Source organism: Ruegeria sp. CG4, from assembly GCF_056537185.1.
This window is the reverse complement of record NZ_JBQFRB010000001.1, coordinates 398385-453258: the sequence shown is the minus strand read 5'-3', so window position 1 is coordinate 453258 and position 54874 is coordinate 398385. Positions and strand designations below refer to the sequence as shown.

The window sequence follows — 54874 nt, the reverse complement described above, 5'->3', positions numbered from 1 at the left end:
GATTACAAGAACCGGCATGCCTCGATCTTACTGGCGCTGGACGCGACGGCCGAGGCGATGGAAAAAGCAGAACAGGCCAACTGCGCCTGAACGTGGTATTTTTTTTGAAAATCTCTCTAGTCTCCGGGCTGAAATTGGGGAGAGAGAGTTTTGGATAATTTACTTGAGCATTTCGTGACCCTTTGGGTTGTGATCGACCCGATCGGTACAATTCCAGTCTTTGTTGCCGTCACGGCGGGTATCGAGGCTTCGGCACGTCGCAAGACGGCATTACTCGCTGCGTTGATCAGTGCCGGTGTGTTGCTGTTTTTTCTTGTGTTCGGTCAATTGCTGATCGAAGCGCTGGATATCGGCCTTAACTCGTTTCAGGTGGCCGGGGGGATCATCCTGTTCTTGTTCGCGCTGACGATGATTTTCGGGGAAAGTAAATCGGAAACCGATCAGCGCCTGGTCGAAGAGGATTCTGCAATCAGCACAAGTAAACCCAACCCGGCAATCTTTCCACTGGCGGTGCCGTCCTTGGCGTCACCCGGCGCAATGCTGGCTGTCGTCATTCTAACCGACAACAATCGATACAGCTTTGCGGATCAGGGAATTACTGCGCTGGTGATGCTGGTGGTTTTGGCAATCGCCGCGGTATTGATGTTGTTGGCCGACCCCATCATCCGTGTCATCGGGCATTCCGGATCGGCCATCATCAGTCGCGTCATGGGAATGATCCTGGCCTCGGTTGCGGTCAATTCAGTTCTATCGGCGCTGATGGAAATCTTCAGAACGGGCCAGTTGTAAAAAAAACCGCCGCACCTTCCGGGCGGAAAGGGCGGCGGCAGGTAATGCGTTTCTCGTGGGGGTCCGGATATCCGCGTGGGGCCGAGGCATGGCCCCTCAAGGGAATTGGGACAGGCAGGTCACCCTTGACTGAAATGGGGAAACAAGCGCGGCTTAATCGGCACGAGATCGCAGGCAGAAAGGCTTAGAAACCCACGGGAAGGTGAAGGGCAACCACCAGCATGACGACCAGTGACACCGCGCCCGCCGCATCCTGAACAAGTGTGGCTTGCGAGCGGGTAATGGCGGATTTGATCTGGGTCAGCATGGGTTCACCTCCGGTCAGGGCTTTAATCCTTTGTTGACCTTTTGTTCTCATATTTTGCCGAGTCGGTAAAGAACTTTTTGAGAACATTTGTGAACAAAATGGAACTTCTCACCTAACCTACTGAAATCAAACGGATGGCCTGATCCTGTTTCATCAGCCATAGCAGAACTCGCGCGGCCTTGCCCCGGTCTGACGTCAAATCCGGATCCGCAGACAGCAATGCCCTGGCGTCTGACTGGGCAACCGCCATCAATCCGGCCTGACGTTCCAGATCGGCAATACGGAACTTCGGCAAACCGGATTGCGCGGTTCCAATCAGATCCCCGGCTCCTCGCATCTGCAGGTCGGTCTCAGATATGCGAAACCCGTCCTCAGTCTCGCGCAAGACTTCAAGACGTTTGCGCCCGCCTTCGCTCAGCGGTGGTTGATACATCAACAGACAGGTGGATGCGTCCTGGCCCCTGCCGACCCGCCCACGCAATTGATGCAATTGCGCCAGCCCGAATATCTCGGCGCGTTCGATTACCATGATCGTGGCATTTGGAACGTTTACGCCCACCTCGATCACCGTCGTTGCTACCAGAACTTTGGTGTTGCCAGATTGAAAGGCTTCCATCGCGGCGTCTTTTTCGGCCGGGGGCATTTGTCCATGTACTAAGCCGACCACGTCATCCCCCAGTATCGCGCGCAGCCGCTTGAACCGTTCCTCGGCGGCAGTCAGGTCTGAAACCTCGGATTCGTCCACCAGCGGGCAGACCCAGTAGCACTGCCTGCCTTCATCGATGGCGTGCCTTAGGTGGGCCACAACCTCATCCATGCGCTGCGTGCTGACGATGGCGGTTTTGACGGGTTTACGGCCGGGCGGCTTTTCATCCAGAACCGAGACATCCATGTCTCCGTATTGCGCAAGCGCCAGACTGCGCGGAATCGGCGTGGCGGTCATGACAAGGACATCGGCGCCCTTCCCCTTGTCCGACAATTCCATTCGCTGGCGCACACCAAACCTGTGCTGCTCATCCACAATGGCCAAATGCAGGGCTTTGAATTCCACATCGCCCTGAAAAACGGCATGCGTGCCGACAAGTATCTGAATATCACCCTTTCTCAGCGCGGCCAGCTTGGCTTTGCGTTCAGCGCCTTTGTCCCGTCCGGTCAGGATTTCCAGCACGACACCAGCCTCGTCAGCGAGTGGGCGCAATCCCTCCAGATGCTGCCGAGCTAGAATCTCGGTCGGCGCCATCATGACGCCCTGCCCGCCCGCCTCGACCGCGATCAGCAACGCCATGAAAGCGACCAACGTTTTGCCGGCGCCAACATCCCCCTGCAGCAAACGGTTCATTCGTGCGGCTGACGCCATGTCGGCGGAAATCTCCTCGATGGCCCGCAATTGTGCACCTGTGGGGCGATATGGCAGGGTGCTCAGCACCTTCGATTGCAAAACGCCGGTTGCCCTGCTGACAATTCCGCGCGACTTCCTTTCCCGGCTTCGGGCCAGGGCCAGCGTCAACTGATGGGCCAGCAATTCGTCATAAGCCAGACGCTCACGCGCGGGTGCAAACATTGCTACGTCATCTGCCCCTTGCGGATGATGTGCCGACTGGATGGCCGTTTTCCAGCCCTGCCAGTTCTGACGCGCCACCTGAGCCGGATCGATCCATTCGTCCAAATCCGGAGCGCGGGCCAAGGCGCTATGCGCCGCCTTGTATGCGGTCTTCTGGGTCACGCCTTGGGTCAGATGATAGACAGGTTCAAACTCCGGCAGCTCTCCGGCCTGTTCCGGCGAAACCACGTGATCGGGGTGTACCATCTGCGCCACTCCGTCGAACAGCTCCAGTTTACCTGACACCAACCTGCGTGCCCCTGGCGGCAGAATTTTCGTAAGGTAGTCGCCACGCGCGTGAAAAAACACCAGCTGGAAATCGGCCTGACTGTCCTCGACGTGAATACGATACGCGCCGCCTTTCGTTCTTGGGGGGCGATGCGTGCCGACCGTGACCTCGACCGTCAGTGTTGTTGGCAGGTTTGCACCCTGAATAGTGTCACGCCGCCGCCGGTCAATGACGGCATATGGCAGAGCAAACAAAACGTCACGAGGTGACTCGATTCCGATCTGCCCCATCAACTGAGCTGTTTTCGGACCGACACCTTCAAGTGTTTCAAGCCGGGCGAAAAGTGGAAACAGGGGTTCAGGGCGGCCGCTCATGCATCCCCGATCAACTGTAGCCAGCCGTCTTCATCCAACGTCGTGATCCCAAGTTCCGCCGCTTTCTTGGCCTTTGACCCCGCGCCGGGACCAGCCACAAGCAGGTCGGTTTTCTGACTGACCGAACCTGAAACCTTGGCACCCAACGCTTCTGCCCGAGCTTTGGCTTCCGCACGCGTCATCTTTTCAAGCGTTCCGGTGAATACAACCGTTTTTCCGGCAACCGGGCTGTCGGATGCCGGGGCCTCCGGCGGTATGATCGTCAGGTGTCTGCGCAAATCGTCAAACGCCTGACGCTCTTCCGAGTTTGCGAAAGCATCGGACAGGGACAGCCCCAAAGTCGCACCGATGCCGTCAATGCCGGTCAGATCGGACCAGGCCTGCGCGGCCGTCTTCGGGACATCCGACCCGATTATCGCGGCATCGCGCGCCTCCTTGATCCGTGCTCTTCGGTTGCCGGCTGTCGCGGATAGACGCTCAGCCTCCTCTGCTTCATCCGCGGCGCGTTGGGCCAGAGCAGCCGCCCGGGCTGCATCAATGGCCTGCGCCATCGCTTCCCAATCCCGATAGAACAACGCAAGATCCCGTGCGCCCACTTCACCAACGTGGCGTATCCCCAGCGCAAACAGTAGTCGCGCCAACGGGATCGTGCGCTTCTCCTCAATCGCTTCAAACAGATTTCCGGCCGAGGTCTCGCCCCACCCATCCCTGTTTTTCAACCGCGCCAGATTTTTGGCGTCACGCTCTTTCAGAGTGAAGATGTCCGCAGGTGTGTTGATCGGTAGCGTCGGGTCGTCATGAAACATCTCGATCTGTTTGGCGCCCAGACCTTCGATATCGAAAGCCTTACGAGATACAAAATGCTTCAACTTTTCAACGGCCTGTGCCGGGCAAATCATACCCCCCGTACAGCGGCGAACCGCATCCCCGTCCTCCCGGATCGCTTCGCTTCCGCATTCAGGGCACCTTGTTGGAAATTCGTAAACAACAGAGTCGACGGGACGCTTTGACAGATCCACGTCCGCCACTTTTGGGATCACATCGCCTGCCCGATAGACCTGAACCCAGTCGCCAGCCCGAATATCTTTGCCATCTCGGATTGTTCCGCCTTTTGCATCGCGACCGGCTATGTAGTCTTCGTTGTGCAGCGTCGCGTTGGAAACGACGACCCCGCCAACCGTCACTGGGTGCAGCCGGGCCACGGGGCTAAGCGCGCCGGTTCGGCCGACCTGAACATCGATGGCCTCAAGCCGGGTCCAGGCCAGTTCTGCGGGAAACTTGTGCGCCACCGCCCAGCGAGGTGTGGTCGACCGAAACCCAAGCCGGGCCTGAAGCGCCAGTTCATTCACCTTGTAAACAACGCCGTCGATGTCATAGCCAAGCGTTGCGCGTTGCGCCTCGATGTCCCGATAATGGTCCAGCATCTGACCGGTTGTTTCACACAGCCGTGTCAGCGTATTTGTGGCGAACCCGAAACCTGCAAGACGTTCAATCGCAGCCATTTGCGTGTCGGCCAAAGGTTCCGACGATTCGCCCCAGGCATAGGCAAAGAACCGCAACGGGCGCGTCCGAGTAATTGAGGCATCCAACTGACGCAAAGACCCGGCCGCGGCGTTGCGGGGATTGGCAAATGTTTTGTCGCCAGCCTGTGACTGACGCGCATTCAGGTCGTCGAAATCGACATGTGACATGTAGACCTCACCCCGAACCTCGAGAACTTCGGGTGCGTCTTCAATGGTTTGAGGAATGTCCGAAATCGTGCGCGCGTTTTCGGTTACGTTCTCGCCCACCTCACCGTCGCCACGCGTTGCGGCCTGAATCAGTTTTCCACCCTCATACCGCAAGGACAAGGACAGACCGTCGATCTTCGGTTCTGCAGTGAAGGCAAGCGGCGCATCACCCCGCAACCCCAGGTATTTTCGGATCGAACGATCAAAATCCCTGACGTCTTCGTCGTCAAAGGCATTGCCCAGCGACATCATCCGCACAGAATGTGCAACTTTGGAAAACCCTTCAGCGACGCGCGCACCAACCTGTTCGCTTGGGCTGTCCGGACGTTTCAGGTTCGGAAACCGCGCTTCGATTTCTGCGTTTCTGCGCTTGAGCCGGTCGTACTCCGCATCCGAAATCTCAGGCGCATCTTCTGTGTGATATTGGGTATTGGCGCGCAGCAGAAGGTCAGAAAGGCGCGCCAGTTCTTCCTGCGCTTCCTGTTCTGTCAGGTCGGTTACCGAAATGGAGTTGCTCATGGCCTCGCCCTGTCAAGTGATCTTGGACCTCAGTGATAGGGCGAGGTCATGGCCAGGTCCAGTCGTGCTGTTCGTGAGTGAGGGTGCCGCCCTGAACCGGCAGCGGCATTTTCAGATTTCGCTCAGGCGCCGACTGCCATGCGGGTTTCATCGAGGCTGTTGTTTTGCGGATCGCGCAAAACATAGCCCCGCCCCCAAACCGTATCGATGTAATTTTCACCTCCGGTTGCATTGCTCAGTTTCTTGCGTAGCTTGCAAATGAAGACATCAATGATCTTAAGTTCCGGTTCGTCCATTCCGCCGTATAAATGATTTAGAAACATCTCCTTTGTCAGGGTTGTTCCCTTTCGAAGGCTCAGCAGTTCGAGCATTTGATATTCTTTGCCTGTCAGGTGAACCGCTTTCCCCTCGACCTCAACAGTTTTTGCGTCAAGGTTGACCGCGACACGCCCGGTGTGAATGACGGACTGTGAATGCCCCTTCGAGCGCCGAATGATCGCGTGAATACGGGCAACCAACTCTTCACGATGGAAAGGTTTGGTCAGATAGTCATCGGCACCAAAACCGAACCCTTTGATTTTGCTTTCAGTATCGTCCGCGCCCGACAGTATCAGGATCGGAGTTTCGACCCGAGCAATCCGCAGTTGCCGTAACACTTCATGTCCGGTCATGTCCGGCAGGTTGAGGTCCAGCAATATCAGGTCGTAGTCATAAAGCTTTGCCAGATCGATGCCTTCTTCGCCGAGATCCGTTGCGTAAACGTTCAGGTTGGCATGTGTCAGCATCAGTTCGATGCTTTTGGACGTTGTCGGATCATCCTCGACAAGAAGTATACGCATTCACTGCTCCAATTCAGGTCAATATTGCAATTTCAATTCAACCTTGATCAAAAATAGTTAACCCGGTGTTACCGTTGAATCATTTATTCATGCTCTACCTTGGGTTGTCTATATTTTTTTAACGCTGTCACTTTTAATGCGTCCACCCCGTAGTCTGCGACGGCGGCGACCCACCCATTGAATTCCTCGTCACTGATTCCATATCGTTTCTTTGCGTCCGATAGGGAAATCAGCCCATACACCACGCCCCGAACAACAGTTGCCTTGCGCGAGGCGACCCAGCGGCGCGTTTCCGCCGGAGGCAGATCAGCCCGTGATAAAACCGTTCCATCCGGCAGGGTTACCGATCTTGGCCCCTCAACTTTGTGCAAATACATCGTTCGCCTCACTTTCTGCTGCGACAAAGCTGCGCCCAGCATACTTAAAGCCACATGAAACCGCCCCTTGAGAGTGTCTAGAATTTTCCTATATTCTGCCGGTCTTTCTTAATCCGCACTGGAAATGCCATGGCCCTCGATACCGAGACTCCGCTGAACTCGCTTGGATTTGCCAAACCGCCCTCGGAAACCCGGGTGGTCGTGGCCATGTCCGGTGGTGTCGACAGCTCTGTTGTGGCCGCCTATCTGGCTGATCAGGGGTATGACGTCGTGGGCGTAACGCTGCAGCTTTACGATCACGGCGCGGCACTGGCCAAGAAGGGTGCCTGTTGTGCCGGTATCGATATTCACGATGCACGTCGCGTGGCCGAAGAGCGGGGCTTCCCGCATTACGTGCTGGACTACGAAAACATCTTCAAAGACGCAGTGATCGACGAGTTCGCTGACAGTTATCTGGCGGGCGCAACGCCCGTTCCCTGTATTCGTTGCAATGAGCGTGTGAAATTCAAGGATCTGCTGGAAACCGCTAAGGATCTCGAGGCCGACTGCATGGCAACCGGCCACTACATCCAGCGCAAGGTTGGTCCCAATGGGCCGGAGCTGCACAGCGCTGAAGATGCAAACCGCGATCAGTCTTATTTCCTGTTCTCGACCACGCCGGAACAACTGGATTTCCTGCGTTTCCCTTTGGGGCACCTGCCTTCCAAGGACGCAACCCGCGAGATGGCCGCGCAGTATGGCTTGTCCGTTGCAGATAAACCTGACAGTCAGGACATCTGTTTTGTTCCTGATGGAAACTATGCCGGCGTGATCGAAAAGCTGCGCCCCGGAGCTGCCGAACCGGGTGAAATTGTTCATGCGGACGGTCGCGTTCTGGCACAACACAACGGCGTCATTCACTACACCATTGGCCAGCGGCGTGGGCTGGGCATCGGTGGGCTGAGCGAACCGCTTTATGTCGTCAAACTGGATGTGGACAACAAACAGGTTGTTGTTGGTCCCAAGGAAATGCTGGCCACACGTACCGTTCCCGTCCGCGAGATCAACTGGCTGGGGGACACTCCGTTCACGTCACAAAAAGAATGGCATGTCTCGGTCAAGGTTCGTTCGACCCGCCCCCCGCGCGAAGCGATTGTCAGGCCACTGTCGGACACGACCGCCGAGGTGGAGTTACTGACCCCGGAAGAAGGCATCTCGCCCGGTCAGGCTTGTGTGTTCTATGAAACAGATGGAAGCCGCATTTTTGGCGGCGGATGGATCTGGCGGGGATACTAACGTGGCTTCTGGCCTCAGTCTGTCTGGGGCCTAAAGGGCATCCGTCCCGGTATTGAGAAGAATATACAGACCGACCGCGACCATAATATAGGGTGCGATCCGGTCCAGCCGGGCCATTCTGGGTGCAAACAATTTGGCCTTAGGTGCCCCCCAGGCCGCAACTCCTGTCAGTAGACAAGCGGCGGTGACAGCACCAAACAGCCCTGCCCATCTGTATGAGGCCGAGGATTCCGCAAGAAGCGGTGTCATGACTGCAAACGTGTCTATGGACAGGCTGAGAAACAACAGAACAACCGAGATCACGGCCCCTTGCGGCTGGGTGTCGGTTTTTCCTCGCCCGGAAATCTGCAACCAGATGCCCCGGATACCCAATGCAAGTGGTACAATGCCAAGGTATCCAATAGTCGTTGGATATGTGCTGTGGCTCAGCCCGATGGCGACGGCGGTTGCCAGTAGAAGAACGACGGTTTGCGCGACGGCGAACCCCACGACCGGACGACGTCGGCCCATGACAACGATCAGACCGAACAGCACTGCAAGGTTGTCCAGATTTGTCGAGACCTGCGCGATTCCCGCAGACAGTGCAAACAGAGCGTGATCAATCATGCCCGTTTCGCATCCGTGCCAGCACGGCGCGGGCCGCACGCAACCCCGGGGCCTCTCCACCTCGCCCAAGACGGTCCATCGTGAGGGCCATGGCCTCCTGCTGAGCCTCTGGTACTTCCATGACCTTTGACAAGGCTGCGGCAATCTTGTCGGGGCGGCAATCGTCCAAAAGGCATTCGGGCACAGTGCGGGTGTCTGACACCAGATTGACCAAAGTCACCGTATCCAGCTTGACCATGCGTTCGGCCATCTTCTGGGTTAGCCAGGTCAGTTTATAGGCGATGACCATTGGGGTGGATTGCGCAGCGAGTTCCAGCGACACTGTGCCAGACGCGGCCAGTGCGACATCTGCCGCTGCAAACGCAGCATGCTTGCGAGACGCCGCATGATCCGCCTCTAGCTCGCGTGGGTCGATCACTACGGGTTCGCCCGGCCATGATCGGATCTGATCGCGCACCGTATCGACGATGTGCGCAACTGCCGGGACCACGACGCGCATGTCCGGATGATCGCGCAAAAACAAACTCAGGGCTTCACCAAACACCGGGGCAAGCCGTTCGACTTCCCCGCGGCGTGATCCGGGAAGCGCCAGCAGGATCGGTGCTTCTCCCAGATCATAGGCGCTTCGGAATTCCGATATGTCCGTATCCGTTGCAATAGGTTCGTTGACGACTGGATGGCCGACGAAATCGCATTCCATGCCGGCCTTTGTCATGTATTGCGGCTCGAACGGCAACAAGGCCAGAACGTGGTCGATGACCTTGGCCATTTTGTCGGCCCGACCGGGACGCCAAGCCCAAACGCTAGGCGCAACATAGTGAACGGTGCGAATGTTGCTGCCCGCCTTCACCAGCTTGGCCACACGAAGCGAGAAATCCGGGCTGTCGATGGTAATCAGCACATCAGGCTGCGTATCCAGCACCGCTTGTGCGGTTTCGGCAATGCGGCGTTTGAGGTGGAAGAACTTCGGCAGCACTTCAACCAGGCCCATGACAGACAGTTCTGACATTGGGAATCGGCTGTTCAATCCCTGCGCCTGCATCAAAGGGCCGCCTACCCCGTCGAATTCGACATCCGGGACAAGCGTCTTCAACCCTTCCATCAACGCGCCGCCCAACCGGTCGCCCGAGGGTTCACCGGCGACCAGAAACACGCGCATCAGACCGACCGCTCACGAACGAGAAGGAAAAGACCCAGTCGGTTGCATTCCTCGACGACCCGGTTGCGTTGAAGGACGATGACCCCACCTTTTACGACAACGATCCCCGACAGACCTGCTGCAACCGCATCTGACACTGTATCAGGCCCGATTGCAGGCAGATCAACACGATGGTCCTGAGAGGGTTTTGGGGCTTTGAACAGAATGCCGCCGCCAGCATCCGGCCTTTGGGTCAGGGATTGCAGCATCCAGGCGGTTCCGAAAATCCCCTCAACCGCCATGGCCTGCCCCTTGGAAACCACGCAGGCCTGACCAATGTCGGCCGCTCCCATGGCCCGCACGATCCCGACAGCGCGGTCCGCATCCGCCAGATCCGCATCAGAAGGCTGGGTTTCGGTCAAACATCCCAACGGGGGCAACAGTTCCGGCGCGAGATCCTGTGCCGCGCGAACCGAAAGCCCGCTGTCTTCCAGAATACTGATCACAGCGCGCAACGCGCCGTCGTCGCCTGAGACAATTGCCTTCTGAATAACCGGAACCAATGGCATCGTCGCCGCATCGATCCGCGAAGGATCAATGACCGGGCGACGCACCGCGCCGGCCATGCAAATCTCGGTCACTCCACGGGCTTGAATTTCAGCAATGAAACTGCCGAACCGCTCCAAAGGGAAAACGATGTCTGGCGTCAGGTCATCAGGCAGAAAGCCCTCGAGCGCGCAGATCACAGGGCGTTCGGGCAAATGGCTCAACACCTCGGTCGGCAATTGCCCGGTTCCTGCGATCAGAGCCAGCACGGTCCTATTTCCCCGGTGTCAGGAATGAACGGTCACTGTGTCCGGTCACGAAATCGACGATACGCCGCACATACTCACTGTCGTTGCCTTCGCCTATCCGGTGGGCCCGGTCCATGAAGGTCCCCTCGCCGCTCGACAGCTCGCGGAAAGCCGCGCGCAAGGCGGCGATATCTTCGCGCGGAACGCCCCGGCGTTTCAAACCGACGAGGTTCAACCCGTCGAGTTCGCCACGAGGCGCCTGAACAAGTCCATATGGAATTACGTCGTTGGCAACCATTGTCAGCGCCCCGATAATGGCACCGCGACCAACGCGGACCCATTGGTGCAAACCGGATATGCCGCCGACGATTACGTCATCTTCGACAATGCAATGCCCTGCAGCCCCGGCGTGGTTGACCATGATGACCCGATTGCCGATCTGCACATCATGCGCCACATGAACACCCGCCATCAAAAGACAATCGTCGCCTACCCGCGTAACACCGCCACCACCATCTGTTCCGGTGTTGATTGTCACATGTTCGCGAATGCGGTTCCGCTGACCAATTTCCAGCCGGGTGTTTTCGCCACCGAACTTCAAATCCTGCGGTATCTCACCGATGACCGAAAAATTGAAGATTACGGTGTCCTCGCCAACAGACGTGTCGCCGGTCACGACAACATGCGATTTCAGTTCCACGCGATCTGCCAGTTTGACCTGCGGGCCGACATAACAGAACGGACCGATGGCACAGTCCTGCCCAATCTGCGCGCCGTCTTCGATGATTGCGCTGGGATGGATGCGGCTCATGTTGTTTTTTCCATGTCCCAGTCGACATAGGCCGAAAACTCAGCCTCGGCCGCAACCTCGCCGTCTACAGTTGCCCGACCGCTGAATTTGAAGATCTTGCCGCCTTTTTTGCCGCGCACGGTTTCAACGTGCATTTCGAGCACATCTCCGGGAACCACTTTCCGGCGAAATTTGCACTTGTCGATGTTCATGAAATAGATCAGCAGCTCGCTGTCGATGACATCCATTCCGACACCCAGCATGACACCGGCGGTCTGGGCCATTGCCTCGACAATCGTCACCCCCGGCATGATCGGCGTTCCAGGGAAATGACCCTGAAAATGAGGCTCGTTCATGGTGACGTTCTTGACGCCGACCGCGGACTGATAGCCAGAAATGTCTACCACCTTGTCGACCAGCAGAAACGGATAGCGATGCGGAAGGATCCGCTGGATCAACTGAATGTCGGCGCTCTTGGTTTCCGTCGTCATGGTAAACGAGTCCCTTCGTGGATTTCTCTTTTTCGAGTGGTTAGCAAGACCCGCGAACAAGGGCAAGCAAGCCTATTCGCTTGCCTTGTTATCCAATCTTCTACCATCGCCGATCATCGCATTGATCCGACGGATGGCCATGTTGGTGATATCGGACGACTCCGCGCGGAACAAAACATTCGACTGTTCGAGGATTACCGACGCCCCGGTCTCTCGCAAGAGGTCAACCAGAACCGGTTGCACCATCTCGAAAAACAGCTTGCGGGAGTTTTCGCTCCGACGGGCGAGCGCATCAAGTTTGGCCCGCTGTCCTTCGCGGTGGGATTGCACCTTATCATCGAACGCTTCGGCAAGTGGTCGGAACTCTTCGGCTGTCAACGTCGACCGCCGTTCCGTCAGTTCCTTTTCTTCCTTGCTCAATTCGGCAACGATTCGTTCGTTTTCTTCCGCCAACAAGGCACTTTCGGCGTCGATTTCGCGCAGGATGCGCTGACCGAATTCTGACCCAGCGAAAAGGCGTTCGCTGGACAATGTCAAAACACCAGATTGCGGCACACCCAGTTGCTGTGCCGTACTTTGCGTCGCAGTTCCGCCAAGCAAAAGCAGAACGACAAAAAGGGCCCGAACCGGGCCCTGAATGTCTGGAATAAACCGCATGACCATCAAAGGATCAGAACTGAGCCTGAATGGTCAGGTCAAAGCTGCGCTCCTGGTCAAAGTCTTCCTTTTTGAGTGCTTTGGAGAAGTTAAAGCGCAATGGGCCAAACGGCGTGTCCCAAAGAACCGACACGCCCAGAACATGGCGGATTGACCCATCAGCACCGACGATATTCGCCCCTGCAGTATTGACGTTGTCGATGTTGTAGAGGTTGCCGACGTCGTAGAAAACACCACCGCGCAGGCCCAGTTCTTCGGGAAGGCCAAGCGGGAAATCAGATTCGAAGCGGGCCACCCAGTAATAGTTGCCGCCAATCGCATCATCCTGACCGTTCGACAGATCGCGCGGGCCGATACCGGCCGGATCGAAGCCGCGGAAAGTACTCGGGCCAAGAACAAAGCGATCCACGGTTCGGCTGAAATCGTTGCCTCTCCAATGGAATGCGCCCATTTCCAGCGAAGCGCGCAGGACGACCTCTTCGCTCAGAACACGTGTCTGGGCAATGCCGCGAGCGGTCGATTTGATGAACTTGTCGTCGCCACCAAGACCGGCCGCGTCCACACCGACCTCAAACAGGACACCAGCATTTGGATTCAGACCGGCGAGCCGGCTGTCATACACATAGGAAATACCCAAGGCACTGCTGCTGCGTTCACCTTGTGCAATTTCCGAGGCAATGACGGCACCGTTGATCTGGTTGTCCTGCTGCGTCATTTCACTGCGGTCCCAGCTGTAACGCAGGCTCAGCGACGAAAGTTCGCCAATCGCATAGCTGATTTGCGGGGTGAAGAACACAGTATCGGTGTCATAGCTTGCAAAGCTCGAATTGGTTGTCGAAAGACCAAGGCCTAGATCGAACCGCAGCTTTCGGCCCAACAGATAGGGTTCGGAAAAGTTGATGACGTATTGTTCCGAATCCTGCGCGGTTGAAAGCGAAAGACCCAAGTTCTGTCCGCGTCCCAGGAAGTTGGATTCGTTCAGACCGATCGCAATACCAAATCCGTCAGCGGCCGAGAAACTACCGCCAAGGCTGAGAGAGCCGGTTGGTTGTTCTTCGACGTCCACATCAACGATGACCTGACTGGGCGATGACCCTTCACGAGGTTCCACATCCGCCGTTGCGAAGAAACCAAGGGCACGAATACGCTCAGCGCTCTGGCGGATTTCGCGGGGATTGAACGGATCACCTTCGACGGTATCGAACTGACGGCGGATCACACGGTCCAAAGTCGTCGTGTTTCCTTCAATATCAATCCGTTCGACAAAAATCCGGGGACCGCGGGTCAGAACAAATTCGACGTTGAGCGTCAGATCTCTCTCGTTACGGGTAACACGCGGCTCTACCCGCAAGAAATCAACGCCCTGCTTCAGACCCAACCGTTCCTGCCGGGCAATCGAGTTTTCGACCAGAGAAGGTGAATACGTCACGCCCGGCTTGATTTTCAGGGCTTGCTGGTACGCGGCAGCGTCGACGCCGGGAATTTCGCTGACAGTCGTGATTTTTCCAAACGAGAACTTCTGGCCTTCGGTGATGTTCATCACCAGAAAGAACGCATCCCGTTCGCGGGTGAATTCAACATTTGCGCTGTTCACCCGAAAGTCGACATAGCCGCGCGACAGGTAAAAGTCGCGAATAACCTGTTTGTCGAATTCGATACGGTCCGCGATAAACGTGTCGCCGCGCAGGAAAGTCCGCAGGATGTTCGCTTGCTTGGTCTCCAGCACCCTGCGCAGGCGTCGGTCGGAATATGCGCGGTTGCCGACAAAGCTGACCCGCTCGACTTCGATCGTTGTGCCTTCGGCGATTTCGAACACCAAGTCGACACGGTTGTCGCTGCGCCGGATAATGCGCGGAATGACAGTTGCAGCAACCCGACCCTGTGCCGAGTAAATATCAGCAATCAGATCCGCGTCCGCTTCGGCAACCTGAGGCGTAAAGACCCTGCGCGGCTGCGATGAAATCGCATCCATCAAGACATTGTCCTTGACGCGACGATTGCCCTCGATGCTGATCTGGTTGATCGTGGGGTATTCCTGAACCTCGATTACCAATATAGACCCGCGCGGTGTCAGTTCGACTGTTTCAAAAACACCACTGTCAAGCAATCGCTGATAGGCATCATTCAACTGTCCTGCCGTCACGGTTTGACCCGGTTCGATTCCTGTCCGCGAGATAATCGTCGAGGTTTCGATGCGTCGGTTACCTTCCACCTGGAAGGAATTGATCGTGAAGTTCTGAGCATGTGCTGCCTGCGGCGCAGCCACGAAACTCATTGCACTAAAAAGAAAAAGAAACGTTAGTGTGCGCCACAAAATATAGTTTGCAGTCTTGTTCACACCGCAGAATATGCCCACGCCCCGCCTGTCCGTCATTTTTTTCACTACCCAGAATTTTCAGACTTTTAATGCTGAGTAACGGGATTGAAGGGTCTTGTCAAAAGCGCAAAAACACAAAACGGCCCAGCGGGCCGTCTAAATCAATCAACATGTTGGGCGAGAATCACATACCTGCCAGGTATGCCCCACCTGCAAGCGCCAGAGCCGTCGCGCCAAAGCACAATAGAACATCCCAGTTCAATATGAACAGAACGCTGAACCCTTGATAGGATCTTTGCAGAGTCTTTGGCATCGGTCTCTAAGCCTGTCTTTCAATACACCAAACAATCTTAGCCATGGATTTGGGCAAGATTGCGGCATCAATGTGCGCGGGGCGTCACATTCAGCAGAACAGGTCGTTGCTGACAGAAAACAGCATCAGGCCAAGTATAAGGCTGATCCCCACTCCCATCAGAATCCGCAGGACTGCGTCACTAGGCGGTTTGCCGGCGACCGCTTCGTAAGCGTAGAACACCAGATGACCGCCATCCAATGCCGGGATCGGGAACAGATTCAGAAGGCCTACGGCCGTCGACAGAACCGCGATGAAGAACACAAAACTCTGCGCGCCCTGACTGGCCATTGCTCCGGATGTCTCGGCAATACCGATAGGACCGGACATGTTGCAGGTGCTGATCGCCCCTGTAATCATATGCCAGATGCCAGACAAAGAACCGTTGATTACGCGCAAAGTCTGACGCGCCCCACCTGTCAGGGAATCCAATAGACCCGCCGGAACAGTAGCCGGTTCCAGCATCATCCCGCCGACGATCCCGATACGCCAATGCGTTACGAATCCGCCGTCCGGCTGAGGTTCATCCGTACGTCTTGGGGCTAAGGCAAATTCCAGATCGGCGCCGTCCCGCCAGACGTTCAGCAACAGCACACGCCCGTCAGATCCTTCGACCCGCTCTTTCAATTGCTCGAAGGCAAAAATGGGTTCTCCATCCACCGACGTAATCACGTCGCCCGATGCCAGTTGAATGTCCATTGCAGCACTGCGCGGTGTAACCTGCTGGATCAGCGGCGGAAACAGCCAGGGCGCGGACACATTCAGTGTCTCGCCGTCCCGGATGATGGTGTATTCCAGGCTCGGTTCAACCGGCAGAGACTCGGTAAACTCGATCCACGAGATTTCCTCGTCGAAATCCGGGGTAGGAATACCGGCAATTGCAATGATCTCATCGCCTTCCCGTAACTCCTGAACAGATCCGGGCAATGGTTGGAGTTTGCCCACCGTTAGTGGCTCTCGTGAAACACCCTGAGACCAGAAGATCAGCCCGAAAACCAGGATGGACATTGCGAAGTTGAACGCGGGCCCCGCCGCAACGGTCGCCGCACGGGCCCACAAAGGCGCACCATGCATGGTACGGCGTACTTCTTGAGGGCTTTGTTCGGTAATTTCGTGCATCGCAGCTTCGTCCTTGCCCGAAGCAGCGTTGGCATCACCAAGAAACTTGACGTAACCACCGAACGGCAACAGGGCGATCTGCCATTTTGTCCCGCGCTTGTCCATGCGGCTCCACAGGACAGGACCGAATCCGATCGAAAACACCTCGGCATGAATGCCGGACCAACGTCCAACGATATAATGGCCGTATTCGTGCACCGCGACGATGACGGACAGTGCAACCACAAAAGCAACAATCGTGTACAGCAGGCTGCCGAATTGAGGGATCAGGGAAAGAGTGTCCAAGGGTTTATCCTGCTCGTTGGAGAATGGCTTCGTCGACCCATTGACGTGCCAGATGGTCCGTTTTTTGCACATTATCAAGGGTCATAGGGGCATCAATAAGGCCATCTTCTGTATCAAATCTGTCCAGAACCGCTGCAACGGTATCGCCCATCTCAAGAAATCCGATGTCCTTGGCGATAAATCTGTCCAGAGCACGTTCTTTGGCCGCGTTGAAGACGGCACCGGAAAGACCCCCACGGGCCATCACCTCGCGCGCCAGCCGCAACGCGGGGTACCGCGATTCGTCAGGGTTTTGAAACCGAAGCTGCCCAAGCCGTGCTAGGTTCAGACGGTCGACCGGCAGGCTCTGCCTTTCGGGCCAGTGCAGAGCGTAGCCAATGGCATGGCGCATATCCGGTGCACCCATATGGGCCATGACAGCGCCGTCACTGAACCCAACCATTGCATGTACAATCGATTCCGGGTGGATCAGAACTTCGATCTGGTCCGGGTCTATTCCAAAGAATTCTTTCGTTTCAATTACCTCCAGCGCCTTATTGAACATTGATGCGCTATCGATGGTAATCCGTTGACCCATGTTCCAATTGGGGTGACTCGACGCTTGCTCGACCGTCGCGAGGGCCAGGTCCGACAAGGGCCAATCACGAAACGCCCCGCCGCTGGCGGTAATGATCACCCGTTCGACGGTCTCAATGTTTTCTCCGACCAGCGCCTGAAACACGGCCGAATGTTCACTGTCCACAGGCAGCAGGCGCGCGTTGTGTTTGCGCGCAGTCTCCAGAACGAGAGAACCAGCACACACCAGCGTCTCTTTGTTTGCCAAGGCCAGCGTCGCCCCTTGTTTCAGGGCTTCGATGCCCGGAGTTAACCCGGCTGCCCCCACAATGGCCGACATCACCCAGTCGGCCGGGCGGGATGCAGCCTCGGCCAGTGCTTTTTCGCCTGCCGCGACCGCAACCCCGCTGCCGGAAAGAGCGTCCCGCAAATCCTCAAGCCGGTCCTCATGGGCGGTCACGGCCAAATCAGCGCCGAGCCTGCGCGCATCTTCGGCCAGTTGTCGGATGTTTGCCCCGCCCGTCAGCGCAACAACATCGTAGGACGAAGGATTCCGGGCGATCAGGTCAATGGTGTTTTGACCGATGGACCCGGTCGCGCCAAAAATTGAGATCTTGCGCATTACATAACCCCGGGGGCGTAGAACAACCCTGCGATCAACACGAACAAGGCAGCCCCCATCATTCCATCGAACCGGTCAAGAAAGCCGCCATGCCCGGGTATCAGGTTCGAGCTGTCTTTGACGCCAAACTTTCGTTTAACCGCGCTTTCCACGATATCCCCGGCCTGACTGGCCATCGACGCCAGTACCGAAATCAGCACAAACAAAACACCAAACCCGGCCTGCATCGCGACAACACCGCCAACAATGGCTGCGGCAACCCAACCGCCGGCCGTACCGGACCACGTCTTCTTCGGGCTTACCTTGGGCCAGAACTTAGGTCCGCCAAACGTTTTGCCAACAAAATACCCCGCGACATCTGTTGCAACGACAACGGCGATCAGCCAGACCATCCAGCCAAAACCCATGGTTTCACGGATTGAGATGAAACCCAGTCCAGCAGCAGCGATCCAGAAGGCAAACGCGGCATAAAGCCCTTTTGCCCGACTGATCTGCCCTGCCCCGACCAGCGCTGGCGCGAGCAAAAACGGCAACGTGTAAAGCGCAGGCAGGTGATAGCTGAGGACGACGGCAACCCCGGTCAATATCCCCAACTGAACCGCCAGACCGGCTTGACCCGGATCAATCATGCGGACCAGTTCCCAGGTCATGATGGCGCAGGCCGCAGCGATGAATGCTTCGAACCACAATCCGCCAAGCCACACTTCCACTGCACCGATAGCAACCAGAACAGCTGCCGACAGAATTCGGGCCGTCAGGTCAGACCATCGACCATCGCTCATGCGAGAACTGCGCCAAAGCGGCGCTCACGCGAGCCAAAGTTCCGACACAAATGTTCAAGTTCAGCTGCTGTGAAATCCGGCCAAAGCGTGTCGATGAACTCATATTCGGAATAGGCTGACTGCCACAGAAGAAAGTTCGAAATCCGCGCTTCGCCGCTGGTGCGAATTACAAGGTCCGGATCCGGAAGAACATGCGTATCCAAGTATCTTGGAAGCGTTTCTTCATCCACATCTTCGGGGCGCAACCGGCCCGCTGCCACGTCTCGCGCCAGACGTTGCGTAGCCCGGGCAACTTCATCCCGCCCGCCGTAGTTCAAGGCAACCGTAAGATGGACCAGATCATTGTCTCGGGTTTCTTCCTCAAGGGAGTCCATCAGTCTGGTCAGCTTGGAATCCAGACGCACCCTGTCTCCGATAAAGCGGACGCGAATACCGTTTTCCTTGAGCGTTCGCGTTTCTTTGATTATGTATCGGCGAAACAGGCTCATCAGTCCGGCGACTTCGACCTGTGTTCGCTTCCAGTTCTCTGTCGAAAAGGCGAATACGGTCAGATACTTGACGCCAAGACCGGGGCAAGCTTCGACCACCTCGCGAACACGCCGCGCACCTGCGTGATGTCCATACAGCCTAGGCCGGCCACGTGCTTGAGCCCAACGACCATTGCCATCCATAATGATGGCGACATGGCGCGGTCCGGCGGCGATAGGAGTGCGGGGATCGTTGGGCATTCTTCCGGCTCAGACCTGCATAATTTCTGCCTGTTTGGTCTCTAGTGCGGTATCAACCGATTTAATCATCTCATCGGTCAAATCCTGCACCTCGGTCTCCCAGAATTTCTGGTCGTCTTCAGACATGCCGTCGGACTTGGCCTTCTTGATCTGGTCCATGCCATCCCGGCGCACGTTCCGAATGGAGATCCGTGCGCTTTCAGCGTACTGCCCTGCAACCTTGCCCAGTTCGCGACGACGCTCTTCGTTCAACTCGGGGATCGGCAGCATGATGATGGTGCCGTTCAGTTGAGGATTTATGCCCAACCCACTTTCCCGAATGGCTTTTTCCACTTTGCCGACAAGGGACTTGTCCCACACGTTCACGGTGACCATCCGGGGTTCCGGCACGTTGACGGTACCCACCTGGTTGATCGGGGTCAGCGAACCATAGGCATCTACCATGATCGGCTCCAGCATCGAAGCTGATGCCCGGCCAGTCCGCAGGGATGCAAATTCGGTTTTCAGGTTTGCCATTGCGCCGTCCATGCGGCGTTTCAAATCATCAGTGTCCAGTTCAAAATCGTCAGACATGCTGCTCACTCCCCGTTTTCAGGTACTGTTGGAATGGGTCTTAAGCCATCGCAAATGGGATGTATAGCAATGATGAGCCGGAATTGCGCCAATGACCAGAGGTGTTTCCGGCATTTTTGAGGTGTTTCCTCGGCAAAAGAACCGGCCAGCATTGGCGCTGGCCGGTTAGAAAATCACCGGGTGCGTCACGCGTTTACATCAACGACAACACGGCCCTGAACCTGTCCTTGAAGAATATCCGCGCCAAGTTTGGGCAAATCGCTCAAAGACGCAGGCTGTACCATGGCGTTCAGTTTTTCCATGGGCAGGTCTGTCGCGATACGTTTCCACGCGCGCACCCTGTTGTCATAAGGCTGCATCACGCTGTCGATGCCCAACAGGTTGACGCCCCGCAACAGGAACGGGATGACCGTCGCAGGCAGGGCCGCCCCACCGGCCAGACCAACCGCGGCAACCGATGCGCCATATTTCATCTGTCCCAGAACCCGGGCCAGCATCGCACCGCCTACCGCATCAATACAGCCCGCCCAGGTCTCGCTTTCCAGCGGGCGTTTTGTGGTCTCGTTCAGATCCTCGCGCGGAACGATCGTGGTCGCGCCCAGAGATTTCAGATAGTCGGCAGCTTCCGCGCGCCCCGTTACTGCGGCAACTTCATAGCCTAGATTGGCCAGTATCGCAGTTGCCACGGACCCAACGCCTCCGGCCGCGCCTGTGACCAGTACAGGACCCTGACCCGGCTGCAGGCCATGGTCCTCCAGCGCCATGACCGCAAGCATGGCAGTGAAACCAGCTGTTCCCACAGCCATCGCCTGCCGCGCGTCCAACCCATCGGGCAACGGAACCAGCCAGTCGGCCAGTGCGTTGGCTTTCTGCGAAAAGCCGCCCCAATGGGCCTCACCCACGCGCCAGCCGGTCAGAACCACTTTGTCGCCCGGATTGTACCTGCTGTCTGAGGACGTCTCGACCGTTCCTGCGTAGTCGATGCCCGGAATATGCGGATAGCTGCGGACCAGCCCGCCGCCTTTGGATGACAAGCACAGACCGTCCTTGTAATTTACGGTCGAGTATTCGACGGCGACCGTAACCTCGCCATGGGGCAGATCATCAATCGACAGTTCTTTGATCGACGCACTGGCCAACCCGCTTTCTTCGTCTTTCTCCATTACCAACGCATTGAACATCGTGCTTTCCTTTCCTTTTCACAGCCAGGATATCGCATTTACCTGGTAAGATTTTTCGGGGTGGTGTGCAGTGACGAGGGCATAGCCCCTGCCCGTCAGGCCCAGAATTTGGCCTGAACAACCGCCTTGCGCATGCCCCGTGAAGTTTGAATTTCCAGTTCCGTACCCGCTGCCCAATGGCTGGCGTGTACCATTCCGATTGCAACGTTTGTTCCGAAATCCGGCGACCAGACGGCCGATGTGACCTGCCCGACCCGTTTCCCTTCACTGAAGGCTGGCCAGGCCCGGTCGCACGGGGGTACTGGATCGCCGTCAATCGCGACCGGCCGGATCTGCTGTTTGGGACCCTTCTCGGAGGCCGTCACCAGAGCGTCCCGACCCACACATTCCGTCACGACTTCCGTGTTGCAGAACTTGCCCAACCCGCATTCGTGCGGGGTGTTTTCGTGGGTCATGTCGTTACCATAAGACAAAAGCCCGCCTTCGATACGTTCAATCAGGTTTGGGCAACCGGCGCGCACATGCAGATCTTCCCCGGCTTTGAAAAGGGCGTTCCATAGCGGCATACCGATATCACTGCCGTCTACATAAACCTCGAACCCGCCCTGTTTCGAGTATCCGGACCGCGCGATGACAAGTTCGCGCCCGCGAAACCGGAACAGGCCGAACCGGAAAAAGCGGATGTCGCGGATCCCGTCGCCGAAAACACGCGCCATCAATTCATCGGACTTCGGGCCTTGAATCGCCAGAGGCGAGACATCCGGTTCCCAAACCTGAACATCCAGTGCGAGCCCATTCGCCAAGCCATTGACCCAGAACAACAAGTCACTGTCCGCGATCGAGATCCAATAGCGGTCTTCGGACAATTTCAGCGCGACGGGGTCGTTCAGCATACCTCCGGCCTGGTTCACGATCGGAACATAGTAGCACTGACCGGTCACCATTCTGCTCAGATCACGCGGGGTGAGCATCTGCAGCAGGCGCGCCGCATCAGAACCGCGAACCTCGATCTGACGCTCGCAAGAAACATCCCAAACCTGAACGTGGGTCTTGAGATGGCGGCAATCCGCTTCAAGCGACTCGAACACCGTCGGCAACAACATCCTGTTGTAAACCGTGTACGCTTTGACACCCGCTTCCTCGACGCCTTCGGAAAAAGGTGTTCGGCGCAGTCGGCGAGACGGTGAAATCAGGGCCATTCAGGCACCCTCCGGCAGAAAAACCAGATCACTGACCGGCGCGGATGATCCGGCTTCCGTCAACATTTTGTGCAACTGTCCCCGATGATGGGTCTGGTGATTGAACATGTGGATGACGCATTGCGCGTAAGGCTTTGTAACATCAGCTTCTTTTGCGGCTGAAAACCAGGTAAAGTCTCCGGTTAAGACGTCGTCACCCAACTCGTCGGCCCATTTGGCAATTCGGACATCAACGGTCTCACGAAGCGGCATCCAATCGGACAGACCAGCGCAGACAGATGTGCTTTCCGGGATCCCGCCACCCGGTCCCGTTCCCTTGTCAAAGCGCGAAATCCAGATCCAGTCACCCCACAAAAGATGGTTGGCCGTTCCCATGATCGAGCCAAAGAACGCACCACGCTCACGCATCAGTTCTTCTTGTGGCAGCGCTTGCAGGAATCCTTTTAACTGGCTGTTCTGCCAGTTATTGTATCTGGCCATTTGACGCGCATAGGCACCTGTAATCATCATTTGGGCCCATGCCAGTCGATGGGACAGATTTCAGCGGACTTGCCACCAAAATCCCAGACACGGCCATAATCGCGAACCTTTGATTTGTTTCCCTTCGCGACAATGATGTCCGGTCCCATCCAATACTTCGAGTTGGAGACCATCACCGGATGCTCGGGGTCCTTGCCTGCCAGCATTTCAATTTCACCCTGAATCTTCCGGCCGATCATGATGCGACGTTTGGTTCCGTCCCGCTCGATCTCGACCGGAGCGCGCTCGGCCCCAATGATTTCGCTGACCAGCATGGTAAAAAGCCCGGTCGTTCCGCCGGCCTGCCCGCTGAATATCTGAAGCAAGCCGTTATACGCCTTGCCGCTGGCGCGTTCGTCCACATACGCGGCCACTTTCCACTGGCCTTCCCCCATGCGGCCCGGGATATCGACCAGCAATCCCACGTTCAGGCCCGACAGGTCCTCACCTTCATAGTGCCCTTCATCAATGATGATACCCATCCAGGCATGGCAGTGACCCTCGGTCGGGGGATGCGCGCCCAGCGAAACCACGCAGGGGCAAAACACATCGCAGGAACAATTCAGGATCAGCTCACCCTTGATGGACCAGTCCGTCGGGCTCATCTCGCGGCGTTTTGGGTTCGGCATGCGACTGTCGATCCGCTGGCTGATCGGAAGCTTGTCGGAATCCTTTTTTCTGTTTTTAGCCATAAGCTTACCCTCCGTATGTGATAGGATACACGAGCAGAAGAAGACCACCCGCGATCAATGCGAACCCCAGCGGTCGTGTGACCGCGTGACCGATCTGGGGTAGTTTTTCCAAAACCATGAACAGAGTCGCCAGACCCATCCACAACAGGCTCATGACACCGCCTACAAACCCCAGCGCCATGAAGCCCCAGCAACAGCCAACACAAAATGCGCCCAGCCCAAGCCCCATCCGCAGGCCACCCAGGAAACCGGTTTTCCAGTGGCCAAGAAAGTACGTCATCGGGGCGTGACACACACCATGACACACCTCTTTGGCGCGGCTGAACTGAAAAGCGCCCACAACGATCATAAGTCCAGCGGCGAAATAGCCGGGTTTGGCGATACCGAGCATGTCGACAATGCCGCCAAAAAGCAGCGAAAGCTGAACCGCGGCGATAAAGGCGGCAAATCCAACCCAAACCAGAAAATACCCAGCCAAAACGCCGACCCAACCGGCACGCGTACCATTGGCGCTGTGGATAAGATCATCGTAACTGCGCAGCGTCGGAACCAAAGTCGGCAGCATCATGGCCGCCATCATGATAGCCCACATCCAGAACAGCGGACCGAATTCCGCCATGGGCATATACATGTCCATGCGCGGGTCCATCACGCGCATCGCCTCGCCCATCGGACCCGGTCGCCCGATAAGATCGAGGTCCATGTCTCGGCTCATCGAGAACATCATCCACCACGCCCAGAGGATCGTGATGTAGAAACTCAGCCAAAGACCGCTGCGTAAAACTGCGCGACTCACTCGCTCCTCCCGACTCAGTCCTTGCATTTCAAATGTCAGACTTTTAAATGTCAGACAAATAAAAACTGAGTTTTGGCGTGTCGGACATGAAAGTTGATCCCAAAAAACCGGCAGACTTGTCGGCACAGATCGCTCAGGCCATTCGCGACGCCATTGTCTCGGGTGAGTTGATTGTCGACGCGCGCCTTCCGTCCGAGGCCGAGTTGTCGGAACAGTTTAAGGTCTCGCGGCCGACCGTGCGCGAGGCGCTCAAAAGGCTCGCCGCGCAATCTCTTATCCGAACCCAGCGTGGCGCTTCGGGTGGTGCTTTTGTCAACAAACTGAGCTTTGAGGACGCCTATTCACAGCAAGTCACCACCTCGACCCTGTTGCTGTCAATGAATGCTGTCAGTTTCGACATCGCCTGCGAAGCCCGTTACGCGCTCGAGCGGGCCTGCGCCGCCCTTTCGGCAGAGCGACACACCCCGGATCATCTGGCCACGATGCGGGCCGAAATCTATCGTCAGTCACAACCCGGGCTGACGGATGAAGCTTTTTGTGCCTCGGATGTTGCCTTTCATCGCGCTTTGGTCGACGCCGCAGGCAATCCGGTTTTGTCCTACCAGCTGGCGGGTGCGGTCGAAGCGATGCAGCCGCTGATGAACATGATCACCTTCTCCGCCCGGTCCCGGGAAGAGATCATTGCGCTGCACAACCGGATCGCCGATTCGATTGAGGCGCGGGATGCAGTGGCGGTGGACCGAACGCTCGTTGAACTGGAAACCTATACGAGGCAACTGGCCCATGACGTGGCTGAACGCCGACGCAACCCAGCCTGATTTCACATCAGATAAAGCTTGACGGAGGAGGCAGACGAAAACGACACTCGGGCAGGCAGCATGACAGCCGGCATGAAGACCGGATCTCTCAATGCAAATTGAATTACAATTACTTACGGGAGGACGTTATGAACCAAAGACCGGACCCAACCTTTTACCCATCCGCCAAGCTCGCGATGGAGGGCCCAACGGAAACTCTGGCCTTCACGCTGATGCTCAGCCCCGACTTTTCGCAACCGGATGGTCTGGCTGTCGTTAACGTCGATCCGACTTCGGCGGATTTCGGAAAAATCGTTCATCAGGTGATCATGCCCGAAAAGGGTGACGAGTTTCACCATTTCGGCTGGAACGCCTGCTCATCATCGCTGTCGCCGCTCAGCGGCCATGCATTTCTAGAACGCCGCTATCTTATTATTCCCGGCATACGGTCCAGCCGCATTTACATCATCGATGTCAAAAACCCGCTGGAAGCGAAGATTCACAAGATCATCGAACCCGAGGAAGTTTTTGCCAAGACGGGATATTCCCGGCCTCATACCATTCACTGCGGCCCCGAAGGCATCTACGTCAGCACATTGGGTGGCGGTGGCAAAGACGGCACAGACGGCCCGCCGGGTATCTTCATCATGGATTGCGAAAGCTTCGAGATCATAGGCCGATATGAAATCGAACGCGGGGTTCAGGACAAACACTATGACTTCTGGTGGAACCTGCCGCGTGATTACATGGTCAGTTCCGAATGGGCGCTGCCGCCGCAGTTTGAAAACGGGATCGTGGCCGAGGATCTGCTGTCGAACAAGTACGGCCACCGCATCCATTTCTGGAACCTGCGCAGCCGCACGAATATCCAAACCATCGATCTGGGCGAAAACCATCAGATGGCGTTGGAAATCCGCCCGGCGCATGATCCGGTCAAGCAACACGGCTTCTGTGGCGTTGTGGTGGATACCACTAATCTTCAAGGTGCCATCTTCACCTGGTGGCGCAATGACGACGGAACGTTCGAAGCCAAGAAGACCATCACAATCGATCCGCAACCCGCTGATCCCGATGATCTTCCCGATCTTCTCAAGGGGTTTTCGGCCGTTCCGCCTCTGGTCACGGATATCGATCTGAGTCTGGACGACAAGTACCTTTATGTTGCCTGTTGGGGCACCGGTGAGATGCATCAATACGATGTGTCGGACCCGATGAACCCGACCCTGGCCGGCAAGGTCGAGATCGGCGGGATCGTCAAAAAGACCAAGCATCCCAACGGGAATGACTTTGGTTACGGACCGCAGATGGTTGAGATCAGCCGGGATGGCAAACGCGTCTACTGGACCAACTCGCTGTACTCCACCTGGGATGATCAGTTCTATCCGGGCGAACGCGGCGCAGCCATGGTCAAGGCCGATGTCGGTGACAATGGCGGCCTGACACTGGACCCGAAGTTCTGGGTCGACTTCCCCAAGGGCTATCGCAGCCACCAGATCCGGCTAGAAGGCGGCGACTGTTCGACGGACAGTTTCTGCTATCCGTCCGTCTGACTTGGAGTTCCTGATGACATCAACGGCCGGCCTGTGGCTGGCCGTTGTGCTTAGCGGCGCATATCACGGCCTGAACCCCGGCATGGGCTGGCCGCTGGCCGTTTCAGCGGCATTGATGGAGCAGAAGCAATCGGCACTTTGGCGAGCGCTGACTGCCTTGGCTGGGGGGCACTTTCTGGCCATGCTCGGGGTCTTGCTGCCGTTCGCGCTGATGGCGGTTTTGGTGGATTACCAGCGCGAAATAAGGATCGGCGCGGCCCTGATCGTCATCACTATGGGCCTTTACATCGCGATTGTTCGTCGCCACCCCCGCGCCCTCTCCCGAGTTCCTCCAGGCAAGCTGGCGTTATGGTCATTTCTTGTCGCTCTGGCCCATGGCGCCGCGCTGATGCTGGTTCCAATCTATCTGGGACTTTGCAATCTGGATGAGCTGGACGCCGGGCATCGTGCGGTTTCCGAGATCATGACGACCAACAGTCTTCTGGTTCTGGCCGTTGCCGCGCTTCACACAGCCGCAATGGTTTTGGGCGGAGGCATTCTGGCCTATGCCGTCTATCGCTGGTTGGGTCTGCAATTCCTGTCACGCAGTTGGTTCAACCTCGAACTCATCTGGGCACTTAGCCTTATTCTTGTGGGGATACTGGGCCTGTGGTCGGCAATTTAGATTCTTTCCTTTGCGAACATGCGCATTACTCTCCCTTTCAACAAAAACGACATGAGAACGGAATGACCCCGACCCTGAATACGCTTGCCGCGATACTGACAATCGGCTTTGGCCTTTTCGGCTTTCTGGCTCCGGCCTGGACTGCGGCTTCACTGGATTTAGCCCCAACAAACAGCACCATGGGCCTGAGCGAGATGCGCGCTTCGGTTGGCGGATTGTTCGTAGTTACTGGCCTTGCTGTTTTGTGGTTCAATAGCCCAATGGCCTACACGATGCTTGGCGTGGTCTATGCCGGCGCGGCATTGGGCCGGTTCGTATCGATTGCACTGGACAACCCGCCACTGGCCAAGGCGATGGTTTTCGGCGGAATCGAACTGGCGTTGGCAATCTGGCTGATCCTGGCGAACATGAACAAATCAGTTTAATATTTTGAAAAGAAACAATTACATCTGTCAAATTATGGATTTGCATCCGATCGGAACGTCACCTATATATGAAGGGTCCTTCGGGACTATGGACATAAACGCGCTCGTAATAAGCGGATCGGACCCGGGGGCGGTACCCGGCGGCTCCACCAATATCCTTCGTTTGGGGAACATGGGGCCGAAACAGGATCGACGAACGTCTAAAGGAGTTAGCTTTGTCTCGGCTGTCTGCCACCGTTATCGGCGAAAATAGTACAATTGCAAACGACAATCGTGCTCCGGTTGCAGTTGCTGCGTAAGCAGTAGCAAGACCGAAACTTAAGTCCTTGCGCCTAGCAGCGTAAGGCGGGGTTCGCAGGTACCTGGCAACAGAAACCTGCATTTCAATGCAATTTGTCCGGTCAGAAACACTCTCTTGTTCAGGGATTGTTCATTCCTTTTTGCCATCGTCACTTCCATCAGAAGGGAGAGCGGCGATGTCACATTCCGAATTGCTCAGGCAGTGGTATTCAGAGGTTTGGGAAAACGGCAACACAGAAGCCATCGGACAGTTCTTTGCCCCCGACACGCTGGCCGAGGGGTTGATCCCGGAAATGCAGGTCGGCGCTGACGATTTCCGTGATCTGGTGACCGCATTCCGGCATATCCTTGGCGACATAAAAGTCGACCTGCCGAAGATAATCGAAGACGGCGATTGGGTTTCTGCCATTGTCCATCTACAGACGACACGCGCCGACAATGGCGCACCACTACAGGCAAGCGGCAGCGTCATCGCGCGTATCAAAGACGGGTACATGGTCGAAGCTTATAATCAGTTCGACTTTATTTCTTTTTTTGAACAGCTTGGACAGTTTCCCGAAGATACCCTGCCCGTCTGCATGACCGGACAACGACTGGACTGGGCCTGATCAAAACCTGCGACCTTGACCATGAAAGCCGATCCACGTTAGCAAAGGGTATGGGGTAACATTGCGAACGCCCCGTGAGGCGTCAGCCCAAGTTTCGCATGTATCCGAACGCGACAGGAGACATGCCATGGCTGCGCCAAATTCCATCACCTCCAAACAACTGCTGCGACTGATCGGAACACCGACAGCGCTGGTTTTGGTGGATATCTGCCTCGAGGAAGACTTTGCAGCGGATCCGGTCCTGATTCCCGGTTCAGTACGGCATTCCGCGTCAGACATGCAGGGCCTTATGGCGACGATCGATGGGCGCTCCAGTGTAATCATTTGCCAAAAAGGCAAAAAGCTGAGCCAGGGCGTAGTTTCGTGGCTGCGCAGCGAAGGACAACAGGCCGAGTTTCTGGAGGGCGGTATACAGGCTTGGCGCGATACGCCGGGGGCGCCAAGCGTCCCCTACTCCGCTATTCCGCCCCTGGTTGACAATCGGACGCTTTGGGTGACCCGACACAGGCCCAAAATAGACCGCATCGCATGCCCTTGGCTGATCCGGCGTTTTGTCGACCCCAATGCGCGTTTTCTGTTTGTCGCGCCGTCGGAAGTGAAGGAAGCGGCCAGAATATTCAATGCCACCCCATTTGATATTGAAAACACGGTCTGGGGCCATGACGGGGACAAATGCACCTTTGACACAATGCTGGACAAGTTCGACCTTCACATGCCCGCGCTTGACCGGATGGCGACTGTTGTCCGGGCGGCAGACACAGATCGTCACGGTCTCGCACCCGAGGCGGCCGGTCTGCTCGCTCTTTCCGTTGGCCTGTCCCGCCAATACCGGGATGATCATGAGAACCTGTTAGCTGGCCTTGCTCTGTATGATGCGCTGTACCGTTGGGCCCGGGACGGGTATGAAGAAGGCCATAATTGGCCCGGCGAGCAAAAATAATGACACCCGACTATTCCGAATTGATCCGGGTTTTCGGCCGGATAGGGCTGCTGTCGTTTGGTGGTCCCGCAGCACAGATTTCACTGATGCATCAGGAACTGGTCGAACGCAGACCATGGCTGGACGAACAAAGCTATCTGCGCGCTTTGTCCTTATGCATGTTGCTACCAGGACCCGAGGCGATGCAACTTGCAACTTATGCCGGCTGGCGCCTGCGCGGTGTGCCTGGCGGATTGATCGCGGGTGGCCTTTTCGTCATACCCGGCGCCATCATCATTGCGGTTCTGGTTGGTCTTTACGCCGCCTTCGGAGAACTTCCGGTTGTACAGGCCGGGTTTCTGGGCATCAAGGCGACTGTAATCGTCATCGTCCTGCAGGCTTTGCGAAACCTGTCGCGAAAAGCCCTTTCCGATGCCGAACATCGCATCCTTGCATTGTTGGGCTTTCTGGCAATTTTTGCACTTAACTTGCCGTTTCCACTTATCATATTTGCAGCCGCTCTCTGGGGCTTCGCGACCTTCAAAGGTCAGCACCCTTCGACACCCGCGCCAGCAGCCCCGACCATGTCCCGTCCGATCAGAACTGCGGTGATTTGGCTGACCCTCTGGCTTGGACCCTTGGCTGTTCTGACCCTGACGGGGCAGCAATTGCTCAGCGATCTGGGGTGGTTCTTTGCGCGCCTCGCGGTTGTCACATTTGGTGGTGCATATGCCGTTCTGGCATACATGACGCAAACAGTCGTCGACACATATCAATGGATCAGCACGGACCAGATGATCGATGCGCTTGGGTTGGCTGAAACGACGCCGGGCCCACTGATTTTGGTAACACAATTCGTGGCCATGTTGACGGGTCAGTTGTCAGGGGGCGCATCCATGGCTATAGCGGCGGGTGCCGTGGCCCTTTGGGCCACGTTTGTTCCCTGCTTTCTGTGGATTTTTCTGGCAGCGCCGTTCCTGGATCAACTGGCGGCCCGCCCGCGCCTGTCTGCGGCTCTGCACGGGATTACCGCTGCAGTTGTGGGGGTGATTCTCAACCTATCCTTGTGGTTTGCCCTCAATGTTCTATTTGAACAAGTTCCGGAAAAAACTCTGGGTCCTGTATCAATTCCCGTACCCGATATTTCGACTTTGGACGTCGCTGCATTGATTCTGACGCTAGCTGCCGGAGTGTTGATTTTCCGCCTAAAAATCGGGATGGTTCCGACTTTGGGTCTGATGGCCAGCGCCGGAATTTTACTGAACCTCCTATGAACAATCAGGTGTAACGCGGCCTTTCGTTTCCTTTGAAATCCCCTATGCTAGACGCTACCACTTTTGAGGATGACACATGTCGCAAGACATCGACTATGGAAACCTGATGCACACCGCCATGCGCGGTCTGATCAAAACGGTTTTGACCGGCGTTTCGGAACATGGACTGCCAGGTGCGCACCACTTTTTCATCACCTTCGATACCCGGCATGATGGTGTTGAACTGGCCGATTGGTTGCGCCAACGCTATCCGCAGGAAATGACGATCGTAATGCAGCATTGGTTCGAAAACCTTGAAGTGGGCGATGCGGGGTTTTCCATCACTTTGAATTTTGGTGATGCGCCTGAACCGCTTTATATTCCGTACACGGCCATCAAGACATTTGTTGATCCCTCAGTCGAATTCGGGCTGCGTTTCGAAAGTCCGGAAGACGAGGAAGAAACGGACGAAGATATCGAAGAAATCATCGAGGTCGAAGAACCGGATGAACCGCATGACGCGGATGTGGTTTCCTTGGATAGTTTCCGGAAATAGCCAAGCTTCCGCTTGAAACAGACCCCGCCTTGAGCGGGGTTATTCTTTTTTCAGAAACGTTTCCACCGAGCGGGATTTTACCCCATCGCGAAACCGCGAAAACGACAGGTTCAACCCGCCTTCGGCCAGTGTTCGGTCAAATTGCTGCAATTCGTACCCACCGGTTTCCGAGATAAATAGGGAAAACACCGTCAGCGTTTCACCATCAATACGCCCCCAGACAAATGGCTCTCCTTTCATGGGGTCCAGGGGAACCTCGTGCCCAAACACGTTGCGTTTCATCGCAGCAGAAAACACGTCTGGCCGGTCCGACGGTTGAAAGTCGATCGAGAATTTCTGTTCCTTGATCCGCCCGTCAGCCTTGTAGGTGGTCGTCGTCCAACTCACATTGAAGCCGTTGTCGGTTTCGTGAATTGAAACGCTCATGTCTCTGGGCGTCTCGCTCCCGTCCTCGTCCACGAGATTGGCTGACCCAGTATAATCACCCAAAAACGGCGCGATGCTGGACGCCTGCGCCGGATGGCTGGAAACAAGCACCCACGCAAAAGCACACATCAATATTGCGACAAGTGTCGGGGAAAATGTCGTGCGGAAAACGTGCATCAGATCCTCCATCGCAATAATGCTTATATTGTAGCTCAGCATGACGCGGGCACAATGGGACGGATGCGCCCGCCGACAACAAAATTGTCGCTGCTCTCTGCCTATACCTTTGTCACCCTTGAGTTTAAGGTGCGCGCAACTGGCCGATTGCGTTGCAACCCGCTTGGCGCTAAACGGCATACAATTGCATACACGACGGAGTGACAGATGTCTCAGACCCGCACCGAATCCGACAGTTTTGGCCCGTTGGAAGTGCCCGCTGACAAGTATTGGGGCGCTCAGACACAGCGTTCGATCATGAACTTCCCGATCGGGTGGGAAAAGCAGCCGGTGGCCATCGTTCGCGCGCTGGGTGTGATCAAAAAAGCTTGCGCGATGCAGAACAAAGCCACCGGTAAGCTGGATGCGAAAATTGCGGACGCGGTCATTCAGGCGGCCGGAGAAGTGATCGAGGGCAGGTTTGATGACAACTTCCCTCTGGTCGTTTGGCAAACCGGATCCGGCACCCAGTCGAACATGAACTCGAACGAGGTCATCGCGAACCGCGCCATCGAGATTCTGGGTGGCGTTATCGGTTCGAAAGAGCCCGTACATCCGAACGATCACTGCAACATGGGGCAGTCATCCAACGATACCTTCCCCACTGCGATGCACATCGCAACAGCAATGAGCGTTCGTGACGTCCTGCTGCCGGGTCTTGAAAAGCTGGCTTCCGGGCTCGAGCAGAAGGCCGAGGAATTCAAGGACATCATCAAGATCGGACGCACGCATACGCAGGATGCGACGCCCCTGACCCTGGGGCAGGAGTTTGGCGGGTACGCTCATCAGATTCGCCAGGGAATTTCCCGTGTGCATGCCGCAATGCCCGGCATTTATGAATTGGCGCAAGGTGGTACCGCTGTTGGTACCGGTCTGAACACACAGCACGGTTGGGACCAGGCGGTTGCCGCAAACATGGCCGAAATCACCGGCCTGCCCTTTGTCACGGCACCCAACAAGTTCGAAGCACTGGCCGCGCATGACGCGATGGTGTTCCTGTCGGGGGCTTTGGCCACGATTGCCGGTAGTTGCTACAAGATCGCCAACGACATCCGCTTTCTGGGCTCCGGTCCCCGGTCGGGGCTGGGCGAACTAATCCTGCCGGAAAACGAACCGGGTTCGTCGATCATGCCGGGCAAGGTAAACCCGACCCAGGCCGAGGCGCTGACGCAGGTGGCCGCCCATGTCATGGGTAACGACGCCGCAATCAAGTTCGCTGGCAGCCAGGGTCATTTCGAGTTGAACGTCTACAACCCGATGATGTCCTACAATCTGTTGCAATCCATTCAATTGCTCGGCGACGCCGCTGACAGCTTTACCGAACGGATGCTGCTGGGCATAAAGGCCAACGAGTCGCGCATCGAAAAGCTGATGACGGAATCGCTGATGCTGGTCACTGCGCTTGCGCCGACCATCGGTTATGACAATGCCACGACCGTTGCCAAGACTGCCCACAAGAACGGTACCACCCTCAAGGAAGAAGCCATCGCACTTGGCTTTGTGGATGAGGCCACTTTCGACGCAGTGGTGCGCCCTGAACAGATGATTGGCCCGAAAGACTGATGGGCAAGCCGGTAAATTTGAACCGGTACCGAAAACAGAAAGCGCGGGCTGAAAAGAAGGCCCGCGCAGATCAAAACGCTGTGGCTTTTGGACAAACCAAGGCCGAAAAAGAGGTTGTCAGGCTTCGACAAGACAAACAGAAGCGTGACCTCGACAATCACGAGCTGAAGGAATGAGTGGCCGCCCGGTCAAACGCTCGCTGACTCTTCAGGGACACCGCACTTCGGTTTCTTTGGAAGACGAATTCTGGCGCGCGTTCCGTGACATCGCACGGGAAAAAGATAAGCCGATCAATTCCTTGGCGGCGGAAATTGATGCGGCTCGCGATCCTGAAACAGGTTTGGCTTCCGCCATTCGAGTCTTTGTTCTGAACTGGTATCGCAACCGGGATTGAGGCTTGTAAAGGTCTGGCAGCCAAGTGTACCTTGATTTGGAACAAAATAGGTACAGACATGAGCAAAACGATCACCGGGCCTGACGGTCAACAGCGCTGCGCCTGGTGTCAGGCCGCGCCAGAGTTCTTTGAATATCATGATCAGGAATGGGGCTATCCGGTCTCAGACGACCAGCGTCTATTCGAGAAATTGTGCCTTGAGAGCTTTCAGTCGGGACTGAGTTGGCGAACCATCCTGTCAAAGCGCGAAAATTTTCGGGAAGCGTTTTGCGGCTTTGATTTCAACAGGATGGCAGAGTTTACTGAAGCAGATGTTGAACGCCTTTTGCAAAATGCGGGCATCATCCGGCACCGCGGCAAAATCGAGGCTGTCATCAACAACGCCCGCCGCGCACAGGAACTGATCAAGGTTGAGGGTTCTCTGGCCGCGTATGTCTGGCGGTATGAGGCTGAAACTCCCATACCGCCACAAACCGTCTCTACATCACCGGAATCGGTCGCAATGTCGAAAGACCTGAAGAAGCGCGGATGGAAGTTCGTGGGCCCCACCACCGTTTTCGCGTTCATGCAGGCTATGGGGTTGGTCAACGATCACGCCGAAGGCTGCATCATGCGTGAAAAAGCGGCGCAAATGCGCCGCGATTTCAAGAAGCCGAATTAGATACGAGTCAGACCGAAGCCTGATAGATCTTGTCGATATTGCCGCCCAGGGCCGCGTTGAAGTCGGCATCGGACTGCTGTTTTGAGAGACCTTCGGTCAGCGCGCGCGAGAAGGAAGCGATCATCTTTCCATTCTGGTTCAACAGGTCGCAGGCCTGTTTTGTGGAATAGCCGCCTGACAGGGCCACAACCCGCAGAACCCGCGGGTGATCTGCCACTTCGTCATACAGATTGGCCTCGCTTGGGATCGTCAGCTTCAGCATGACGTCCTGGCTCTCGGCCAACTGGTCCAGGTTCTTGAGGATCTCGGCTTTCAGGATGCTCTCAGCCTCGGCCTTGGTTTCCGATTGAATGTTCACCTCGGGTTCGACAATCGGAACCATGCCAGCGCTGATCACCTCGCGTGCGACGTCAAACTGTTGAGCCACAACAGCGGCAATACCTTCTGCGTTGGCCTCGTGAATGACCGAGCGTTCTTTTGTTCCAAAGACACCATCGGCCTTGGCCAGCGTTTCTGCCAGACCGGGGATCGGTTTCATCATCTGAACGCCGTTGGCCTGATCCTCCAGTCCCTTGTCGATTTTCAGAAATGGAACGATGCCCTTGGCCGACCACAGAAAATCGGCGACTTTGCGGCCTTCGATTTCCTCGTTCAGGGTGCGTTCGAACAGGATAGCGCCAATCACCTTAGCTTTGGTGAAGTCGTCTGCCAGAATGATGCGTGCGCGCATCTTCTGGATTTCTCCGAACATCTCTTCTTCCGAGGTGTAGTCCGAGGCTTCAACACCATAAAGCGCCAGCGCCTTGGGTGTAGAACCGCCGCTTTGATCCAGTGCCGCGATGAAACCTGCACCGTCGGACATTTGCGCGCGCTGTTCTGCTTTGGACATATCTGTTTCCCGTTCAATAATGATTCCGTGTTTTCCATCGCATACAACAAGGCGTTGACCGATGGTAGTTTGTTAGCGCTCAACCAGCCGCAGCCATATCCCGTCTTTCGAGCGAACCGTCAGATGCGCGACCGGAACAGGATCGCGTCCGGTCACTGGCTCAAACCGATAGTGCTTTATTAGCATCGACAGGATCAGCGGCCCTTCAATCATCGCAAACCCTGCCCCGGTACAAACCCGCGATCCGGCGGAGAAGGGAATGAAGGCGTTCCGCTGGCAGGTCTTGCCGTTTTCCGTCTCCCACCGCGCTGGATCAAAGGCATCCGGGTTTTCCCACAGGCGCTCATGACGGTGCAAATGCCACGGGCTGATAACAATTTGCGATCCCTGCGGGACATCCCGATCTCTGAAACGCTCGGGACAGGTGGCTTCTCGCACCATCATGGGCACGGGTGGATAAAGGCGCAGGGTCTCGCGAAACACACTGCGACTGAGCTTCAAGCCTGAAACGGCGGCAAATGAAGGATCGTCCAATGCCGTCGCCTCTGCCGCGACCTTATCCTGCCATTCCGGATACAGCGCCATCAGGTAAAGTGCCCAGGCCAGTGCCGAGGCGCTGGTTTCATGCCCGGCCAGAAAGAAGATGGCCACCTGGTCGATCATCTCCTGCGTCCCGAAACAACGCCCCGTTTCCGGGTCCGGCCTGGTCATGATCTTGGTTGCAAGGTCATCGGGTGCTTTCCCCAGGGCTATTGCCTCCGCCCGCTCGTCCGTGAGGTGCGCAATCAGGTTCCTGATTTCCCGCGCTGTCCTGCGGGTCTTGCGGGAATGAAACCGGGGCACCCAGCTAGGGACAGGTACAAAGGCCGCAAGGTTCAGCAGCGGTTGTTCCCGCTGATAGGTGCGAAACTTGTCAAACACCTGTGTCGCCACGGTGTGTTCGATCGGAACAGAGAACAAAGTACGAAAGATAACATCTGCGGCCGCGTGGCTGGTGATTTCTTCGCATTCGACGTCGCGGCCGCCGCGCGTTCGCAGTCGGTCAACACTGGCCTGCGCCGCTGCATACATGGCCGGAAACGTATCCTTCAACCGCCCCCCCTCAAACGCCGGATCAATGATGCGGCGTTGGCGTTTCCAGGTTTCGCCATTGGTCAGGAAAACGGAGTCGCCCAGCAGCGGGCGCAATCCCTCGCTGATCCGGCCTGATTTCGGAAAATCGTCGGGGCGTTGTTTCAGCACCAAATCAATGAGTTCAGGCTGATTGATCATGAAAGACCGGAAGAACGGCGTCCTGAACTCGGCCATCCAGGCCCGATACAAGCGTTGCGGTTGTGCCGAGAGGATATCCTGACGAAAGAGCTTCAGATAGCGCCACAAAGACACCTTGTCGGGACGAGAGACGGGTTTTGGTGGGGTCACGAGTGCACCGACGTGTAACCTGACACCGCCTCTTCGATCCGCGAACGCGATGGTGCCCGGTTGCGAAACCGTTCCCCCAATGTCAGTGGCCCGGCAGTGATACGGAAATAGTCATAATCGCCGGGCTCGTCGAAGGCGCAGAGATATTGAAAATGCAGTCGAAAAAACCGCCAGCGTAATGCCTTCCAACGGTCTGCTGAAAGGGTTTGCGTGAACGCAGCAGACAGAACCAAAGGCCAACGCTTATCAGATCCGGCGACGCCGCTGACGCACACAGGATCGCACAAGGCAAATGCGCAGCCGTCGCCTGGGGCCGAGACATCGATCCAAGTCAGGTCTGTCCTGGACGACATGAATTGTAGATCACTGCGCAACTGATGGGCATCGGGCAGAAAGGACACCATAGGGACCACCTGCCCCAATGTCAGAAAGGATAACACAGGTCCGTCTTCGGACACGGGTTCTGACCGCATTAGGTCGGCCAGAACCGATACGCCCAGATGCGCGCCCGAGCTGTGCCCGACCACCAGAACCTCGTCCACTTCTGTTTCCATAGCTTGCCCGATCAGTTCAACAAACTGGCGCATTCGAGATTGCATTTCCGGCGACACACCGCTCCATTCGCGCGAGGAGTAGGCGTAGTCATGCATCAGGTAATAGGCAAACAGCCGATTATCGATTTTTCGAAACCAGCGCAGCAATACAAGCGCCACCAAAAGCCCCGCTGCCAGACCGGGCCAACCCAGCAAGGTAAAACCAGCCCAGACCACGCCAAAAGCCGCCATCAATTGCGCCAGCAACATGCCCACCGGGTAAAGCGCTGCAATTACCGGGCCTTTGCGCAAGCGCATCAGGCGCCAAATTGCCCCCGTGGACAGGTAGATCCAGACCGTCCGCGCCAATTGAAGATAAGTCGCGGCTATCGAGGTATCCATGCTGTCGCGGACAATGTCTGACCAAACCAGAACTTCAAAATCGGTATCGACCGCAAGCCCGTCCTGACATGAGGAAACATGCCAGCCATATGGACCGTCATTCGTTCGGGCCGACAACGAAATGTCATAGCCGGAAATTTCGCCCTGTGCGCGCCCTTCCTTCCGATAAAGCTCGCGATATCGGCGCGGGTGAATGGGATCGTATCCCGGAATGTAGAACACCCGGCGCTTGCGCACCTGCGACTGGTTTTTCTGACTGCTCATGCTCGTACCTTCTGCGACGCAGGTTAGCGCAGCATTACGGCCAAGGTAAGATGGATCGGAAAATCAGCCCAGCGTCGCCAGCGCAGGAAAGGTTTCCAGCAGCCACCAACTGAATTCGGTGAAAAGGCCGGTTATCAACATGATACCGACAAACAGAAGAAGCCCGCCCATCGCCTTTTCAATCGTACCCATATAGGGCTTGATGCGGTTCATGACCGACATTGACCGGTTCAGGAACATAGCGGCCAGAAGGAACGGAATTCCAAGCCCTGCGGCGTATATACCCAGCAGGAATGTTCCCCGGGCCACCGAAGCCTCAGACGCGGCCAGCGACAGAATAGCCCCCAATTGCGGTCCGATACAGGGCGTCCAGCCGAATGCAAACGCAAGGCCTAGAATGTAGGCTCCGAACACGGACCCGCTGGAATCGCCGGTTTCCATGCGCGCCTCGCGGTCGAGGATCGGAATGCGGAATACGTTCAGAAAGTGAAGCCCGAACACGATGACAACCGCGCCAGACAACTTGGCGAACAGTACCTGATTGGTCAGAACAAAGGCGCCAAAAGCTGAAGCTGTGAAGCCCAACAGCAAAAACACCGTCGACAGGCCCATGACAAAAAACAGGGCCGCCAGCGTTGCCTTGCGGCGGGCTTTGGTTTCATCCTGCATCTCGTTGATGGTCACACCACTCATATACGCCAGATACGGCGGAACGATCGGCAAAACGCAGGGTGACAGAAAACTGATCAACCCGCCGATCATGGCGATGAACATGGCAGGCAAAAGCCCCGCGTCGATGATTTCAATTCCGAACATGAAACAGCACATAGGGTATGAAACCGGCGGCGTCACGAGGCCATTCGGTCACATCCTCGTGCTTGCGTGCTGGACACCGTGACAAAGTGGAAATATCTGAACGATATGTCTGAACCGACCGAAACCCTTGATGCCTTGGGGCTGTTGTGCCCGTTGCCCGTGCTCAAAGCGCGCAAACGTCTGAAATCCATGCCGGCGGGTGCTGTGTTGCGCATGTTGGCCGACGATCCCGCTGCAATTATCGATGTCCCCCATTTCTGTGCGGAAAGCGGGCACAGCCTGCTGTCGCAGGAGGAAATCGACGGACACCAGGTTTATCTGATCCGGAAATCGGCCTGAATTTGAACTCACGCCGTAAATGAAAAAGGCGGGCCTTGCGCCCGCCTCCCGTATTATTGGCCCAACGACCACCATCCGCGCCGCTTGGGCTTTGGTGGCTGGGCGGGTTCACGTTCTTTGACCACGGTTTCCAGAACAGGTTCCGGAGTTTCCTCGGCAGTCTGTACGGGCTCCTCAACAACGGGCTCAGAAACGTCTTGTGCTGCGACCGGTTCGGCTTTCGGCTCCTCCGGAACGACAGGTTCCTCTTGCGCCGTTTCGTCCACCTGCGGCTCTGAGGTTGCTTCTTCCGCGTCCGACTCAGGTTCAGCCGCAGCAGTCTCCACTTTTTCCTCAGATTCCTGCGGCTCGTCCGCGGTTTCTTCCGAAACCGGTTGATCAGCCAGAGCCTCGGGTGCCTCTACTGGTGCTTCTGCAGCAACCTCAGTCTCGGCGTCCTTTTTGCGGCGACGAGGTGCGCGACGTTTCTTGGGCTTGGGCTCCGGCTTTTCACTTTCATCCTCACCCTCGGACACACTTGCATCCTGGGTTTCGACATCAGCAGCCGCAACCTCAGTTGCCTCCGATGCTGCATCGCCGTCATCAGACGCTGCTTCTGGGGTGTCAGATGCGCCGTTGTTCTTCTTGCGGCGACGGCGGCGACGCTTGCGCTTTGGCTTGCTTTCGTCTTCCGCCTGTACCGTTTCTTCTTCCGGCTGATCCTCATCCGTCGCGTCAACCAGATCCATCAGTGACGCATCAACGGAAACGACAGGTGCGGTTGCCTCGGGAACGATCCGGCTGGCGGTCTTGAACTTCTCCAACGAGAAATCCGGGCTAACCAGATGCACATCGCCTTCAATGCGAACCGACAGCCCATAACGCGATTCAATCTGGGCGATATGTTCGCGTTTCTGGTTCATCAGGAAGTTAGCGATGCTGACCGGGCACCGAACCAGCACCTCGCGCGAGCGGCGGCGAGTGCCTTCTTCTTCAATCTGGCGCAGAATGGTCAGCGCCATGTTGTCGTCCGAGCGGATCAGTCCCGTACCATGGCAGGCCGGGCAGGGTTGCGTTGTTGCCTCCAGCATACCCGGCCGCAGCCGCTGACGGCTCATCTCCAACAGACCAAAGCCCGAGATCCGGCCAACCTGAATGCGGGCCCGATCTGTCTTCAGCTTCTCTTTCAGACGCTTTTCGACAGAGGCGTTGTTCTTCCGCTCGTCCATGTCGATGAAGTCGATCACGATCAAACCAGCCAAATCGCGCAGACGCAACTGGCGCGCCACCTCTTCGGCAGCTTCAAGGTTCGTCTTGAGAGCGGTTTCCTCGATCGAGCCTTCCTTGGTGGCGCGACCCGAGTTCACGTCAATCGCAACCAGTGCCTCGGTGACGCCAATGACGATGTAACCACCCGATTTCAGCTGCACGGTCGGGTTGAACATCCCCGCCAGGTAGCTTTCAACCTGGTAGCGCGCGAATAGCGGCAGCGCGTCTTCATACCGTCGCACGTTTTTGGCGTGTGACGGCATGATCATCTTCATGAAGTCCTTGGCGATGCGATATCCGCCCTCGCCTTCGACCAGAACCTCATCGATATCGCGATTATAGAGGTCGCGGATCGAGCGTTTGATCAGGTCGCCTTCTTCGTAAATCTTCGCAGGCGCGATGGACTGAAGTGTCAGTTCCCGGATCTGTTCCCACAGGCGCTGAAGGTATTCATAGTCGCGTTTGATTTCGGATTTGGTTCGCTTGGCTCCCGCGGTACGGATGATCAGCCCCGCACCCGTCGGCACGTCGATTTCCGCCGCGATTTCCTTCAGCTTCTTCCGGTCTGGCGCATTGGTGATCTTGCGGCTGATCCCGCCGCCACGGGCGGTGTTTGGCATCAGTACACAGTAGCGCCCAGCCAGAGACAGATACGTGGTCAGAGCGGCACCCTTGTTGCCCCGTTCTTCCTTGACGACCTGAACCAGCAGAACCTGGCGAACCTTGATGACTTCCTGGATCTTATACCGACGCGGGCGCGGTTTGCGCGGCGGGCGGATATCCTCGCTGTCATCTTCATCCGCCACGGACTCGATCGTTTCATCTTTGGTGGAGGCATCCAGCAAAGCTTCGGAATCATCCGCGTCCTCGGCGCCTGCCCTGTCGTCCTCGGCGTCGTCCTCGACCGCTTCTTCAAGCTCGGAAGCTACGGCGTCTGCCTCGCTGGCCACTTCTTCAGATGCAACGGCTTCCGATCCATCTTCCGGCTTGGCCTCAATTGATTCTTCCTGGTCTGCTGTGTCGACGGGTTCAGCCTCAGGTTCTTGCCCGGCATCCTCAGCCGCGCCTTCCGCCTCCTCGGGCGCGTCAGCATCGTCAACGGGTTCTTCAACCGGGGTTTCGCCAACAAGCTCAACCGGAGAGGTTCCTTCGGGAACGGCCAGATCAGCCGCCTCTTCACCTTCATCAAGATCGATCGTTTCCATGCCCGTGGGTTCGGACGAAACCTCGATGCTCTCGACGGCATCGTCGGATTTCACATCCGCCGCCTTGGTCCGCGAACGGGACCGGCGCTTTTTGGGCTTGGATTCTTCGGCTTCGTCCCGCGCCTTCATCGCTTCGGCGTAGGCGCGTTCCTCTTCCATCAGCGCTTCGCGGTCGGCGACAGGGATCTGATAGTAATCCGGGTGGATCTCGGAAAACGCCAGAAAACCGTGTCGGTTTCCGCCGTAGTCCACAAACGCCGCCTGAAGCGACGGTTCAACCCGTGTTACTTTTGCAAGATAGATGTTGCCGGCAAGCTGACGTTTGTTTTCGGATTCAAAATCGAATTCCTCGACCTTGTTTCCGTCGACCACCACGACGCGGGTTTCCTCCGCGTGGGTGGCATCGATAAGCATTTTCTTAGCCATTTGTCCTTGGTGCACCGCGCCAAACGCGTTGTCCTTACCTGTCCGGGGGGACAGGCGCTTTTGGGGTGGTGTCTTGTCAGGGCGATATCGGACGGCGCGCGGCAGGGTCTGGCGCTTTGGCCCCCTGCCCGGTCACTCAATCGTTGCGCGCGCGTCATCGCGGTTCTTCTCCGACAGGCGCGGTCGTCCGCTACCTGCCCATTTATTCCTTTCACCCGCCATTTCACGGGTTCAGGCGTTCAGATGCCCCTATTGGGGCACAATCGGTCTGCGTCGCCTGGCGGGAAGGTGCACCACCTTTTGCGGCGTCGCAGCGAAACTCAAAGATTCGGGACTTTAGGGCGCAAAAACTGCCCTGCCCGTCCGGACACAATAAAAGCAGTCCTGTGGAAAAGACAATGGGCAAACTGCATCTGACCGCACGGACACATCCGACGCCCGGCTTAATCTGTTCAAAAATGCTTCAAGAGGGGGCTGGCCCCCTCTGAAATACTTCACAGATAGTCAGAACGTTGCAGGCCGTATTTGGCCATCTTTTCATTCAGTGTCCGACGCGGCAGGCACAATTCGTCCATAACAGACGCAATCGAACCTTTGTGGCGACGCATGGTATTGTCGATCAGCATCCGTTCAAACGCCTCGACATACTCTTTCAGCGGCTTGCCCTCGGTCGTCATCACTGGTTGCATCTCTTCATGATCAGACATCAGCAAAGACGCAATGGTGCCGGACCCACGCCGAGATTGCAAAACCGCGCGCTCGGCAATGTTGATCAGTTGACGCACATTTCCGGGCCATGGGGCTTGCAATAGCTGCGCCGCCTCTTGCGCGCTGACCTGCGGCGCATCACAGCCATATTCTTCGGCGAATTGCTCACTGAGACGTGTGAACAACGTCAGAATGTCCTCGCCCCGCTGGCGCAAAGGCGGCATGGTGATCCGCAAAGCCGCAAGACGATAGAACAGGTCGGGACGCAGCACATCCTCGCTTGTCTTGCCGGCTTCCTGCAGGTTCGAGATCGCGACAATCCGCGTTTCGGCCGGAGTACCCTGATCGTTCATGACACTCAGCAGACGTGCCTGCAGCGTGTCGCTCAACGCCTCGACATCCTCCAGAACAAGCGTGCCGCCGCGCGCTTCTTCGATGGCGGGCAATTGTGCGTCTTCCGGCATCATTGGGCCAAACAAACGCTTGGACAGCGCCTCTTCCTCAAGCGCGGCACAGGACACTAAAACGAATTTCTTGCCCGCGCGGCTGCCCACTGCGTGCAGGGCATGCGCCACCAGCGTTTTGCCCGTGCCGGTCTCACCATCGATCAGAACGTGACCATCAGCCTGACCCAGATCGAGGATATCCTCGCGCAAGCGCTCCATCACCGGGCTGGCACCGATCAGCTTATTCATGATCTGCGTACCACCTGACAACTCGCGCCGCAGCGCGCGGTTATCCAAGGTCAAACGACGCGCATTGCTGGCGCGTTTTGCCAGTTCGGACATACGATCCGGATTGAACGGCTTTTCAAGGAAGTCGAACGCCCCGACCCGCATAGCCTCGACCGCCATCGGCACATCGCCGTGGCCCGTGATCATGATGACGGGCAACGTGCTGTCGGCCCCCATCAGCTTTTTCAGCAACTGAATGCCGTCCATTCCCGGCATCTTGATATCCGAAATGACGATACCGGGGTAATCCGGACCAAGAACCTTGAGCGCGTCTTCGGCGCTGGAAAAGGTCTCGGTGTCATATCCTGACAACGCCAGCCATTGGCTGATCGACTGGCGCATGTCCTGTTCGTCGTCCACAATGGCGATTTTCATGGCCTGTGCCATAGTCATTCCTCGTTATTCAGCGGCCTCAAGGCCGTCGCTTCCAAGTATCGGCAGCTGCATCTCGAAAACTGCACCACCGTGCTGTCCGTTGCGTGCGGTCAGCCGTCCGCCATGGTCGTTCACGATCCCCGACGAGATGGCAAGCCCCAGTCCAACACCGTCACCCGGCTGCTTGGTGGTGTAGAACGGTTCAAACAGGTTCTCGATATCTTCTATACCATACCCGTTGTCGCGCACCGTCAGTACCGCAGTATCGCCCGCCGCAAGGATAATTTCCACATCCGGGTCTGCCACCGATTTGGTGGCGTCCAGCGCGTTCCGCAAGAGGTTGACCATCACCTGTTCAATTCGCATCCGGTCACCCATCACGACCACTGGCTCCTCGGGAAGAATTTGTGTGATCTTCACCTGCCGCTGGCGCAGTTGCGGCTCCATCATCGACAGGGACGAGGCCAGCGCTTCTCCAAGATTTACAGGGGAAAACGCGTCCGCTCCCTTGCGTGCATATGACTTGAGCTGCCGCGTGATCGCCCCCATCCGTTCGATCAATCCGTCAATGCGGCCAAAGCTTGCAAGCGCTTCTTCCGGGCGGTTGCGGCGCAACAAAAGACGCGCGCCGGCCAGATAGGTTTTCATGGCGGCCAGCGGCTGGTTCAACTCGTGACTGACGGCGGCCGACATCTCACCCAAAGCGGCAAGTTTCGAGCTTTGGGCCAGCGTTTGTTCGGCCACTTCCAGTGTCTTTTCAACCCGTTCCCGCTCAGCGATTTCCCGCTGCAACCTTGCGTTCAATGCGCGAAGCTCTGCCGACTCGCGCTGGATCGATACCATCCGAACGGCCGCGCGTCGGCTTAGTGCATAGAAGGCCAACGCCAGAAGAATCGCAAAGCCCATGATCTCCAGGGCCAAAACACTGTTCACCTTCTCCCGGATCGAGGAATAAGTCGTGAAGGACGTCATCTGCCAGCCACGGAACGGAATTCGGGTCTCCATCCGCATCACAGCCTCACCTTGCAGATAGGCATCGGGCGGAAGGACCGTCCAGTCAGTGGTCGCGCGTATAGCACGCTGAATCGCGCCCTGCGGAGGCTGGCGCAGCATTGCGGCCTTTTCGTCCAGTCCCCGCCATTGCGGTTCGGTTGAAAGAATGATGGTGCCGGTGCTGTCCACGACCATGACAGCATCGGAGATCCCGGCCCAGGCGCGTTCAAATTTTTGCAGGTCGACCTCGACAACGATCACGCCCAGGGTCTCGGTTCCGGCTTCCATGCGACGGGAGTAAACAAAGCTGTAGCCGCCCGATTCCCGTTCGATCACGGTAAAGATCGTCGAGTTCGATCGCGCCGCATCGACAAAATACGGCGAGTTTCGATGCAACTCACCCAGACGGTTGCGGTCCGTGGCGGCGACCGAGCGACCATCACGGTCCAGCAGCATCAGCGAGGCCGCGCCGATCTCTTCAACGAAGGAAATCAGGCGTTGGGTCGAAAGGGAAAAATCGCCCGACTGCAATGCAGCGATCAATGTCGGGTCGCGCGCCAGCAACTGCGGAACGATCGAATTTCTGCGCAGCTCGCTCAGCAGGTTTCCGGAATACAGGGTCAACCGCAACTCAGCCCGGTTGCGGGTGGATTCGGTAAACCTGTCTGTCAGTAAACGGTTCGTGACCCACACGGTGGCTGCGGCGGCCACCAGCAAAACGATAACCGCAACCCGCAACCGCCATCCAAGCGGCGCGCCGCGAAGCGGTTTTGCGATTTTGGGCATGTTCGTGGGCGCGTCGGAGCTCATACGTGAAATTTACGCGTCCGGCGTTGCGACCTCAAGTCACGCTGGTGCCAAAACCCCGGACAATGCGCGGAACAACGCCGTTCCGTCGGTGCCGCCGTGCCCTTCGTCCGCTGCCCGCTCGGGATGGGGCATCATTCCGAGAACGCGACGGTTTTCCGAAAGAATGCCCGCAATATCGCCGACCGACCCGTTCGGGTTCTCGGCATAGGTGAACGCAATGCGGTCATGCTCTCGCAGCGCCGACAATGTTGCGTCATCAGCGAAGTAATTTCCATCGTGATGAGCAATCGGAATTCCGATCACATCCCCCGAATTGTAGCCTTGCGTAAACGCGCTGTCGCTGGTTTCGACCTTCAAGCCGACTGTGCGGCAGATATATTTCAACCCGGCATTGCGCAGAAGCGCCCCGGGCAGAATGCCGGTTTCGGTCAGAATCTGGAATCCATTGCACACACCAATGGCGTAACCACCACGCTTGGTGTGGTTGACAACGGCCTTGCAGATCGGCGACTGGGCAGCAATTGCGCCGCAACGCAGGTAGTCGCCGTAAGAAAATCCGCCGGGCACACCGACAATGTCGACACCCTCGGGCAATGTGGCATCCTTATGCCAGACCATCTCGACCTGGAAACCCGCCTGTTCAAAAGCAACTGCAAGGTCCCGATCGCAATTGGATCCGGGGAATACGATTACGGCTGCGCGCATGGCCGACCCTCCTTGATCAGATCCGAGAAAGCTCAGACCAGTTCGATTTCGTAGCGTTCGATGACCGTGTTAGCCAACAGCTTTTCGCACATCTCGGTGATGTCCGCCTCGGTCGCGCCGTCTGCAAGTTCCAGATCGATCACCTTGCCCTGACGCACGCCCTGGACCTGATCAAAGCCCATGGCACCCAATGCATGACGCACCGCTTCGCCCTGAGGGTCCAGAACCCCGTTCTTGAGCATGACATGCACCCGTGCTTTCATTTTCGAAACTCCACCTGTGGGGCGAAGGTCCAGGCCCCATTTCGTTGCGCGGGGGATAGCGCGGTTGTGGGCGCTGGACAACCCTTCTTGGCGGCTACGGGGTATGCAGTTTGACGCAGAGGCATCTGTCGCCTTTTGAAAGAACCACAGACATGCTCCAACACGCCGGATTGGCAAATGCAGAACTGAACAAAGAAAAAGCGCCCCCTCAACCGAGGCAGCGCTTTGTTCCAAATCGAACAGACCTGTTAGGTCAGTTGATCAATGTCGGCTTGGTCACGTTACTTTTGGGCAGAACGCCCAAGCGCCGGGCGACCTCGGAGTAGGCGTCGGTCAAATTGCCCAGATCGCGCCGGAACACGTCTTTGTCGAGCTTTTGTCCGGTTTCGATGTCCCACAGTCGGCAGCTATCCGGGCTGATTTCATCCGCCACGAGCAAACGCTGAAAATCACCTTCGAAGACGCGGCCTATCTCGATCTTGAAGTCGATCAGGCGGATACCCACAGCCAGCATCACACCGCTCATGAAATCGTTCACGCGCAGCGCCAGGCTAAGGATATCTTCCATATCCTGCTGGCTGGCCCAGCCAAAGGCCGCAATGTGTTCTTCCGAAACCAGCGGATCGCCGAGCGAGTCATCCTTGTAGCAGTACTCGATGATCGGACGCGGCAACTGTGTTCCTTCAGCGATGCCCAGACGCTTGGACAGCGAGCCTGCGGCATAGTTGCGAACGATCACTTCCAACGGCACAATCTCGCAGCTGCGCACCAGCTGCTCACGCATGTTCAGACGGCGAATGAAATGGTTCGGCACGCCAATCTGGGTCAGGCCGGTCATGAAAAACTCGCTCAGACGGTTGTTCAACACGCCTTTTCCGTCAATGACGTCTTTCTTTTCGGCGTTGAAAGCCGTGGCGTCATCCTTGAAATACTGAACGATTGTGCCCGGTTCCGGGCCTTCATACAGGATCTTGGCCTTGCCTTCATAGATTTTCTTGCGACGCGCCATGTGCGACCTTTCCAGTCTGCTGAGCGGGAATGAGTCCCCTCACGTTGGCGTTCTCATAGTCCAAGCCCCCCTTTCTCGCAAGTTCGTCAACCCGAGAGGCTTTGACGCAGCGCAAATCCCTTGCGTCCACAACGTGCAATAGTCATATCATGAAGACAGAATTCGAAACTCAAGGGGTCCCCGACAAATGACCACATTTGACGAACGTGAAGCCGCGTTTGAAAACAAATTCGCGCATGATGAAAAAATGCAGTTCATCGCCAGAATGCGCCGGAACCGCTTTATGGCCGTTTGGGCATCCACGCTTAAGGGTGAGACGGTAGAACAAGCCCGCAAATACGGTCAGGAACTGGTGCACACAGATCTTCAGAACGTAAGCGAAGACGACGTTGTCGACGCCGTCAAAGGATATCTGGGCGACCTTGCCGACGAAAAGACCATCCGCGTAAAGATGGCTGAGTTGTTGGTCGAAGCCAAAGAGCAGGTCATGGCGGAAGTAAACATCTGACCTCCAAGATACAAAGCTCATGATCTTCATGAGTTTTATGAATTTGATTTGACGCCCCGGTCGTGAGACACGGGGTGTCTCAATTTTTAACGGTCGAATGCACCTTTATTCGGACGACTCGCATGACAAACGCGCTTAGCACACTTTTGGAAACCAAGGATGCCATTCTGGCGGACGGGGCAACCGGCACCAATCTATTCAATATGGGACTGCAATCGGGCGACGCGCCGGAATTGTGGAATGTGGACGCACCGGACAAGATCAGGGCGCTTTACCAGGGATCCGTCGATGCCGGCAGCGATCTGTTTCTGACCAACACTTTTGGCGGAACGGCCTCGCGTCTGAAACTGCACGATGCACAGGATCGCGTTGCAGAACTGAACCGAATCGGCGCCGAACTGGGTCGCGAAGTCGCCGACAAGGCAGGTCGCACGGTGATCGTGGCCGGGTCGGTCGGTCCTACCGGCGAAATCATGGAGCCGGTCGGCAGCCTGTCACACGCAGATGCCGTCGAAATGTTTCATGAACAGGCCGAAGCGCTAAAAGCAGGCGGCGTCGACGTTCTGTGGCTGGAAACCATCAGCGCGCCCGAGGAATTCCGCGCCGCTGCGGAAGCTTTCGCGCTGGCCGACATGCCCTGGTGCGGGACCATGAGCTTTGACACCGCGGGTCGCACCATGATGGGCGTGACATCGGCCGATTTTGCCTCGCTGGTTGAAACGTTGCCCAATCCGCCTGTGGCTTTCGGCGCCAATTGCGGGACCGGGGCGTCGGATATCCTTCGCACGGTGCTGGGTTTTGCGGCACAGGGAACAGAACGGCCTGTGATCTCGAAAGGGAATGCGGGCATACCGAAATATGTCAATGGTCACATCCACTATGACGGAACGCCCGAGTTGATGGGCCAGTACGCGGCCATGGCACGTGACGCGGGGGCGACTATTATTGGCGGCTGTTGCGGCACGATGCCTGAGCATCTTCGTAAGATGCGCGAGGCGCTGGACACAACCGCACCGGGTGATCGACCGACACTGGATCAGATAACGGGCGCACTGGGTCCATTCTCATCAGCCTCTGACGGCACTGACGAGGATGCGGCAGTCCCGGACCGCCGCGCGCGCCGTCGTCGCCGGGCTTGAGCTTCAGCGCCCCTCGAATTTCGGGGGGCGTTTTTCCATGAATGCAACGACGCCTTCGGCAAAATCGCGGGTGCGACTGCAATCTCCCTGCAAATGAGCCTCGGTCGTCAATTGCTGCGTCAGGGATTTGTCGTAAGTTCCGCGAATGGCCTTCTTCATCGCAGCAAATGCAGCGGTTGGCCCATTGGCCAGATAAGACGCCCGCTTGCGCCAGTGCGCGTCAAACTCTGCATCACCGACGGATTCCCAGATCAGCCCCCAGTCATCGGCTTGACGCGCGGTGATCTTGTCCGCGAACAGCGCCGCGCCCATCGCTTTGGCCATCCCCATCTGACGCGGCATGAACCATGTACCGCCGGCATCCGGCAACAACCCGATCCGCGCGAATGCCTGTAAAAAATAAGCGCTTTCAGCCGCAATCACGACATCCGCGCACAAAGCCAGATTGGCCCCAGCCCCGGCGGCTGCCCCATTTACCGCGGCGATTGTCGGAACCGGGCAATCGTGGATCGTTTCCAGCATCGGTTCGTATTCGTCGCGCAAAGACCTTTCCAGGTCGATCTTGCCAGTGCTTGAAGCATCCCCAAGATCCTGCCCCGAGCAAAACGCGTTGCCAGCCCCGGTTATCACGATCGCCCTGGCGCGACGGGCCGCATGTTTCATCGCATGCATGATCTCGGCCCGCATTTGCGTGGTCAGTGCGTTCATCTTATCCGGCCGGTTCAGCGTAAGAACCGCCAGATCGTCCGCAATGTCCAGAAGGACCGTTTCATATTCCATGGTTTCCTCCCAAACTCAGAACCCTGGGTGAACCTGATGGATAAATGCGGGAAGGAAAAGCTAAACCGAACGTCAGTCTTCGAGAATTTGGCGCAGACGCTCTTTCTCGTCTTCGCTCAGGGCGTCTGCTTCGGACGCGCCCTGCCCTTGTGACCGCTTACGCAAGAAGTTCCAGCCCATTCCGGCGGCAATCAGCAGCATTATGGGACCGGCCAGCCAAAGCATCAGGTTTGAACCGGTCACTTTCGGCTTCAAAAGAACATATTCGCCGTAACGGTCAACGATATAGGCCACAGCCTCTTCGTCGCTGTCCCCGGCCACCAGCCGCTCACGCAACAACAGGCGCAAATCGCGCGCCAGTTCGGCATTGCTTTCATCAATGCTTTCATTTCGGCAGACAAGGCAGCGCAACCCGGTGCTGATGTCGCGTGCCCGCGCTTCGAGTGCCGGGTCATCCAACACTTCATCCGGTTGAACAGCCATCAACGGGGAGGCAACAAGCATCAGGATCAGAGCCAGACGTCTCATTCCGCAGGTACTCCGCCAGCCGGGGACTTGCGGGCACCGGCAGCCACACGAAAACGACGATCAGACAGGCTGAGAACTCCGCCAAGCGACATCAGAATACACCCGCCCCAGATCCAGTTCGCCAGTGGTTTGATATAGGTCCGCATGACCCAACCGCCATCGGCCTGTTGGTCGCCGATCACGACATACACATCCCGCAGGAAACGATAGTCGATCGCCGCTTCGGTCGTGGGCATCCGCGCCACGGGATAGTCGCGTTTTTCCGGATGCAGCGTGGCGATGGGGCGCCCGTTCTTTTCAACGATTACATCTGCCATGGTCGAGAAGTAGTTCGGCCCCTGTACCCGGCGCACATCATTCAGGGTCAGGGTGAATTGCCCGACCTCAAATGGTTGGCCCGGTTGCGCAACACGTATGTCTTCGACCTCCCACGCGGTCAGTCCCGCAATGGCAAATATCGTCACCCCCAACCCTGTATGAGCGACCGCCTTGCCCCAATCCGCACCGGGCAGACGCACCAGGCGATTCAGGTTGTTTTTGCGGCCCGTCCGGCTCCACAAATCCACGATTGCACCGAATGTGATCCATGCGCCAAGGAACAGACCAACCGGCCCCAAAGCGCTGCGTCCTGTCTGCATCGCCCAGACCAGCAACGCCAGCGCAAGCGCGAGCAGAAACGCGTAGCGCAGCGACCAGGCCGTTTTGCCAAGCTTGCCCCGTTTCCAGGGCAGCATGGCACCAACGGGCAACGCAATGCCCAACGCGACCATGAAGGGCGTAAAGGCCGCATTGAAGAAAGGCGCCCCAACAGAAAGCTTCCGATCAAAGGCCATTTCCGCCACCATCGGCCACATGGTTCCCACAAAGACGACAAAACAGCTAACAGCCAGAAGGATGTTGTTCAGTATCAACGCGCTTTCGCGGCTGACCATTCCAAACACACCCTTCGCCTCCATCGCCTGTGCGCGGGTGGCAAACAGGGTCAGCGAACCGCCGATAAAGAAAATCAGAATAAGCAGGATGAACACGCCCCGTTCCGGGTCGTTTGCAAAAGCGTGAACCGAGGTCAGCAGGCCGGACCGTACAATGAAGGTTCCGATCAGCGAAAATCCGAAGGCTATAATGGCCAACAGAATCGTCCAGCTTTTAAGGGATTCGCGCTTTTCCACAACAATCGCCGAGTGCAGCAATGCGGCAGCCAGCAGCCACGGCATGAACGAGGCATTTTCTACCGGATCCCAAAACCAGAAACCGCCCCAGCCCAGTTCATAGTAGGCCCACCATGACCCCAGCGCGATGCCGATCGTCAGAAACACCCAGGCCGCCAATGTCCATGGCCGGACCCAACGCCCCCATGCCGCATCGATTCTGCCCTCGATGAGGGCTGCAACGGCAAAGCTGAACGCCATGCTCAGCCCGACATACCCCAGATACAGGAACGGCGGGTGGAACGCGAGGCCAGGATCCTGCAACAGCGGGTTCAGGTCGCGGCCGTCAAACGGCGCGATGACCAACCTGTCAAACGGGTTCGAAGTGAACAGAATAAAGGCGAAAAACGCGACAGCGATGGCCGATTGAACCGCCAGCACGCGCGCCTTGAGCGTTGGTGGTAAACCGCCCCCGAAGAACGCGGCCATGGCACCGAAAATGGTAACAATCAGCACCCACAACAGCATCGAACCTTCGTGGTTCCCCCAGGTGCCGCTGATCTTGTACAGCATCGGCTTGGCGGAATGACTGTTCTCTACCACGATACGCAGCGAAAAGTCCGACGTGATGAAGGCCCAGGTCAGCGCACCAAATGAGAACGCGGTCAACAAGAACTGAGAGATCGCAGCCGGTTCCGCAAATGCCATCCAGCCGGTCCATCGTTTTGCAGCGCCGATCAAGGGCACCACGCTTTGAACGATGGCGACAAAAAAAGCGAGGATCAGGGCAAAGTGGCCAAGTTCTGTAGTCATGGCCAACGATATAAACCTGTCGCGCGGCAAGCACCAACAACAATCGCCAGGGTTTGGCGCACATAGTGTCGCGGGTCAGTCACCGCGCAGGCGCTTCCAGTCCTCCAACGCGCGGTTTTCGTCAAGGTCGACGGCCGCCTCGACCTCGGGTTGGTCCGCTCCGGCGTCTACATGCGTCGGCATATCCTTGTCCAACGTTTGCAGGGTTCTGAGATTCTCGACGACGACAGGAACCCGTGTCATACCGGCGGCAATTTCCCGTTGCAGATCCTGCACTTTGCTGTGGTGACGCGCGCCAAAATAAAAGGAAACGATTACCCCCAACAGCCACCACAAAGGTTCAGGTACAAGCGCAATCCCCTGCATGCGGGCCGCAAACCAGATCGGGTCGACCATGGCCGCCACAAACAATCCCAACGTCCCCAAGGCCAGCGCCGGTCGCGGAACTCGGTTCAACCCATCCATAAACCGATCGAATGCACCTTTTTGCACTTTGTGAAACTCAGCGCCGAACTGAGACATCGCCTGCCCCTGGACTGTTATGGAGCGCTCAGCTGCCGCATCGGCGTTCTCGTGGAAAACTTCGACTGTTTCCCGCACAAGATTTCGCCCGCCCCCGAACAGAAATGCCAATACGCCCGAAATCAGTCCCATCGTGCAACTCTCCTTTGAAATTCCGCGTCGCTTAGGTGGTAGTCGGTTGAAAGGAATTCTTCCGCCCGTCGAATCCAGCCCCCTTTTCCCCCAGACCGGGTGCGCGCATATTTGCGGGACTCAGGACGCCGATCTGCCAGTTGAAAGTAGTAGTTTCGTCGGGCGACACCGTACGCGTCACACAGCGCCGCCGCATCAGGCATCGCCGCTTCCCGGCAGGCGTCTGCCGTCTGTGGACCAACCAAGCCATCCACCGTGACCCCGAAACCCATTTGCACCAACAACCGTTGCAGGATTCGGACGGCATTCGCACCAGCATTTACGTACATGTCAAAAACAGTCGCGTGCAGCATTTCTGGCAGCAGCCCAAGGCGGGGTTCCTCGAAATAGTATTGCAGAAAGATCTCAACTGCCTGACTTTGCGACAGTGCACGCACGTCTGCGGGCGAAATCTTTCCGTCTCCGGTCAGATCCAATCCCAACCGCCGCAGCGTGCTGATTGTAACACCGAACTTCGTGGGTCCGCCGGGGTCATCCGGATCATCCACATACCCGCCTTCCCGTGCCACTATACCCCTGGCGATTTGCCGAACCGTCTGCATGCCGACCTCATTCCAACTTTCAGGTCAGACGGTCAGTCAAAGGCATTAACAACGCGCAAAAAGAAAGGGCGCTGCATGTCCGTCACATGCAACGCCCTACTTCTTTTTGTTCAAGGTTACGCTGCCGCCGGCGGCATGCGGATCAGCTGAGGTCAGCTCTCATCAGCCTCTTTGTAGACCCCTTGTTCTTTCAGGGCATCCACGACCTCTTTCGGCATATAGGTCTCATCGTGTTTTGCCAGTATTTCAGTGGCTTCAAAGACACCGTTCACGTAACTTCCGGTTCCCACCATACCCTGATTTTCCGAAAACAGGTCCGGCAGTACACCCGTGAATGCCACTTTGACGGTTTCGCCGCCGTCTGTGACGCTGAAATAGACCGTCTCGCCCTGTCCGCGGATGATTGACCCTTCTTCGACCAGCCCGCCAATCCGGAATACTTCGGTCGGTTTGGGAGGTTCCGCGATGACCTGACTTGGCGAGCGGAAAAAGTTGATGCCGTCCCGCATGGCGTACCCAATCAACGCCGTCGACAATGCCAGGGCAACAGCTGCCAGCAAAATGATCTGTACACGACGGCGTTTCTTGAGCGTTTTCATCTTTTCCTCACGGGAACAACGGGGCCATCATCAGCCCGGCGGTTTCTTTTTCACCTAACATCAGGTTGGCGTTCTGCAAGGCTTGGCCACTGCTACCTTTTGTCAGGTTATCAAGTGCCGCGACCACAATCGCGCGACGTTCAATTCGATCTGCAACCACGCCGATATGGCAGAAGTTTGACCCCCTGACATGGTGGGTCGAAGGCGTTTCACCAAAGGGAAGCACCTGCAGAAACGGCTCTGCATCATAGGCCTTGCTCAGTGTTTCATAAGTGCTTTGCGGGTCGCCCTTCACATAGGTCGTTGCCAAAATCCCCCGGTTGGCGGGGATCAGATGCGGTGTGAACTGCACATGCACGGTCCGCCCCGCCAGTTTCGAGAACTCCTGATCGAAC

59 protein-coding genes and 1 other RNA gene (2 of these 60 only partly in view) are annotated in these 54874 nt (G+C 56.9%); 19 read left to right on the top strand and 41 right to left on the bottom strand.

The window, feature by feature from the left end:
• Both ACR0J2_RS02225 and ACR0J2_RS02220 read left to right on the top strand, forming a co-directional pair.
• Positions 1-90 carry the 3' portion of an iron-sulfur cluster assembly scaffold protein gene (locus tag ACR0J2_RS02225; RefSeq protein ID WP_170615070.1) on the top strand. It extends 363 nt beyond the left edge of the window, so the window shows 90 of its 453 coding nt (coding positions 364-453); its start codon lies beyond the left edge, outside the window; its stop codon occupies positions 88-90.
• A 60-nt stretch (positions 91-150) separates the two neighbouring features.
• Positions 151-789 carry a MarC family protein gene (locus tag ACR0J2_RS02220; protein ID WP_170615071.1) on the top strand — a complete coding sequence of 213 codons (639 nt, stop codon included), beginning with the start codon at positions 151-153 and terminating at the stop codon, positions 787-789.
• A 184-nt stretch (positions 790-973) separates the two neighbouring features.
• Here ACR0J2_RS02220 and ACR0J2_RS02215 read toward each other — a convergent pair whose 3' ends face one another.
• The 5 genes from ACR0J2_RS02215 to sciP all read right to left on the bottom strand — a co-directional run bounded on the left by ACR0J2_RS02215 (position 974) and on the right by sciP (position 6764).
• Positions 974-1096, bottom strand: a complete 123-nt coding sequence (locus ACR0J2_RS02215) for a hypothetical protein (RefSeq protein ID WP_321253024.1) — start codon at positions 1094-1096, stop codon at positions 974-976.
• A 112-nt stretch (positions 1097-1208) separates the two neighbouring features.
• Complete coding sequence (gene recG, locus ACR0J2_RS02210; RefSeq protein WP_480811538.1) at positions 1209-3299, bottom strand: ATP-dependent DNA helicase RecG; 2091 nt, start codon at positions 3297-3299, stop codon at positions 1209-1211.
• Positions 3296-5548 carry an NAD-dependent DNA ligase LigA gene (gene ligA / locus ACR0J2_RS02205; protein WP_480811537.1) on the bottom strand — a complete coding sequence of 751 codons (2253 nt, stop codon included), beginning with the start codon at positions 5546-5548 and terminating at the stop codon, positions 3296-3298. Before ligA ends, recG begins: the two co-directional genes overlap by 4 nt.
• A gap of 122 nt (positions 5549-5670) precedes the next feature.
• Positions 5671-6387: a response regulator transcription factor CtrA gene (ctrA, locus tag ACR0J2_RS02200; protein WP_170677042.1), complete on the bottom strand. Its 717-nt coding sequence runs from the start codon at positions 6385-6387 to the stop codon at positions 5671-5673.
• Positions 6388-6470: 83 nt separating this feature from the next.
• Positions 6471-6764 (bottom strand): CtrA inhibitor SciP, encoded by a 294-nt coding sequence (gene sciP, locus ACR0J2_RS02195; protein WP_480811536.1) that lies wholly within the window; start codon positions 6762-6764, stop codon positions 6471-6473.
• 129 nt (positions 6765-6893) lie between these two features.
• Here sciP and mnmA point away from each other — a divergent pair, with 129 nt between their 5' ends.
• Positions 6894-8039 (top strand): tRNA 2-thiouridine(34) synthase MnmA, encoded by a 1146-nt coding sequence (mnmA, locus tag ACR0J2_RS02190; RefSeq protein ID WP_480811535.1) that lies wholly within the window; start codon positions 6894-6896, stop codon positions 8037-8039.
• A gap of 30 nt (positions 8040-8069) precedes the next feature.
• Here the strand turns inward: mnmA and ACR0J2_RS02185 are convergent, their stop codons facing one another.
• The 18 genes from ACR0J2_RS02185 to ACR0J2_RS02100 form a co-directional block, all read right to left on the bottom strand.
• On the bottom strand, positions 8070-8645 hold the full coding sequence (locus tag ACR0J2_RS02185; RefSeq protein ID WP_170615076.1) for a hypothetical protein: 576 nt from the start codon (positions 8643-8645) through the stop codon (positions 8070-8072).
• Positions 8638-9804, bottom strand: a complete 1167-nt coding sequence (lpxB, locus tag ACR0J2_RS02180; protein ID WP_480811534.1) for a lipid-A-disaccharide synthase — start codon at positions 9802-9804, stop codon at positions 8638-8640. Before lpxB ends, ACR0J2_RS02185 begins: the two co-directional genes overlap by 8 nt.
• Positions 9804-10598: a UDP-2,3-diacylglucosamine diphosphatase LpxI domain-containing protein gene (locus tag ACR0J2_RS02175; RefSeq protein ID WP_170806316.1), complete on the bottom strand. Its 795-nt coding sequence runs from the start codon at positions 10596-10598 to the stop codon at positions 9804-9806. Before ACR0J2_RS02175 ends, lpxB begins: the two co-directional genes overlap by 1 nt.
• A gap of 4 nt (positions 10599-10602) precedes the next feature.
• Positions 10603-11388, bottom strand: a complete 786-nt coding sequence (gene lpxA, locus ACR0J2_RS02170; RefSeq protein ID WP_321253038.1) for an acyl-ACP--UDP-N-acetylglucosamine O-acyltransferase — start codon at positions 11386-11388, stop codon at positions 10603-10605.
• Complete coding sequence (gene fabZ / locus ACR0J2_RS02165) at positions 11385-11858, bottom strand: 3-hydroxyacyl-ACP dehydratase FabZ (RefSeq protein WP_170615080.1); 474 nt, start codon at positions 11856-11858, stop codon at positions 11385-11387. Before fabZ ends, lpxA begins: the two co-directional genes overlap by 4 nt.
• Before the next feature lie 72 nt (positions 11859-11930).
• Positions 11931-12521 carry an OmpH/Skp family outer membrane protein gene (locus tag ACR0J2_RS02160; protein ID WP_480811533.1) on the bottom strand — a complete coding sequence of 197 codons (591 nt, stop codon included), beginning with the start codon at positions 12519-12521 and terminating at the stop codon, positions 11931-11933.
• Between the two features lie 7 nt (positions 12522-12528).
• On the bottom strand, positions 12529-14889 hold the full coding sequence (gene bamA / locus ACR0J2_RS02155) for an outer membrane protein assembly factor BamA (RefSeq protein ID WP_480811532.1): 2361 nt from the start codon (positions 14887-14889) through the stop codon (positions 12529-12531).
• A gap of 127 nt (positions 14890-15016) precedes the next feature.
• Entirely contained in the window at positions 15017-15145 is a 129-nt protein-coding gene (locus ACR0J2_RS02150) for a hypothetical protein (RefSeq protein WP_321253046.1), read from the bottom strand.
• Positions 15146-15235: 90 nt separating this feature from the next.
• Positions 15236-16588, bottom strand: a complete 1353-nt coding sequence (rseP, locus tag ACR0J2_RS02145; protein ID WP_480811531.1) for an RIP metalloprotease RseP — start codon at positions 16586-16588, stop codon at positions 15236-15238.
• Between the two features lie 4 nt (positions 16589-16592).
• A complete protein-coding gene (gene dxr, locus ACR0J2_RS02140) occupies positions 16593-17765 on the bottom strand; it encodes a 1-deoxy-D-xylulose-5-phosphate reductoisomerase (protein WP_480811530.1) in 1173 nt (390 codons plus the stop codon).
• Positions 17765-18547 (bottom strand): phosphatidate cytidylyltransferase, encoded by a 783-nt coding sequence (locus tag ACR0J2_RS02135; protein WP_170677022.1) that lies wholly within the window; start codon positions 18545-18547, stop codon positions 17765-17767. Before ACR0J2_RS02135 ends, dxr begins: the two co-directional genes overlap by 1 nt.
• Positions 18544-19275, bottom strand: coding sequence for an isoprenyl transferase (locus tag ACR0J2_RS02130; RefSeq protein WP_170615086.1), 732 nt, complete (start codon positions 19273-19275; stop codon positions 18544-18546). Before ACR0J2_RS02130 ends, ACR0J2_RS02135 begins: the two co-directional genes overlap by 4 nt.
• Positions 19276-19284: 9 nt before the next feature.
• Positions 19285-19848: a ribosome recycling factor gene (gene frr, locus ACR0J2_RS02125; protein WP_170618994.1), complete on the bottom strand. Its 564-nt coding sequence runs from the start codon at positions 19846-19848 to the stop codon at positions 19285-19287.
• Positions 19849-20033: 185 nt separating this feature from the next.
• Positions 20034-21029, bottom strand: a complete 996-nt coding sequence (acuI, locus tag ACR0J2_RS02120) for an acryloyl-CoA reductase (RefSeq protein ID WP_480811529.1) — start codon at positions 21027-21029, stop codon at positions 20034-20036.
• Positions 21030-21124: 95 nt separating this feature from the next.
• On the bottom strand, positions 21125-22228 hold the full coding sequence (locus ACR0J2_RS02115; RefSeq protein WP_480811528.1) for a dimethylsulfoniopropionate demethylase: 1104 nt from the start codon (positions 22226-22228) through the stop codon (positions 21125-21127).
• A complete protein-coding gene (locus ACR0J2_RS02110) occupies positions 22229-22735 on the bottom strand; it encodes a DinB family protein (protein ID WP_170677700.1) in 507 nt (168 codons plus the stop codon).
• Entirely contained in the window at positions 22735-23439 is a 705-nt protein-coding gene (locus tag ACR0J2_RS02105) for a DUF1326 domain-containing protein (protein WP_170615090.1), read from the bottom strand. Before ACR0J2_RS02105 ends, ACR0J2_RS02110 begins: the two co-directional genes overlap by 1 nt.
• 4 nt (positions 23440-23443) lie before the next feature.
• On the bottom strand, positions 23444-24262 hold the full coding sequence (locus ACR0J2_RS02100) for a DUF2182 domain-containing protein (RefSeq protein WP_480811527.1): 819 nt from the start codon (positions 24260-24262) through the stop codon (positions 23444-23446).
• A gap of 59 nt (positions 24263-24321) precedes the next feature.
• On the opposite strand from ACR0J2_RS02100, the gene ACR0J2_RS02095 reads away from it, so the two are divergent.
• The 9 genes from ACR0J2_RS02095 to ACR0J2_RS02055 all read left to right on the top strand — a co-directional run bounded on the left by ACR0J2_RS02095 (position 24322) and on the right by ACR0J2_RS02055 (position 31307).
• Positions 24322-25053, top strand: coding sequence for a FadR/GntR family transcriptional regulator (locus ACR0J2_RS02095; protein ID WP_170806306.1), 732 nt, complete (start codon positions 24322-24324; stop codon positions 25051-25053).
• 128 nt (positions 25054-25181) lie between these two features.
• The gene (locus tag ACR0J2_RS02090) at positions 25182-26582 is read left to right on the top strand and encodes a selenium-binding protein SBP56-related protein (protein WP_480811526.1); all 1401 of its coding nucleotides are present in this window, start codon (positions 25182-25184) and stop codon (positions 26580-26582) included.
• 13 nt (positions 26583-26595) lie between these two features.
• Complete coding sequence (locus tag ACR0J2_RS02085; RefSeq protein WP_480811525.1) at positions 26596-27246, top strand: hypothetical protein; 651 nt, start codon at positions 26596-26598, stop codon at positions 27244-27246.
• A 62-nt stretch (positions 27247-27308) separates the two neighbouring features.
• Positions 27309-27671, top strand: coding sequence for a DUF4345 family protein (locus ACR0J2_RS02080; RefSeq protein WP_170806303.1), 363 nt, complete (start codon positions 27309-27311; stop codon positions 27669-27671).
• Between the two features lie 36 nt (positions 27672-27707).
• Positions 27708-28054: a transfer-messenger RNA gene (ssrA, locus tag ACR0J2_RS02075) on the top strand.
• A 93-nt stretch (positions 28055-28147) separates the two neighbouring features.
• A complete protein-coding gene (locus ACR0J2_RS02070) occupies positions 28148-28579 on the top strand; it encodes an ester cyclase (protein WP_170615095.1) in 432 nt (143 codons plus the stop codon).
• 127 nt (positions 28580-28706) lie between these two features.
• Complete coding sequence (locus ACR0J2_RS02065) at positions 28707-29519, top strand: chromate resistance protein ChrB domain-containing protein (RefSeq protein ID WP_480811524.1); 813 nt, start codon at positions 28707-28709, stop codon at positions 29517-29519.
• The gene (gene chrA / locus ACR0J2_RS02060; RefSeq protein ID WP_480811523.1) at positions 29519-30772 is read left to right on the top strand and encodes a chromate efflux transporter; all 1254 of its coding nucleotides are present in this window, start codon (positions 29519-29521) and stop codon (positions 30770-30772) included. The genes ACR0J2_RS02065 and chrA overlap by 1 nt, the downstream gene beginning before the upstream one ends.
• 76 nt (positions 30773-30848) lie before the next feature.
• Positions 30849-31307: an SspB family protein gene (locus ACR0J2_RS02055; protein ID WP_321253078.1), complete on the top strand. Its 459-nt coding sequence runs from the start codon at positions 30849-30851 to the stop codon at positions 31305-31307.
• A gap of 39 nt (positions 31308-31346) precedes the next feature.
• On the opposite strand, the gene ACR0J2_RS02050 is transcribed toward ACR0J2_RS02055, so the two are convergent.
• A complete protein-coding gene (locus ACR0J2_RS02050; protein ID WP_480440515.1) occupies positions 31347-31862 on the bottom strand; it encodes a hypothetical protein in 516 nt (171 codons plus the stop codon).
• A 255-nt stretch (positions 31863-32117) separates the two neighbouring features.
• On the opposite strand from ACR0J2_RS02050, the gene fumC reads away from it, so the two are divergent.
• Genes fumC through ACR0J2_RS02030 form a run of 4 tightly spaced genes read left to right on the top strand, consistent with a single transcriptional unit; the run spans position 32118 to position 34567 of the window.
• On the top strand, positions 32118-33512 hold the full coding sequence (gene fumC, locus ACR0J2_RS02045; protein WP_170615100.1) for a class II fumarate hydratase: 1395 nt from the start codon (positions 32118-32120) through the stop codon (positions 33510-33512).
• Complete coding sequence (locus ACR0J2_RS02040) at positions 33512-33688, top strand: DUF4169 family protein (protein WP_170615101.1); 177 nt, start codon at positions 33512-33514, stop codon at positions 33686-33688. Before fumC ends, ACR0J2_RS02040 begins: the two co-directional genes overlap by 1 nt.
• The gene (locus ACR0J2_RS02035; RefSeq protein WP_170676993.1) at positions 33685-33906 is read left to right on the top strand and encodes a ribbon-helix-helix domain-containing protein; all 222 of its coding nucleotides are present in this window, start codon (positions 33685-33687) and stop codon (positions 33904-33906) included. The genes ACR0J2_RS02040 and ACR0J2_RS02035 overlap by 4 nt, the downstream gene beginning before the upstream one ends.
• A 58-nt stretch (positions 33907-33964) precedes the next feature.
• On the top strand, positions 33965-34567 hold the full coding sequence (locus tag ACR0J2_RS02030) for a DNA-3-methyladenine glycosylase I (RefSeq protein ID WP_480489804.1): 603 nt from the start codon (positions 33965-33967) through the stop codon (positions 34565-34567).
• A 7-nt stretch (positions 34568-34574) separates the two neighbouring features.
• Here ACR0J2_RS02030 and ACR0J2_RS02025 read toward each other — a convergent pair whose 3' ends face one another.
• The 4 genes from ACR0J2_RS02025 to ACR0J2_RS02010 form a co-directional block, all read right to left on the bottom strand.
• A complete protein-coding gene (locus ACR0J2_RS02025) occupies positions 34575-35456 on the bottom strand; it encodes a fructose bisphosphate aldolase (protein ID WP_480811522.1) in 882 nt (293 codons plus the stop codon).
• A gap of 72 nt (positions 35457-35528) precedes the next feature.
• A complete protein-coding gene (locus ACR0J2_RS02020) occupies positions 35529-36878 on the bottom strand; it encodes a cytochrome P450 (protein WP_480811521.1) in 1350 nt (449 codons plus the stop codon).
• Positions 36875-38077, bottom strand: a complete 1203-nt coding sequence (locus tag ACR0J2_RS02015; RefSeq protein WP_480811520.1) for a hypothetical protein — start codon at positions 38075-38077, stop codon at positions 36875-36877. The genes ACR0J2_RS02020 and ACR0J2_RS02015 overlap by 4 nt, the downstream gene beginning before the upstream one ends.
• A gap of 63 nt (positions 38078-38140) precedes the next feature.
• Positions 38141-38893, bottom strand: coding sequence for a cytochrome c biogenesis CcdA family protein (locus ACR0J2_RS02010; protein WP_170615107.1), 753 nt, complete (start codon positions 38891-38893; stop codon positions 38141-38143).
• A gap of 105 nt (positions 38894-38998) precedes the next feature.
• Between ACR0J2_RS02010 and ACR0J2_RS02005 the strand changes: the two genes are divergently transcribed.
• The gene (locus ACR0J2_RS02005; protein WP_170676984.1) at positions 38999-39232 is read left to right on the top strand and encodes a sulfurtransferase TusA family protein; all 234 of its coding nucleotides are present in this window, start codon (positions 38999-39001) and stop codon (positions 39230-39232) included.
• Between the two features lie 53 nt (positions 39233-39285).
• On the opposite strand, the gene ACR0J2_RS02000 is transcribed toward ACR0J2_RS02005, so the two are convergent.
• The 6 genes from ACR0J2_RS02000 to purC form a co-directional block, all read right to left on the bottom strand.
• Entirely contained in the window at positions 39286-42111 is a 2826-nt protein-coding gene (locus ACR0J2_RS02000) for an Rne/Rng family ribonuclease (RefSeq protein WP_480811519.1), read from the bottom strand.
• A 494-nt stretch (positions 42112-42605) separates the two neighbouring features.
• Positions 42606-43940: a sigma-54-dependent transcriptional regulator gene (locus tag ACR0J2_RS01995; protein ID WP_170616909.1), complete on the bottom strand. Its 1335-nt coding sequence runs from the start codon at positions 43938-43940 to the stop codon at positions 42606-42608.
• A gap of 12 nt (positions 43941-43952) precedes the next feature.
• Positions 43953-45707 carry an ATP-binding protein gene (locus ACR0J2_RS01990; RefSeq protein ID WP_170616907.1) on the bottom strand — a complete coding sequence of 585 codons (1755 nt, stop codon included), beginning with the start codon at positions 45705-45707 and terminating at the stop codon, positions 43953-43955.
• A 60-nt stretch (positions 45708-45767) separates the two neighbouring features.
• Positions 45768-46436, bottom strand: coding sequence for a phosphoribosylformylglycinamidine synthase subunit PurQ (purQ, locus tag ACR0J2_RS01985; protein WP_170616905.1), 669 nt, complete (start codon positions 46434-46436; stop codon positions 45768-45770).
• Positions 46437-46468: 32 nt separating this feature from the next.
• Positions 46469-46699 (bottom strand): phosphoribosylformylglycinamidine synthase subunit PurS, encoded by a 231-nt coding sequence (gene purS, locus ACR0J2_RS01980; RefSeq protein WP_170616903.1) that lies wholly within the window; start codon positions 46697-46699, stop codon positions 46469-46471.
• A gap of 253 nt (positions 46700-46952) precedes the next feature.
• On the bottom strand, positions 46953-47708 hold the full coding sequence (purC, locus tag ACR0J2_RS01975; RefSeq protein ID WP_170616901.1) for a phosphoribosylaminoimidazolesuccinocarboxamide synthase: 756 nt from the start codon (positions 47706-47708) through the stop codon (positions 46953-46955).
• A 187-nt stretch (positions 47709-47895) separates the two neighbouring features.
• Here purC and ACR0J2_RS01970 point away from each other — a divergent pair, with 187 nt between their 5' ends.
• Complete coding sequence (locus tag ACR0J2_RS01970) at positions 47896-48216, top strand: DUF1476 domain-containing protein (RefSeq protein ID WP_170616899.1); 321 nt, start codon at positions 47896-47898, stop codon at positions 48214-48216.
• Between the two features lie 122 nt (positions 48217-48338).
• Complete coding sequence (gene bmt, locus ACR0J2_RS01965; protein ID WP_480811518.1) at positions 48339-49355, top strand: betaine--homocysteine S-methyltransferase; 1017 nt, start codon at positions 48339-48341, stop codon at positions 49353-49355.
• A 3-nt stretch (positions 49356-49358) separates the two neighbouring features.
• Here the strand turns inward: bmt and ACR0J2_RS01960 are convergent, their stop codons facing one another.
• The 7 genes from ACR0J2_RS01960 to argC form a co-directional block, all read right to left on the bottom strand.
• Positions 49359-50135 carry an enoyl-CoA hydratase-related protein gene (locus ACR0J2_RS01960; protein WP_480811517.1) on the bottom strand — a complete coding sequence of 259 codons (777 nt, stop codon included), beginning with the start codon at positions 50133-50135 and terminating at the stop codon, positions 49359-49361.
• A 72-nt stretch (positions 50136-50207) separates the two neighbouring features.
• Positions 50208-50663 (bottom strand): cytochrome c-type biogenesis protein, encoded by a 456-nt coding sequence (locus tag ACR0J2_RS01955; protein WP_170619002.1) that lies wholly within the window; start codon positions 50661-50663, stop codon positions 50208-50210.
• Complete coding sequence (locus tag ACR0J2_RS01950) at positions 50660-52624, bottom strand: heme lyase CcmF/NrfE family subunit (RefSeq protein WP_480811516.1); 1965 nt, start codon at positions 52622-52624, stop codon at positions 50660-50662. Before ACR0J2_RS01950 ends, ACR0J2_RS01955 begins: the two co-directional genes overlap by 4 nt.
• A gap of 75 nt (positions 52625-52699) precedes the next feature.
• A complete protein-coding gene (locus ACR0J2_RS01945; RefSeq protein WP_170619003.1) occupies positions 52700-53278 on the bottom strand; it encodes a holin family protein in 579 nt (192 codons plus the stop codon).
• Positions 53269-53880: a holin-associated N-acetylmuramidase gene (locus ACR0J2_RS01940; RefSeq protein ID WP_480811515.1), complete on the bottom strand. Its 612-nt coding sequence runs from the start codon at positions 53878-53880 to the stop codon at positions 53269-53271. The genes ACR0J2_RS01945 and ACR0J2_RS01940 overlap by 10 nt, the downstream gene beginning before the upstream one ends.
• 152 nt (positions 53881-54032) lie before the next feature.
• A complete protein-coding gene (ccmE, locus tag ACR0J2_RS01935; protein WP_170619004.1) occupies positions 54033-54479 on the bottom strand; it encodes a cytochrome c maturation protein CcmE in 447 nt (148 codons plus the stop codon).
• 7 nt (positions 54480-54486) lie between these two features.
• A protein-coding gene (gene argC, locus ACR0J2_RS01930; protein WP_480811514.1) for an N-acetyl-gamma-glutamyl-phosphate reductase crosses the window boundary here: on the bottom strand, positions 54487-54874 show its final stretch. 641 nt of this gene lie beyond the right edge of the window; the window shows 388 of its 1029 coding nt (coding positions 642-1029); the start codon falls outside the window, past its right edge — the gene reads right to left on this strand; it ends in the stop codon at positions 54487-54489.

What these genes read in the sequence shown, in the direction of transcription:
- acuI (WP_480811529.1), bottom strand. Translation starts at nt 21,029, where the DNA reads ATGTTCAATGCGTTGGTAATGGAGAAAGACGAAGAAAGCGGGTTGGCC.
- ACR0J2_RS02010 (WP_170615107.1), bottom strand. Translation starts at nt 38,893, where the DNA reads ATGTTCGGAATTGAAATCATCGACGCGGGGCTTTTGCCTGCCATGTTC.
- ACR0J2_RS02090 (WP_480811526.1), top strand. Translation starts at nt 25,182, where the DNA reads ATGAACCAAAGACCGGACCCAACCTTTTACCCATCCGCCAAGCTCGCG.
- recG (WP_480811538.1), bottom strand. Translation starts at nt 3,299, where the DNA reads ATGAGCGGCCGCCCTGAACCCCTGTTTCCACTTTTCGCCCGGCTTGAA.
- ACR0J2_RS02150 (WP_321253046.1), bottom strand. Translation starts at nt 15,145, where the DNA reads ATGCCAAAGACTCTGCAAAGATCCTATCAAGGGTTCAGCGTTCTGTTC.
- ACR0J2_RS02030 (WP_480489804.1), top strand. Translation starts at nt 33,965, where the DNA reads ATGAGCAAAACGATCACCGGGCCTGACGGTCAACAGCGCTGCGCCTGG.
- lpxA (WP_321253038.1), bottom strand. Translation starts at nt 11,388, where the DNA reads ATGAGCCGCATCCATCCCAGCGCAATCATCGAAGACGGCGCGCAGATT.
- dxr (WP_480811530.1), bottom strand. Translation starts at nt 17,765, where the DNA reads ATGCGCAAGATCTCAATTTTTGGCGCGACCGGGTCCATCGGTCAAAAC.
- bamA (WP_480811532.1), bottom strand. Translation starts at nt 14,889, where the DNA reads ATGACGGACAGGCGGGGCGTGGGCATATTCTGCGGTGTGAACAAGACT.
- fabZ (WP_170615080.1), bottom strand. Translation starts at nt 11,858, where the DNA reads ATGACGACGGAAACCAAGAGCGCCGACATTCAGTTGATCCAGCGGATC.
- ACR0J2_RS02085 (WP_480811525.1), top strand. Translation starts at nt 26,596, where the DNA reads ATGACATCAACGGCCGGCCTGTGGCTGGCCGTTGTGCTTAGCGGCGCA.
- ACR0J2_RS02110 (WP_170677700.1), bottom strand. Translation starts at nt 22,735, where the DNA reads ATGATTACAGGTGCCTATGCGCGTCAAATGGCCAGATACAATAACTGG.
- ACR0J2_RS02070 (WP_170615095.1), top strand. Translation starts at nt 28,148, where the DNA reads ATGTCACATTCCGAATTGCTCAGGCAGTGGTATTCAGAGGTTTGGGAA.
- ACR0J2_RS01950 (WP_480811516.1), bottom strand. Translation starts at nt 52,624, where the DNA reads ATGACTACAGAACTTGGCCACTTTGCCCTGATCCTCGCTTTTTTTGTC.
- lpxB (WP_480811534.1), bottom strand. Translation starts at nt 9,804, where the DNA reads ATGCGCGTGTTTCTGGTCGCCGGTGAACCCTCGGGCGACCGGTTGGGC.
- ACR0J2_RS02005 (WP_170676984.1), top strand. Translation starts at nt 38,999, where the DNA reads ATGTCTGAACCGACCGAAACCCTTGATGCCTTGGGGCTGTTGTGCCCG.
- ACR0J2_RS02105 (WP_170615090.1), bottom strand. Translation starts at nt 23,439, where the DNA reads ATGGCTAAAAACAGAAAAAAGGATTCCGACAAGCTTCCGATCAGCCAG.
- ACR0J2_RS01945 (WP_170619003.1), bottom strand. Translation starts at nt 53,278, where the DNA reads ATGGGACTGATTTCGGGCGTATTGGCATTTCTGTTCGGGGGCGGGCGA.
- ACR0J2_RS02130 (WP_170615086.1), bottom strand. Translation starts at nt 19,275, where the DNA reads ATGCCCAACGATCCCCGCACTCCTATCGCCGCCGGACCGCGCCATGTC.
- sciP (WP_480811536.1), bottom strand. Translation starts at nt 6,764, where the DNA reads ATGTATTTGCACAAAGTTGAGGGGCCAAGATCGGTAACCCTGCCGGAT.
- ACR0J2_RS02015 (WP_480811520.1), bottom strand. Translation starts at nt 38,077, where the DNA reads ATGAGCAGTCAGAAAAACCAGTCGCAGGTGCGCAAGCGCCGGGTGTTC.
- ACR0J2_RS02080 (WP_170806303.1), top strand. Translation starts at nt 27,309, where the DNA reads ATGACCCCGACCCTGAATACGCTTGCCGCGATACTGACAATCGGCTTT.
- ctrA (WP_170677042.1), bottom strand. Translation starts at nt 6,387, where the DNA reads ATGCGTATACTTCTTGTCGAGGATGATCCGACAACGTCCAAAAGCATC.
- ACR0J2_RS02065 (WP_480811524.1), top strand. Translation starts at nt 28,707, where the DNA reads ATGGCTGCGCCAAATTCCATCACCTCCAAACAACTGCTGCGACTGATC.
- chrA (WP_480811523.1), top strand. Translation starts at nt 29,519, where the DNA reads ATGACACCCGACTATTCCGAATTGATCCGGGTTTTCGGCCGGATAGGG.
- mnmA (WP_480811535.1), top strand. Translation starts at nt 6,894, where the DNA reads ATGGCCCTCGATACCGAGACTCCGCTGAACTCGCTTGGATTTGCCAAA.
- ACR0J2_RS02100 (WP_480811527.1), bottom strand. Translation starts at nt 24,262, where the DNA reads ATGCAAGGACTGAGTCGGGAGGAGCGAGTGAGTCGCGCAGTTTTACGC.
- ACR0J2_RS02185 (WP_170615076.1), bottom strand. Translation starts at nt 8,645, where the DNA reads ATGATTGATCACGCTCTGTTTGCACTGTCTGCGGGAATCGCGCAGGTC.
- ccmE (WP_170619004.1), bottom strand. Translation starts at nt 54,479, where the DNA reads ATGAAAACGCTCAAGAAACGCCGTCGTGTACAGATCATTTTGCTGGCA.
- ACR0J2_RS02000 (WP_480811519.1), bottom strand. Translation starts at nt 42,111, where the DNA reads ATGGCTAAGAAAATGCTTATCGATGCCACCCACGCGGAGGAAACCCGC.
- ACR0J2_RS01995 (WP_170616909.1), bottom strand. Translation starts at nt 43,940, where the DNA reads ATGGCACAGGCCATGAAAATCGCCATTGTGGACGACGAACAGGACATG.
- fumC (WP_170615100.1), top strand. Translation starts at nt 32,118, where the DNA reads ATGTCTCAGACCCGCACCGAATCCGACAGTTTTGGCCCGTTGGAAGTG.
- ACR0J2_RS02135 (WP_170677022.1), bottom strand. Translation starts at nt 18,547, where the DNA reads ATGAGCGATGGTCGATGGTCTGACCTGACGGCCCGAATTCTGTCGGCA.
- ACR0J2_RS02025 (WP_480811522.1), bottom strand. Translation starts at nt 35,456, where the DNA reads ATGTCCAAAGCAGAACAGCGCGCGCAAATGTCCGACGGTGCAGGTTTC.
- ACR0J2_RS02215 (WP_321253024.1), bottom strand. Translation starts at nt 1,096, where the DNA reads ATGCTGACCCAGATCAAATCCGCCATTACCCGCTCGCAAGCCACACTT.
- purQ (WP_170616905.1), bottom strand. Translation starts at nt 46,436, where the DNA reads ATGCGCGCAGCCGTAATCGTATTCCCCGGATCCAATTGCGATCGGGAC.
- ACR0J2_RS01940 (WP_480811515.1), bottom strand. Translation starts at nt 53,880, where the DNA reads ATGCAGACGGTTCGGCAAATCGCCAGGGGTATAGTGGCACGGGAAGGC.
- bmt (WP_480811518.1), top strand. Translation starts at nt 48,339, where the DNA reads ATGACAAACGCGCTTAGCACACTTTTGGAAACCAAGGATGCCATTCTG.
- purS (WP_170616903.1), bottom strand. Translation starts at nt 46,699, where the DNA reads ATGAAAGCACGGGTGCATGTCATGCTCAAGAACGGGGTTCTGGACCCT.
- ACR0J2_RS02050 (WP_480440515.1), bottom strand. Translation starts at nt 31,862, where the DNA reads ATGTGTGCTTTTGCGTGGGTGCTTGTTTCCAGCCATCCGGCGCAGGCG.
- ACR0J2_RS02095 (WP_170806306.1), top strand. Translation starts at nt 24,322, where the DNA reads ATGAAAGTTGATCCCAAAAAACCGGCAGACTTGTCGGCACAGATCGCT.
- ligA (WP_480811537.1), bottom strand. Translation starts at nt 5,548, where the DNA reads ATGAGCAACTCCATTTCGGTAACCGACCTGACAGAACAGGAAGCGCAG.
- ACR0J2_RS01960 (WP_480811517.1), bottom strand. Translation starts at nt 50,135, where the DNA reads ATGGAATATGAAACGGTCCTTCTGGACATTGCGGACGATCTGGCGGTT.
- frr (WP_170618994.1), bottom strand. Translation starts at nt 19,848, where the DNA reads ATGTCTGACGATTTTGAACTGGACACTGATGATTTGAAACGCCGCATG.
- ACR0J2_RS02055 (WP_321253078.1), top strand. Translation starts at nt 30,849, where the DNA reads ATGTCGCAAGACATCGACTATGGAAACCTGATGCACACCGCCATGCGC.
- ACR0J2_RS02035 (WP_170676993.1), top strand. Translation starts at nt 33,685, where the DNA reads ATGAGTGGCCGCCCGGTCAAACGCTCGCTGACTCTTCAGGGACACCGC.
- purC (WP_170616901.1), bottom strand. Translation starts at nt 47,708, where the DNA reads ATGGCGCGTCGCAAGAAAATCTATGAAGGCAAGGCCAAGATCCTGTAT.
- ACR0J2_RS01955 (WP_170619002.1), bottom strand. Translation starts at nt 50,663, where the DNA reads ATGAGACGTCTGGCTCTGATCCTGATGCTTGTTGCCTCCCCGTTGATG.
- ACR0J2_RS02115 (WP_480811528.1), bottom strand. Translation starts at nt 22,228, where the DNA reads ATGGCCCTGATTTCACCGTCTCGCCGACTGCGCCGAACACCTTTTTCC.
- ACR0J2_RS02160 (WP_480811533.1), bottom strand. Translation starts at nt 12,521, where the DNA reads ATGGTCATGCGGTTTATTCCAGACATTCAGGGCCCGGTTCGGGCCCTT.
- ACR0J2_RS01990 (WP_170616907.1), bottom strand. Translation starts at nt 45,707, where the DNA reads ATGCCCAAAATCGCAAAACCGCTTCGCGGCGCGCCGCTTGGATGGCGG.
- ACR0J2_RS02040 (WP_170615101.1), top strand. Translation starts at nt 33,512, where the DNA reads ATGGGCAAGCCGGTAAATTTGAACCGGTACCGAAAACAGAAAGCGCGG.
- ACR0J2_RS01970 (WP_170616899.1), top strand. Translation starts at nt 47,896, where the DNA reads ATGACCACATTTGACGAACGTGAAGCCGCGTTTGAAAACAAATTCGCG.